Origin of the sequence: Brevundimonas sp. (assembly GCF_036402095.1) — a bacterium.
Taxonomy (GTDB): domain Bacteria; phylum Pseudomonadota; class Alphaproteobacteria; order Caulobacterales; family Caulobacteraceae; genus Brevundimonas.
This window is the reverse complement of the sequence record NZ_DASWTO010000138.1, coordinates 1-41,361: the sequence shown is the minus strand read 5'-3', so window position 1 is coordinate 41,361 and position 41,361 is coordinate 1. Positions and strand designations below refer to the sequence as shown.

Here is a 41,361-nt window from a genome sequence, read left to right as displayed (position 1 = left end):
TTCCTTGGTGACCGGCATGGACTCGCCGGTGACGAGCGACTCGTCGATCGCCACCCGGCCTTCGAGGATTTCCCCGTCGACGGGGATCTTCTCCCCCGGTCTGACGCGAAGGCGGGCCCCGACGATGATGCGGTCGAGCGTGACATCCTCGTCGACGCCGTCCTCGCCCACCCGCCGCGCGGTCTTCGGCGTGAGATCAAGAAGGGCGCGGATCGCGCCGGAAGTCTGTTCGCGGGCCTGCATCTCCAGAATCTGGCCAAGGAGCACCAGGACAGTGATCACAGCCGCCGCCTCGAAATAGACGGGGGCGCTGCCGTCCATCCGCCGTACGCCGGCCGGGAACAGGTCCGGCGCGAGCACCGCCACGACGCTGTAGAGCCAGGCGGCGCCCACGCCCATGGCGATCAGGGTGAACATGTTGAGGCTGCGATGGCCGATCGAGGCCCAACCTCTCTCGAAGAAGGGCCAGCCGGCCCACAGCACCACCGGCGTGGCGAGGACGAACTGGATCCAGTTCGAGCTCTGGCCTGAAAGCCGCATGGCCAAGCCCGTCAGGTGCCCGCCCATCTCCAGGCCCAGAACGGGCAGCGTCAGCAGTAGGCCAACCCAGAACCGGCGTTTGAAATCGATCAGCTCGCGATTGGCGGGGACCTCTGAAGTGACGCGTTCTGGCTCGAGAGCCATGCCGCAGATGGGGCAGGCGCCGGGGCCAACCTGCCGGATCTGCGGGTGCATGGGACAGGTGTAGATCGTGTCCGGGGGGACATTGGCGATCGACCCTTGCGGCGCCGGGCGGTGGGCCGCGATGTGACCTCCCGCACCGTGGTCCATCGTCATTCCCCGATCGTCGGACGGCCGCACCCTACAGAGTCGATCTGCGGGCGACGGCCTCGCGCCGGTGGAGTGATGCCTGGCGGCCGAGAAGCGATACGCCCCGAACCGGCATCAGGAAGGTCAGGAAGAAGGCGACGATCATCAACAGAACCGGGAGGGTGTCGTTGGACATGACGGGCTCCTTTGCAGGTCGTTGAGACCATCTCCGGTGAAGACCTGCCTTGATCGGCGTCAAACGCGGGAGATGCGGGCCGGGCCGGGGACGGACACTGATCGAAGCCCCGCCCGTTGGATCAACCGGGCTTGGCCGCTGGATCGACGTCGTCGGGTTCTGTGCGCAGCCGCTGGCGGAACTCGTCGAGGCGGGCCCGGTAACCCTCGGCGTCGCCGTACTCCAGAAACTGCTGGTAGCGCAGGTGCGGGTCGGTGATCGCCAGGGCGTGCTTGATCGGGCACCAGTATTGCTCGGTACGGCTGGATATCTCCCGGACATAGGCGACGACGCCGTTGGCGTACTCGCAGTACAGACAGTTCAGCGCCTCGACAGCGTTCAGGTAGGCCAGCTTGTCCCGGTCCACGATGATGTAGCGTGACCGGCGCACTCGCGGGATTCGGTAGGCTCGAAAGCAGACGGCCTGGTAGAGCGAGGCCCAGGCGTCGATCAGCAGAATCGGGATGATCAGGGAGTAGATCAGCGGCGCGGTCATCACGGTGGCGAACGGCGAGCGGGCCATGAACGTCCCCACGCCGAGGCGCAGCCGGCGGTGGCGCTGGGTCAACCCGTGCTCGAACTCAAGCAGGCCCTCGTTCAGGCGCCAGCCGAGGTCGGCGCGGCGCTTCTCGATCTCGCGGTCGAGTTCGCCCTGCAGCCGGACGATCTCTCCGGCCAGTTGCTCGATCCGGCGTGGCATGGCGCTGTCCTGTCCGAAACGTCCTAGTCCGCCGCCGTTGGCCGGAGTCGCAGGGCGTGGAGAGCCGCATGGATCTCCTCAGGGCGGCAGGCGACCCGATCGTGGGCTTCGGACGCGCTGAGCCGACGGATCGTGCCGGCGGCCAGAGACTGTCTCAACTGGCCGAGCGCGCGAGGGGCCGCCATGATCACCAGATCGTCGAAGCCGCCGCCGGAGGCTATGGCGTCGATCCGCTCCGCGAGGCGTCTGATGAAGCCCAGCTCGCGCTTCTCGGTCGGCGAAGGACCACCGGTGGTGTGCGAGCCGGCTCCACGCCGGTCATGGACGCGCCCCGCATGGGTCGAAGCCTCGGGCCCATGAGACGAAAGGTCGCCGAGTTGAGCTGTTATCTCGAACAGGGGTCCGGCCCTACGCCGCTCCTCGAACAGGCGCGCCTTCTGCCCGTCAGCCACGAGGACCAGGCACTTTCCGTACAACCTCATCGTCCATCTCCATCGGCCGCCGACAAGGTGCCGCGGTCAGGCTCGATACTGGAGACGGGAGCCATGGGTTCGCCTTGATCCAACGCAAGGCGGAGATCGCGCAAGAACGCCGTCGGGCCTCCGGTGGAGCCCTTAGGTAATCACGCCTAGGGGTAGGTCCCGAATGTCGCGGCCCGCCATCCGGGGCTTAACTCTTCCTCGACAGGGGAGACCGACATGACTTCGATTGAGCCACTTCGCCCCGCGATCTTTTCCGCCCCCGGAGGCGTGAGCGACATCTGGGATGGCGCGCTGCGTCTGGACTTCGCCGCTGGCGAGGAAGTCTACGGCCAGGAAGAGTCTGCGGACCTGATCTACAGCCTGGTGAAGGGTTCGATCAGAACCAGTCATCTGCTCGCCGACGGACGCCGCCAGATCGGTGACTTCTACTACGCCGGCGACGTTTTCGGCGTGGAGACAGGTCCCGCCCACAGGTTCTCGGCCGAAGCCCTGACGGACTGCGAAGTCATTGTGGTGAAACGGTCCGGATCGGTCGCCTTCGAGTCGGGGCGGGTCGAAAAATTGGTCTGGGCCGCGACCGCCACAGAGCTCGCCCGCGCCCAGACCCACATGCTCCTGCTGGGGCGCGCTACCGCGTGCGAAAGGGTCGCCCGCTTTCTCCTGGACATGGCCGACCGGTTCCGGGGCGATCTGGTGACGCTGCCGATGAGCCGGCAGGACATGGCCGATTACCTTGGGCTGACCATAGAGACCGTTTCCCGGATGCTTGGACGTCTCCAGGCGGACGGCGTCGTCGAGTTCGCGGGCAGCCGGCGGTTCCGCGTACGGCATCACGGCGGCCTGACCAGGCTGGCGGCCGCCTGAGGGCGACGCGCCCGGCGCCACGACCGACCGGCCTCCGGCCGGCGGTCCCTGAGGAGCAGAAGCCATGAATCGCCTGTCCGACAAGGTGGCCGTCATCACCGGCGCGGCCCTGGGCCTTGGCCGCGCCACCGCCATCCGCATGGCGGAAGAAGGCGCGTCCGTCGCCCTGCTGGATGTCCTCGAGGCCGAGGGACTCGATCTGATCCAGATGCTGAGGCAGCGCGGGCTGCCGGCCGCCTACTGGCATTGCGACGTCTCCAGCGAACGCGAGGTGCAGGCCGTGATGCAGGCGGTCGTCGAGCATTTCGGTCGCATCGACATCCTGGTGAACAACGCCGGCGTCGCAGGCGCCAACAAGCCCACCCACGAGATCACCGAGGCCGAGTGGGACTGGGTCCAGGCGATCAACGTCAAGGGCGTCTTTTTCTGCACCAAACACGCCATTCCCCACCTGAAGCGAGCGGAGGGCGGGTCGATCATCAATCTGTCGTCGATCTACGGGCTGGTCGGGGGGCCCGACGTACCGCCCTACCACGCGTCAAAGGGCGCGGTGCGTCTGATGACCAAGACCGACGCGCTGCTCTACGCCGCCGACAAGATCCGCGTGAACTCGATCCATCCAGGCTTCATCTGGACGCCGATGGTCGAGGCCCACCTGTCCGCGCAGGGCGACCTCGCGGAAGGACGCAAGGCGGCGGACTCGCTGCACCCGCTTGGCCACATCGGCGAGCCGGACGACATCGCCTGGGGGGCCGTCTATCTGGCGTCAGACGAGGCGAAATTCGTCACCGGCGCCGAACTGGTCATCGACGGCGGCTACACCGCCCACTGAAGCGGCTCAGGGTTCCAGAAGCGTGCTCAGCCGGTCGATCAGGCGCGCCCGCGCCTCGTCGCTCGGCAGCGCCTGCAGCCGTTCGTTCAGGGCGACCAGGAGAGCGGCGCGGTCGTTGTGCCAGTCCGGCCGCGTCGCCTGCCCGGGCGCCAGCCGCGCGACGTTTCCGGGCAGGGGTTCAGCGGATGCGCGGGTCAGGAGGTAGGTCTGGTCCAGCCGGGCGGTGACCGGCCTGTGCCCGGCCGCCGCCAGCCGCCCCGACAGGGCCGCGATCGCGTCCGGCTCGCCGTGGTCGAGCAGCACGGTTCCTCCCACAGGCTCCCGCGCCTTGAGCCATTCCACGAGATCCGTCGCATCGCCGTGGCCGGAGTAGCAGTCCAGATTGCGGATGCGGGCGCCCACCCGGATGTCCTCGCCCTGGACGCGGACGGCCGAATGCCCCTCGACCAGCAGGCGGCCCAAGGTGCCGGCGGCCATGAAGCCGGTCGTCAGCACAGTCACCTCCCTGCGCCACAGGAGGCGTTTGAGGTGACGGCGGATTCGCCCGGCGTCGCACATGCCGCTGCCGGCGAGAATGACGTGCCAGCCTGTCAGGCGCTCCAGCCGATCACTCTCCTGCGGCCGGATCAGATGGTGCAGACGGGTGGCGTGCCGCAACGGTTCGAACGGATTCTCGCCAGTGTCTGGATTCCAGCCGCGCCTCAGGAACACCTCCGTCGCTTCGATGGCGAGCGGTGAATCGAGGAAGATGTCGGCGGTCAGATCGGGCTGCGCCTCCATCACCGCCAGCAGGTCGAGGATCAGTTCCTGGGCGCGCCCGACGGCAAAGGTCGGCAGCAGCAGCGGTCCGCCGGCCGCCCGTGCCTGCCGCAGTTCGTCCGCCAGCGCGCGGCGACGGGCGGTCAGCTCGAGGTCGATGCGCTCCCGGTCGCCATATGTGCATTCGAGGATCACATGATCCACGCCGGCCGGACCGGCAGGCTGGGGCAGGAAGGGCTGTCGCCCCGAACCGAGGTCGCCCGAGAACAGCAGGTTCAGGGCGTCTTCCCCCTCCCCGGCCTGCACCTGGATCGAGGCGGCGCCGAGCAGATGCCCGGCCGGCCACCACGTCGCCTGCACGCCGGCGCCGATCGCCGCCGGCTCCCCGAATTTGACGCGCTGGAACAGTCGCAGGGTCTGATCGACGTCCTGAGCACCGTAAATGGGTTCGACCGGATCCAGACCTCTCTGGGCGTTACGCCGGTTGAGGTGGCGCACCTCGCTTTCCTGGATGCCGGCGGAGTCCGCCAGCATGACCTCGCAGAGGTCGCGCGTGCCCCGGGTCGCGAAGATTGGACCGCGATAACCGGCCTTGACCAGTTTGGGCAGCAGCCCCGAATGGTCGATATGGGCGTGGGTCAGCAGCACCGCGTCAAGCGAGGCGGGCGCGAATGGGAAGGGTTCGTAGTTGAGCGCCTTGAGCGTCTTTGGGCCCTGAAACATGCCGCAGTCGATCAGGATCCGGCGGCCGGCGATCTCCAGGAGCATACAGGAGCCGGTCACGCACTCGGCGGCTCCGTGAAAGGTCAGGCGGGCCGTCATGCGATGAGGCCGGTGACCGTGGTGTTCGCCGCCAGGGCGCGAGCCGCCATATCAGTGCGCCAACAACAGGCTGGGACCGTTCTTCCCGCGCAGGAAGGTTCGCGTAGCGCCCCCGAAGACCGTCTCCCGAAGCCGCGAGTGGCCCCAGGCGCCGGCGACCAGCAGCCCGGCCTGGACGGCTTCCGCCGTCGCGACCAGAGCGGCTCCCTCGTCAGCGCCCTCCACCAGCGTGGGCACGCCGGCGCCGACGCCATGAAGCTTGAGATAGGCGTTGAGCGGATCGATGTCGGGATCGGCCGCCCGCCGGTCGAGACTGCTGATGCACTGCAGCACATGGATGGAACTGGCCATGGCCAGCAGGGGCAGGGCCGCACGGACGGCGCGTCCCGCCTGCGGACTTCCATCCCAGGCGATGGCCGCCGGGCCGGACAACCGGTCGGGTTCGCCGCGGGCGATCAGCACCGGCGCCCGGTCCGCGAGCAGAATCTGTCCCAGCAGCTCGTGCCCGGGTTCACCCTGGAGCCCTTCGTGGGCCATTACGACCAGATCGGCCAAGGCCGCATGCCGCGACAGCGCCAAGGCCGGCCTGAGCCCCCTCACGACCACCGACAGGCGAGGCGCGCCCTCGCCGGCGCCGTAGGTCACGTCCGCCGCCCCCGCGGCCTTCCGCGCGGCGGATTCGATGCGATCCTGGATATCGCGCTCGGCGGCGGCCAGTTCCTCAATGGCGTCCCGTGACAGGGTGGCGCCAAGGGTCATGCCGAGGGCGATCATGTCGATGGCCGAGTCGGGATAGGCGGGAACGACCGCCACCACGGCGTCGTGCTGACCCGCCAGCCAGGCGGCGAAGGCCAGGGCGGACGAGTCGGCCGCGCCGCCCGAAGCCACGGTGAGGATGCGTTTCAGGCTCATGATGATCTCCGTTCCCGCCCACCCTTGGACTGGCGGCCCGGCTGCGCCTTGATCGGTGTCAAAAGCCGTCAGAACAGCTGCGAAACGCCGCCGGGTTCCACGTCTCCGATGGTGAAGGTCTCCGCATCGCTGCGTCCGCGCGTCACGCCGACGGGGGACACGATGGAGGGTCTGAAGTGCAGCACCGCGACGGAGTCACCGGAGGGACAGTAGGCATGCAGGTCGGGGTACCGCTCGATGATTCGGCGATTGAGCCTTTCGACCGCGGCGGGATCGACAACCTCGACCACGCGGCCCGCCATTGACACCCCGACGGCGTCGCCCCGGCTTCCGCCGGGCGAGCGGATCGCCACCGACGCCCGCGGGTCAGCCTGGAGATTGGCGAATTTCTGGCTCGTGCGGGCGACGACGAAATAGAGGTTCAGGCCCTCGTTCAGGTAGCCGACGGTCGTCGCCTGCGGCCAGCCGTCGGGGCGGTTGCAGGCCACGGTCATCAGACGCTCGCGATCGAGCAGTTCGACGACGGCCGCGACCGCCCCGCCGTGAATGGGAGGCGCCGCCGGGCTCATGGCTCCGCCTTCAGAGTTTCGAGATAGGCGATCAGATCGTCGATCTCGCTGGCGCGGAAAACAAACGCGGGCATGGCCGGGTGGCTTGTCGCCAGGCCCTCGGCGAAGCGCGCCTCGAGTTGATCGAGGGGATAGCGGTGGGCGATGTCGCGGAACGGCGGCGCTGCTGCGAGCGGGCTGGCGCCGGCCTGACCGGTCGCATGGCAGCTGGCGCAGGTTGCCGAGGCGAGGCGCTGACCACGCTCCGCGGCCTGCGCGGTCATGGAGGCGCCGGACGATGCGGGCGCGTCGAGGCCCTGCTGGCCCGCACACCCGGCGCAGATCAGGGCAAGAGCGGCGGCGGCGAGGCGGGGTGCGAGCATTGAACATCTCCAGAGTTGCGTATGCTGGCCTCCAGGCAGGCCTGCCGCGTTGATCACGATCAAAGCGCTTGAGGCTGCGGTGTGGTTCTCCATCTCCAGAGACGGAGACCACCATGACCTACGCCAGCCTGCTTGTCGCCGTGGAGGACGGCCTCGAGAGCGACAGCCGCCTCGAACTGGCCTGCGACCTCGCCAACGCCTTCGGTGCGCACCTGACCGGGCTGTGCGCCGGATCCATCGCGCCGCCGCTGTATGATCCCCTTGCCGGCGGCGCCATGGTCGGCGAACTGCTGGCCCTCTACCGCGACATGGCGGAGGCGGAGGTGGAGCGCGCCCGCTCGCGCTTCTCCGAAATCGTCCGCGCCCGCGACGTCGAGGCGGACTGGCGGGGCCAGATCGGCTTCCCCGGCGAAGCCTGCACCCGCGCCGCGCGGGGGGCCGACCTGGTCATTCTGGGCAGCCGCAACACGCGAGCGCCCTATCACGCTCCCGACGTAGCGGATGTCCTGATGGCGTGCGGCAGGCCGGTCCTGGCGACCCCGCCCACCCGGATGCGCAATCCGGTCGGCGAACCCGCCCTGGTGGCCTGGAAAGACAGCCGCGAAGCCCGTCTCGCCCTCGCGGCGGCCATTCCATTGCTGCAGCGGGCCCGCGGCGTCACCGTCTACGCGATCCGCCCGGACGAAGAAGCCGGATCGGCGGACGAACTGGCGGATGTGGTGGAATACCTCGCCCGGCACGAGATCGCCGCCGAGCCGGTGCTCGCCGCTCGCAGCGAGCAGCCGGCGGGCCGCCAGATACTCGACGAAGCCCTCTCCCGCAGCGCGGGTCTGATCGTGGCCGGAGGCTACGGCCACGCCCGGCTGCGGGAATGGGCCCTCGGCGGCGTAACCCAAACCCTTCTGGCCGAAAGCACCCTCTGCCTGCTTCTGGCCCACTGACACCGGAGACGACCATGACCAGCGCCTTGCACCACATCCGCCTTGAACTCGCCCGTGAGCCCGGCAAGCCGGACGGCGATCCCCACAGCGGCTACGACCTCGTCGCGCCGCTGGACGCTGACGGCCGCCTCGATCCAAAGGCGGCCCGGTCGCAGGACAAGGCCTGCCGGGTGCGCCGGTTCGACCGCGACGAAACCGTGGCGACCGGCTGGCTGCTGAGCTCCGGCCGCGGCCAGTGGGTGCTGGATTTTCCCGGAGACGTCGACGACGAGACCGGCTTCCGGTTCGGCGAGGAGCGCTTCACGCCGGGCGAATACGTCTCCCTCCAGGCGCCGGACGGCGCCATGCACACCTTCCGGGTGGCTCAGCTGAGGGCTCTGTAGGCGCATGCGGATCGGGATCATCGACGGTCATCCGGACGGCGACCCGGCCCGCTACTGCCACGCTCTCGCCGACGCCTATTCGGACGGAGCGCGAAAGGCCGGCCACGAGGTCCGGTTGTTGCGCCTCTCCGAACTGGACTTTCCAATCCTGCTGGGGCGCGCCGACTGGGAGGCCCCCCACGCCTGTCCCGATCTGACCTCGGCCCAGGATCTGGTGGCGTGGTCCGAACACCTGATGATCGTGCATCCCCTGTGGCTGGGCGCCCAACCGGCGCGCCTGAAGGCGCTGCTGGAGCAGGTTCTGCGGCCAGGCTTCGCCTTCAGGGCCGGCCACGCCATGACGGGGCGGCTCACCGGCCGCTCCGCCCGCCTCATCGTCACCATGGGCATGCCGGCGCCCGTCTATCGACTCTGGTTTGGCGCGCACGGGCTCAAGGCGCTGAAACGCAACGTCCTCGGCTTCGTCGGCATCAGGCCGATCCGCGACACGCTGATCGGCAATATCGAGGGCCTGTCACCCGCGCGGCGGCAGGCCTGGCTAGCCGCGGTGGGGGCCCTCGGCGCCCGCGGGCGCTGAGGTCGCGGCCGCCTCCAGCCCGGGCGCAGGCCGGTCGGATTCGCCCTCTTCGTCGATCAGAATGCGCGCCGCCGAACCCTCGATGTCCTCGTACTGACCCGACCTCAGCGTCCAGACGAAGGCCCCCACAGCCATCAGGCCAAGCAGCACCGAGAACGGCGCCAGCAGGAAGATGATGTTCATCGTCCGCTCCTGACCCTGAGTGCGTTGAGCGTGACCACCAGCGAGGACCCGGACATCGCCAGGGCCGCCACGAACGGATTGACGAACCCCAGCATCGCAGCCGGGGCGGCGACCAGATTGTAGAGGGCCGCGAAACCGAAATTCTCCAGCGCGCGGCGGCGGGCCGATCGAGCCACGTCGATCGCCTCGACGACGGCCATCAGCGCATCCTGCGTCAGCACCAGGTCGGCGGCGTTCTGGCTCGCTTCCAGCGCCGACCCGGGCGCGATCGCGGCATGGGCGCGGGCCAGGGCGGCCGCGTCGTTCAGGCCATCCCCCACCATAAGCACCTTGCGGCCCGCCGCCTTCAGGCGATCGATCGCCTCGGACTTCTCGTGCGGGAGCATGCCCGATTTCCACGCGGTTACGCCGACGACGTCGGCCACCGCGCCGACGGCGCCCGCCTGATCACCGGAGAGAATCTCCGAAGTGACGCCGCGGGCGGCCAGCGACCTTATCGTGGCGGCGGCGTCCGGCCTGACCACGTCCGAGAACTGCAGCCGGACCTTGGTCTCGCCTTCGAAGCCGAACCACAGTTCCGTCTCGCCGGACCGCAGGGTCGGGGCGCCGACAAAGGCCGCGCGGCCGAGACGCGCGCGCCGGCCGCCGATGAGTCCCTCGACGCCGAGACCGGCGTGTTCGACGATCTCCAGCGCCACAGGGCCTTCCCCTGCGGCGCGCGCGATGGCGCGGGCCATCGGGTGACTCGAGGCGCGGGCCAGCGGAGCCGCCATTGCGATGATCGCCGCGCTGGCGCCGACCAGCACCGGACGGCCCTCGGTGAGCACGCCGGTCTTGTCGAAGACGACGTGATCCACTTCGGCCAAACGCTCCAGCGCGGCCCCCGACTTGACCAGCACGCCGCGACGAAAGAGCCGCGCCGAGGCGACGATCTGCACGGCTGGAACCGCCAGGCCCAGCGCGCAAGGACAAGTGACGATCAGGACGGCGACAGCCCGGATCACCGCCTCGCGGGGATCGAGACCCAGCGCCCAGCCGCCGGCAAAGGTCGCCAGCGCCGCCGCATGTACGACCGGCACGTAGAGGGCGGCGGCGCGATCCGCGAGCCGGACGTAGCGCGAGCGCGACTGGGCGCCCGCCTCGACAAGCCGGGCGATCGCCGAGAGCGCCGAATCCTCGGATCGCGCGGTGGCGCGCAGCGTCAGCAGGCCGGCGGTGTTGACCGCGCCGGCACGGCACAGCCCGCCCGCGAGCAGCCGCTCCGGCGCGCTCTCGCCGGTCAGGAGGCTGTTGTCGATCAGCGCCTCACCGTCCACCAGGATCGCGTCCACGGGAATGCGATCGCCGGGCCGCACGCGCAGGATGTCGCCTGGCCGGATGTCGCCGAGCGGAACGGACCGTTCCCGGCCGAGGGCGTCGACGACGCAGGCGGCGGGCGCCTGCAGGGCCAGCAGGTCGCCGGCGGCGCTACGCGCCCTGGCCCTCAGGACGTGGTCCAGCCAGCGCCCGATGAGCAGCAGGAACAGCAGCGAGACGGCGGCGTCGAAATAGGCGTCGCGGCCATTCAGGATGGTCTCGGAGAAGCTGATGGCCAGCGTCAGGATCACGCCCACCGAGATCGGCACGTCCATATTGGCCCGTCCGGCCCGCAGCGACCGCCAGGCCGACTGGAAGAAGGGCATGCCGGCGAAGATGGCGCAGGGCGCGCCGACCGCCGCCGACATCCACATCATCATGGTGCGGGTGGCGGGCCCCAGCTCCTGGTCGAACAGGCCGGCCCAGATCGGCACCGAGAACATCATGGCGTTCATCGCGCCGAAACCGGCCACGGCGAGCGCGAGGATGAGCCGGCGGCCTTCGCGGTCGCGCTGGACGGCGGCCGCGGCGGGATCGAAGGGCGTGGCGGGATAGCCCAGGCGGTCCAGAGCGGCGATGATCCGCGCGGGATCTCCGCCCCCGTCGGACAGTCCGATGGCCAGTCGTCCGGTCGAGAGGTTTAGCCGGGCGGTCTCGACGCCAGGCAGGCTGGTCACCGTCCGCTCGATCTTCGAGATGCAGCCGGCGCAGCGCGCGCCGGTGACCAGCAGGTCGAGGCCGGCCCGGCCGTCGTCCCGCTTGCGCAGGAAGGCGGACATGTCCGGAGCGAGGGCGGCGTCGAAGGTCACGGCCATGTCAGCCTCCGCTCGGCCACGAACCGCTCTCCGGCGCCGGCCGCCGCGATGCGGACGTCCCAGGTCCCGGACAGCGGGCGGGCGGCGGCGTACACGCCGGGCGCAGTTTCCTCCAGGATCAGGTCCCTACGCCCCTGCTCGGTCGCCGGACGCTGCAGGGTGGCCACGACGCGCAGGCCGGCGAGCGACCGCCCGTCCCGATCCTGCATCACGACCTCGAGTCCGCCCGCTCGCGCCGCCGCGCCCGCACGCCATCCGAGGGCTTCCTGGGCCCGCAGCCGCTCAAGCTCGGCATTGTAGATCAACCCGGCCTCGTACGGCCGCGCCGCCACCTGCCCCGGATGCGACCGGTAGGCCATGACCAGGAATCCGGCGTCCACGCCGATCACAACCACGAAGAAGGCGACCACAGCGGCTCCGACGTGCCAGCCCTTGATGGTGAATGACGGTTTGGCGGCGGGCGCGGGCGCGTTCATCGAGTCGGGTCCCCGTAGTCGAAGGCGGTCGGGACAGTCTGCGTCTCGCCGTCCGAGCGGATTTCAAAAGCTGCGTCCCGGCTTCCTTCCGCGACCTGGTCGGCCGGGGCCGTAACGAAGATGCGCAACGGCGTCACCCGGTTCGGCTCGACCTCGAAGCGCAACGGATCCGAGGTCGATTGGCCGGGACTCTTCAGCACCGCGCCGGGTACGCCGATGTAACGGATCTCCACAGTCGTTCGCTCGAACCCGTGGTTGGCGATCTTGAGCGTGTAGCCGTTGCGGACCGCGCCGTCGTGCAGGCGAACGTAAGCGGGATTGCGATCGCGAAGGGCGTGCACGCCCAGTTGTTCGCGCATGCTGAAACCCCAGATCATCAGACCGCCGACCAGCGCCAGCGCCAGACCGTAGTAGAGGGTGCGGGGCCGTATCAGCTTGTGCCGGGGCTTCTGGCCGATGTTGCGGGCCGCGACGGCGGCGTCGGTGTCATAGGCGATCAGGCCGCGGGGCCGGCCGACCTTGTCCATGATCTCGTCGCAGGCGTCGATGCACAGCCCGCAGTTGATGCACTCCAACTGGGCGCCGTCGCGGATGTCGATGCCCATCGGACAGACAACGACGCACTGGTTGCAGTCGATGCAGTCCCCCCTTCCCTCCCAGGACTCGGTCTTCTTGTGAGGCCCGCGCGGCTCGCCGCGGTCGTAGCGATAGGTGACCTGGAACGACTGGTCGTCCAGCATGGCCCCCTGGATGCGCGGCCACGGGCACATGTAGGTGCACACCTGCTCGCGCATGTGTCCGGCGAAGACATAGGTGGTGAAGGTCAGGAGGGCGCACGAGACATAGGCGGTCATCGGCGCCGTGCCGACCCAGAAGGTGCGGATCAGCGTCGGCGCGTCATGGAAGTAGAAGATCCACGCCCCGCCGGTGCCGAATGCGACGCCGATCCAGACAGCGTGCTTGCCCCCCTTGCGCCACAGCTTGTTGAAGGACAACGGGGCCGCGTCGAGCCGCATCCGGGCGTTGCGGTCGCCCTCGAACATCCGTTCGATGTAGATGTAGAGGTCGGTCCAGACCGTCTGCGGGCAGGCGTAGCCGCACCACAGCCGCCCGAACAGCGCGGTCACCAGGAACAGGGCCAGAGCCGAGATCACCAGCAGGCCGGTGATGAAATACACCTCCTGCGGCCATAGCTGGATCATGAAGAAGTAGAAGCGGCCGCCGTCGAAGTCGACGAGGACGGCCTGGTCCGGCAGGGCGCCGGGGCGGTCCCAGCGAATCCAGGGCGTGACGTAGTAGACCGCCAGCATGGCGACCAGCAGCGCCCACTTGATCCACCGCCACCGGCCGTGGACCAGTTTGGGATAGATCGGCACGCGCGCCTTGTAGAGGCCCTTGGGCCGCGCCTTCTCCCGCTGGCGTTCGGCGACCGAGACCGGACCCGCCGTCGCCGGCCGCTCGCGGGTCCGGTCGATGATGATGGTCATGGCGCGGCGGCTTCACTCGCGGCAGGTGCCGTCGTGGCGGAGGCTGTCGTGGCGGGGGCCTCGCCGCCGCCGGCGTTGACGTGGACGTAGACGGCCAGGGCCTTGATCACGCCGGGCGAGAAGCGGCCCTCCCAGGTCGGCATCACGCCGTTGCGGCCGTTGTGAATCTGACCCCGGATCGAGTCGCGGTCCGAGCCGAACAGCCACTCCCGGTCGGTCAGGTTCGGCGCCCCCAGCTCGCGGCTGCCGGCGCCGTTCGGTGCGTGGCACGCCGCGCAATTGTCGGCGTACAGCTGCTGGCCGCGAGCGACGGCCTCGGGGTCGGCCTCCCGGCCGGACAGGGCCACGACGTACTCGGTCAGGTCGGACATCTGGCCGTCATTGAGCATGCCGTCGCGGCCGAAGGCCGGCATCTGCGACGTTCGGGCGTCGGCATGGCCGGAACGCACGCCGACGCGGATCGTGTGTTCGATCTCGGCCAGCGAGCCGCCCCACAGCCAGACGTCGTCGCGCAGATTCGGATAGCCCTTGGCCCCGCCTCCACCCACGCCGTGACAGCTGGCGCAGTTGTCCCCGAACACCGACTGGCCGACGGCGAGCGCATGGGCCTGCAGATCCGGGTCGGCCTCGATCTGCTCGAGGGACGCCGACATCAGCAGGGCTTCGCCCCGACCGCGCTGCGCCTGCAGGGCGGAGAGCTGCTCGACCACATCGACGCGGTCGGACTGCTTCATCAGCCCGGGCGTATAGCCCTTGATCCCCGGCCAGGCGGGCATCAGCACCCAATAGACCACGGCCACGGCGATCGACCCGTAGAAGACCCACAGCCACCAGCGCGGCAGCGGATTGTCGAGCTCCTTGATGCCGTCCCATTCGTGCCCGGTCGTCTCGACGCCGGAGTGCTCGTCGCGCTCGCGTTCAGACATGGTCGTCCTCGTCCTTCTCGAGCGGCAGGTGGGAAAGGCGGCGGAAGGCCTCGCGGTGCTTCGGCCAAAGGGCGTAGATCAGGCCGGCGACAAAAACCGCGCCGAAGTAGAGCGTGCCGCCCTGCTGGGCGAAGCGTGCGACGGTGTCGTAGTCGAGCCCGCTCATCGCATGTTGTCCGGGTCTTCGGCCTGGTAGGTGCGGAAATCCACCATGGTGCCGAGTTGCTGAAGGTAGGCGATCAGGGCGTCCATCTTGGTCAGGCGCGCCGGGTCGCCGTCGAAGTCGCCCTGGGCCACCCTGGGGCCATAGCGACCACGCAGCGCTGAGGTCTCGCTGGCGTAGGGATCGACCTGGGCCCTGAGATCCGCCTCGGCGTTTTCGATCTGATCGGCGGTGTACGGAACGCCCACGGCGACCATCGCCCGCAACTTCTGCCGGATGGCGTGCTGGTCCAGATCCTGGTCGGCCAGGAAGGCGTAGGGCGGCATGTTGGACTCCGGCACCACGGCGCGGGGATCGTCCAGGTGCTCGCGGTGCCATTCGTTCGAATACTTGCCGCCCACACGGGCGAGGTCGGGACCGGTCCGCTTGGAGCCCCACTGGAAGGGATGGTCGTACATGCTCTCGGCCGCGAGGCTGTAGTGACCGTAGCGCTCGACCTCGTCTCGCAGCGGACGGACCATCTGCGAGTGGCAGCTGTAGCAGCCCTCGCCGATGTAGATGTCGCGGCCGGCCAGCTCGAGCGGCGTATAGGGACGGACGCCCTCGACCTCCTCGATCGTGCTCTCGACCCAGAACAGGGGCGCGATCTCGACGATGCCCCCGATCGAGACGACGACGGTGATGCCGATCACCAGCCAGAGCGAGTGGCGCTCGAATTTCGCGTGTTTCTTCCACATGGAACGATCCTCACTCGGCCGGCAGGAGTTGCGGCTCGATCGTCGTCGCCGGCACGTTCGCGGCGGTGCGCGAGGACGGCAGGCGGATCGTTCGCCACAGGTTGTAGGACATGATGAGCGTGCCGCTCAGGAACATCAGGCCGCCAACGGTGCGGATGACGTTCTGGATGTGCTTGGCCGACACGGTCTCGATGAAGCTGTTGGCGAGGAAGCCGTCGGGCGTGTACTCGCGCCACATCAGGCCTTCCATGATGCCGGAGACCCACATCGCGGTGATGTAGAGAACGATGCCGGTGGTCGCGATCCAGAAATGCCACTCGACCAGCGCGTTGGAATACAGCCGGTCCTTCTTCCACAGCCACGGAACCATGCAGTAGATGGCGCCGAAGGTGATGAAGCCGACCCAGCCCAGGGCGCCCGAATGGACGTGGCCGATGGTCCAGTCCGTGTAGTGCGACAGGGCGTTGACCGTCCGGATGGACATCAGCGGCCCCTCGAAGGTCGACATGCCGTAGAAGGCGATGGCCACGACCATCATCCGGACCACCGGGTCAGTGCGCAGCTTGTCCCAGGCGCCCGACAGGGTCATCAGGCCGTTGATCATCCCGCCCCAGGACGGCATCCACAGCATGATCGAGAAGGTCATGCCCAGCGTCTGCGCCCACTGCGGCAGGGCGGTGTAGTGCAGGTGGTGCGGACCGGCCCAGATGTAGATGAAGATCAGCGACCAGAAGTGGACGATCGACAGACGGTAGGAATAGACCGGCCGCTCGACCCGCTTGGGCACGAAGTAATACATCATCGCCAGGAAGCCGGCTGTGAGGAAGAAGCCCACGGCGTTGTGGCCGTACCACCACTGCACCAGAGCGTCCTGGACCCCGCCGAAGGCCGAATAGCTGCGCGCTTCCAGCAGACCGACGGGAACGGCCGCGTTATTGACGAGGTGCAGCAGGGCGATGGTGACGATGAAGGCCAGGTAGAACCAGTTGGCCACGTAGATGTGGGGTTCCCTGCGCTTCCAGATCGTGCCGAGGAAGACGAACAGATAGGCGACCCAGACGATGGTCAGCCACAGGTCGACGTACCATTCCGGCTCGGCGTACTCGCGCGACTGGGTGATTCCGGCGACGTAGCCGGTCGCCGCCAGAACGATGAACAGCTGGTAGCCCCAGAACACGAACCAGGGCCAGACGCCGCCGGCAAGCCGCGCCTTGCAGGTGCGTTGCACGACCCAGAAGCTCGTCGCGATCAGGGCGTTGCCGCCAAAGGCGAAGATCACGCCGGACGTATGAAGCGGCCGCAAGCGCCCGAAATTGAGCCAGCCGTGCTCAGGGAAGTAGAAGATCCCGGGCCACGAAAGCTGGGCGGCGATCAGGACGCCGACCGTCATGCCGATGACGCCCCAGAACATCGTGGCGATCACCCCGGCGCGGATCACGCCGTCCTCGTAACGGGCCGGGTCCGACCGGAAGCGCCCATGGGCGACGCCGATGGTCATGGCCGCCAGGGCGACGACCGACGCCGCCATCATGAAGTAGCCGTGGAAGCGGAACGCCGGGTCATCCGTGAAGGCGGTGGCCAGCAGGGCGATCACCGCCGCAACCCCGACAAACAGGTACAGGGCGATCACGTCGCCTGGCGTGTCGGTATCCTGTGAGATGGTAGTCGGCATTCGGCTGGGCCCCACGGTGACAGAGCCCTTTCCCTGCCGGGACTCGCCGCTCGCCGCTTTGCGCCAACGCAATGCCTCGGCTTGAAAATCGTGGCTCAAGAGCAGTTCACGAGGTTCAAGATGCAGCGCAGCGACTTCCAGGACTCAGAGACGAGCGCCGTCCTTCTGCTCGGGCTCGGATCGGGCCTCGCGGCCGTGTCAGCGGCGGCGACCTTCGCGGCGGCCAGCCACATGGCTGTCGCCGCGGACCTTTGCGCGCCGCTCGCCGACCACTGTCTTCTTTGCATGGCCGCGGTCGGCAGCCTGCTCGCCTCGGCCGGGGTTTTCCTCAGTGGGGTAATACTGGTGCAGGCGCGCCAGCCCGAACACCAGACGACGGGCCCGCGCGGCTGAGCCGGTCGCGCTGCCGGGAGGACGCTTGGCCGGACCGGCCTAGTCTACGTTGGCCAATGCGCTGCGCACCGCCGTCAGCAAGGCGTCCGTAAGCAGCGGCTTTTCGATGATCGGAACCCCGGCCGCCGCAGCGCGCGCCCTCAGATGCGTCCGCGGATTGGTCGTGATCAGGACCGCCGGCAGGTGCACGTCCTTCGCGCGGAGCTGCTCGAGCAGACCCAGCCCGTCCACGCCCGGGAGATGGTAGTCGAGGATCAGGCAACCCTTCTTCGGCAGGTCTCCCGACGCAAGCAGACTCTCGGCGTCCCTGAAGCTGCGGACGTCCAGTCCTTCGAGGTCGAAGGAGAACTGCACGGCGTGCGCGACCGCGGGGTCGTCGTCGACGAGGAAGACAGCCGGGCGCGGATCCGGAGAGGTTGAGGGGGTGGTCACGCGCAAATGCATTCCAGACGGTCCCTCTGAAGCAGGCGCACGTGCCGCGTTGACCGGGCCTCGATCAGCCCTTCCGTCTGCAGTTGGGACAGTGTCCTGGAGACGGTGTGGATCGTCAGGCCGACATGGTCCGCGATGTCCTGTCTCGTCATCGGCAGATCGATGAATTCGGGATGTCCCTGACGCTCGGCGAAATCCAGCAGGAAGGCGGCGACGCGTTCCGTCGCGCCCTGCCGGGCCAGAATGAGGGCGTGGTCCTCGCTGCGGTGAACGGCCCGGACGGTGATCTGCCAGAGGGCGCGGGCGAGGCCGATGTCGGTGGCGGCGCGATCCGCCAGCTCCGAGCGTTCGATCGCCGAGGCGTGGACAGTGCTCAGGGCTTCAGCCGTGGTGGCGTGCTCGACGCCGGCCTCCAGGCCGACGAAGTCCCCGGGCAGATGGAAGCCGGTGACCTGGCGTCGCCCGTCGCTGAGAAGACGATAGCTGACCGCCGCACCTTTCAGGACGCGGTAGACGAGCCGGACCGGGTCGCCCTGGCGGAACAGCTGCTCGCCGGGCGCGAACGGCGACCGCGGGGCGGCCGAGGCATTGGCGAAGACGGCGCACAGGTGGCAGTCCGGCGTCTCGGCCGGCGTCGTGGCGATCGGCTGTTCTGTGATGTCGCAGATGCGAAGAGCAGTCATGAGGCGGTCCAATGAACTTGTGGCCCCAGATTAGGGTCGCTCCCCTCCCCCACGATATTCGGGTGTGCTCCCTAGGGGGTTTACCGGAGTCGACGCCGCGCGCCGGACCCGCTCTGCTGCGATGGCCGCCAGCACCGTCGGCCTGAAGGTCCCCGCATGCCCGTTCCGTTCGATCCGGAAATCCTGAGGCGATCCGAGATGTTCGCCGGCCTGACGCCTGAGGCGCTTGAGGCCGTCGTCGCGGGAGGATCCGTCCGGCGGCTGGTGGCGGGGACCCGGATATTCGCCCAGGGCGACCCAGGCGTCAGCGGCCACAGCCTGCTGGAGGGACGCGTCAAGATCGTCCAGACGCGCGCGGACGGCGGCCAGTCGGTGCTGAGGTTCATAGGCCCCGGCGAGATGTACGGCACCGTCGCCGCCCTCATGAACCAGGCCTTTCCGGCCGACGCCGTGGCCGTGGTCGACAGTGTCGAAATCTGGTGGACCATCCCGGCGCTGCGGCAGCTGATCCGGCAGTATCCCGAGATCGGCCTGCGGTCGACCGCAGCGGCGGGATCCCGCCTGATGGATCTGCAGAGCCGCATGGGCGAACTGACCGGCGAGCGGGTCGAGCAGCGGATCGCGCGCACCTTGCTACGCCTGATGGAGAAGGCTGGACGGCCGACCAGCGCCGGCATCGAGATCGACTTTCCCATCACCCGCCAGGACTTGGCGGAAATGGCCGGCTCGACCCTGCATACCGTCAGCCGGACGCTGGCGGCCCTGGATCAGCGCGGCGTGACCGGGAGCGCGCGGCGCCGGATCATTGTGCGGGACCCGCGCGCCTTGTCTCACCTGGCGGAACACGGCGTCGGCTGATCCTGCCCGAGGCTTCCGGCCGCCGGCTGTGAAACGGGTTCGGGGCCGACCCGAAAGGCCGGCCCCTCAGCCCCGCCGGACCGGATCAGCGAACCCGGGCCAGCATCTCGGTGAACCGCCGCCGCGCCATCGGCGGGGTGCGGGCCACGGCCGTGCGGACGGCTGCAACATTGGAGTCTGCCGAACCCACCTGGATCAGCGCGACCATGCCCATGCTGTAGTGCGGCGCGCATTTGACGCCGTAGACGCCCGGCTGGCTCACCCGCAGGACGAACTCGCGTCCCATCGGACCGCGCTGGACGGTCACGCCGGCGGGCAGCATCCCGGCGATGGTCTCGGCATTGTGACCGGGGTCCGTGGGCACGAAGCGGATCGTGTCCCCAGGACGGGCCTGGACAAAGGCCGGCGCGAACACCATCGCCCCGCCGGTTCCCCGGTTCAGCATCTGGACGGTATGCTCAGCAGCGAAGGCTTGACCTGCCGCGAAAAGCGAGGCTCCAGCCAAGACGATGGGGAGGATTTTCGGAAGCATTGATCTGGACCTTCAAGATGATTGCGCGAGACATTCGCGCTACAGTCCTTTTCTAGACTTCCCCCTCACCTGAACGTTGCGTCTGAACAAATACCCGCCTCCGTACTATCCCGGATACTCGCGGCGAACAGCTCGCGTTCTTCCATGTCCGTCAGTTGGCGGATGTCGAAATCGAACTTGCGGCACAGCAGGTAGAGGACCCGCCATTTCATGCAGGCGGTCCGCGGAGCCTCGAAGGCGTGAGTGACCGCAGACAACGAGTCCAGCCGCTCCAGAATGGAAGCGTGTTCACGCGCCATGAAGGCCACGGCGGCTGTGACCTGCGGACTCTTGGTCAGCAGCAGCGGGAACACCACGGCGTCCTCGCGTTGCTGATGGAGCTCGAGCGCCTCGAGCAGGCCGATCAGCCGGTCCGACAGACCGTGCGGCCACCGGTCATTGGCGGCGTGAGCCGTCTCGCACGCCGTGGCGAGCGCCACCGCATCCTGGATCACCTCCAGCAGGACACGGTGATAGCGGCTCCTGATCCGCCCGATGAGCCCAGGTGCGTCGGTGGGCGGCGCACTTTCGTCGTCCTGCAGCCGCGCGAGGCTTTCCGCCAGGGCGCGCTGGTCCACCCTGTCGCAATCGGCAAGGCCCCAGCGCGTCAACGCCAGGCAGTCGGGGGAGGGAATCAGGTCGAGACGCCGGGGCTGCGGCCGCATGGGCATTATCTCCGTGATGCGTCCCGATGGCGCGGATGCCTGAGCCTGTCGTTGCGCCTGGACAATCTACCGCCGGAAGGAATCGGCGAGGCTGGGCGGGAAGGAGATTTTCCATGGCGTTCGACAACCCGCTCGCGGCTGACATCTGGTCCAGCAAATACCGCTTCAACCCGGCCGAAGGCCCGGGCGACGACTCGGTCGAGCAGACCTGGGCCCGGGTGGCGGCGGCCATCGCCGAGGCCGAGGCGCCGAAGCTCAGGCGGCACTGGCGCGAGCGATTCGCCGAGGCCCTGTCCGACTTCCAGTTCCTGCCCGCCGGCCGGATCATGGCGGGAGCTGGAACGGGCCGCGCCGTGACCCTGTTCAACTGCTTCGTCATGGGCACGGTCCCCGACGATCTGAACGGCATCTTCGGCGCCGTGCGCGAGGCGGCCGTGACCATGCAGCAGGGCGGCGGCGTCGGCATGGACTTCTCGACCATCCGCCCGTCCGGCGCGCCGGTGAAGGGTGTCGGCGCCGACGCCTCGGGACCGCTCAGCTTCATGGATGTGTGGGATTCTATGTGCCGCACCATCCTGTCGGCGGGACAGCGCCGGGGCGCCATGATGGGCTGCCTGCGCATCGACCACCCCGACATCGAGGCCTTCATCGACGCCAAGCGGGATCCGGCCCGGCTGAGAAATTTCAACGTCTCGGTGCTGGTCCCCGACGCCTTTATGGAGGCGCTGCAGGCCGGGGCCGACTGGCCGCTGACGTTCGGCGGCGAGACCTGGCGCACCGTCCCCGCGCGCGACCTGTGGGCCCGGCTGATGCAGGCCACCTACGACGTCGCGGAGCCGGGAGTGATCTTCATCGACCGGGTCAACGAGCGGAACAATCTCGCCGGCATCGAGACCATCTCGGCCAGCAATCCGTGCGGCGAACAGATGCTTCCGCCCTACGGCGCCTGCCTGCTGGGATCGATCAACCTGGCGCGGCTGGTCAACAATCCGTTCGAGCCCGGCGCGACCCTGGACGAGGAGCGGCTCGGCGAACTGACGCGCGTCGCCATACGATTCCTCGACAACGTCATCGACGTTTCGCGCTTCCCGCTGGAGGCCCAGGCCGAGGAGGCGCGGTCGAAGCGGCGGCTCGGTCTCGGCGTGACGGGACTGGCCGACGCCCTGGTGTTCTGCGGCGTTCCGTACGGCGGCGACGAGGCGGCGGAAACCACCCGGCGCTGGCTGGGCGTGATCAAGCGCGAGGCCTATCGCGCCTCCGCCGCACTGGCGGCCGAAAAGGGCCCCTACCCGCTCTACGAGCCGGCCGTGCTGGACCGGCCGAACCTGGTCGAACTCGACGAGGAGACGCGGAGCCTGATCGCCCGGCATGGGCTGCGCAACGGCTGCCTGACCTCGATTGCGCCGACGGGGACCACCTCGCTGATGGCGGGCAATGTCTCGTCCGGGGTCGAGCCGGTGTTCGCCTTCGCCTACACCCGCAAGGTGCTGCAGCCGGACGGCTCGAAGCGTGAGGAGGCGGTCGAGGACTACGCCCTCACCGTCTGGAAAAGGCTGCATGGCGACTCACCGCCGCCGGCCGATTCCTTCGTCACCGCCCAGACCCTGACCCCGGCCCAGCACTTGCGCATGCAGGCCGCGGCGCAGGCGATGATCGACAGCTCGATCTCCAAGACGGTCAATTGCCCCGAGGACATCGCCTTCGACGCCTTCGCCGACGTCTATGTCGAGGGCTGGCGGCTGGGCTGCAAGGGTCTGACCACCTACCGTCCCAACGCGGTCACCGGCTCGGTGCTTTCAGCCGCCCCGGCCGCGGAGCCCGCTCCGACGCCGCCGGCCGAGATCCGCCTCAGTCCGCGGCCCGAGGCCCTGGCCGGTTCTACCTACAAGATCAAATGGCCGGACAGTCCGCACGCCGTCTACGTCACCCTGAACGACGTCGAGGGACCGGACGGCCCGCGCCCGTTCGAAATCTTCGTCAATTCCAAGAACATGGAGCACTACGCCTGGACCCTGGGCCTGACGCGGATGATCTCGGCGGTGTTCCGGCGCGGCGGAGACGTTTCCTTCGTCGCCGAGGAGTTGAAGGCGGTGTTCGACCCGCGCGGCGGGGGCTGGCTGAACGGGCGCTATGTGCCGTCGCTGCTGGCGGCGATCGGCGGCGTGATCGAGCGCCACCTGGCCCGGGACGCCGAGGTTCGCGCGGAGCACACGCCCGCAGGGGCCGCGCCGTCGGCAGGGCCAGCAGTCTCGTCGAGCTCGAAGGCCTGCTGCCCGCGCTGCGGAACCCCCGGCCTGGTGCGCAAGGAGGGCTGCGACACCTGTTTCGAGTGCGGCTACTCCAAATGCGGCTAGCCTGAACCGGAGGGGGTGACCACACCCCCTCCCCTCTCAGTAGCGGTATTCGAGGCTCAGCCAGCCCTTGTCGGCGTCGCCGAAGGCGGGATGCTCGCCCTCGAAATGCGCCGCCTTGAGCTCGACCGACCAGTGGGCGTCGACCGGCAGGGCCGCCGACAGGTCCAGCTCGCGTCCCAGATCGAAGGCGCCGTCGGAGTCGTGGAAGGCGTGCGCCTCGGCTGTCAGGCGAAGGGTCCGGCCCCATGCAGGCACGCCGATGTGGCCACGCAGGAACAGGTCGCGGACCCCGAAGGCCGGTGTCGTGGTGATGACGTCGGACCAGCCGAGGAAGCCGTGGCCCGTCCCCAGCGGCGTCTGGAAGCCGGCGATCCCGTCGCCGTCGAACCGCTCGTAACCGAAACCGGCCGACCAGCGCGGCGTCTGCACGCCGACGGCCGCCGCCTGGAAATCCAGTGAATAGTCGGCGGGATTGGCTCCGTTGTCAGACTGGACCGCGTATTCCCCAGCCCAGGTCAACGACAGGTCGCCCGTCATCGGCCGTGAGCCGGCCAGACGCGCGCCGATCGTGGTCGACGACTGAATCGGCGCGTTGTCGAGATCGATGGCGAGGCCGAAGCCGCTGAGCCGGCCGACCGGCGTGTCCAACTCGGCCTGGAGCAGGTGGATGTCGCCGCGCCAAACCCCTTGGGCATGCTCGTGGCCGAGCGGCCGCTGGACCCTGTCAGAGTAGACCCAGGTCAGGGCCAGCGGTTTGAGCGCGCCGGTCGTCACCCGGACCGCGTCGAAGGTCTGTTCGTTCTGGCGCCAGCCGACGTTGCCGACGAAGCGGCTGTTGCCTACCACCAGCCGCTGACGGCCGACAGTGACCTCTGTATGGGGCAGGCCGGTCCATCGCACCTGCGCGCGATTCAGCTCCAGCGTCTCTCCGTCAGCGACGGCGGGGCGGCCAGGGACCGGATCGACCGGGGCGGAGTAGCGGTCGTCCAGCACGGCGACACCCTCGCCTTCGACCAGCAACTGCAGGCCGTGCGCGGTCGGCGACCGCCAGCCCAGGCGCGTCCGCAAGGTCAGGGCGTGGGCCTGTTCCACGAAGCCCTGCTGATCGACGGTCTCGCTGCGCAGACGGGTCTCGAACAGGATTCGGGCGCCCGTGTCGCCGGCCGCGGCCTGGGCCGAGGCCGCCGCAGGAACCGCCGCGAGCAGAAGGGCCAGCGCGGCCGCGCTTGTCTTCGCCATCGTCATCTCTCCGGTAAAAAAAGAGGCCGCCGGGAGCCATCTCCCGGCGGCCTGTGTCGCAAGCAGGCGCGACTAGTGTTCCATGTGGTTGTGGGCGTCCGGGGCGCCGCGGAAGACGTCCGGGTTGCGCGGGCCTGTGACCTCGATGATGCCGGCCGCGCCACGATCGACCCGGCTCAGGGCGTGGTCGACCATGATATAGCTGCCGGGCACCTCGAACTTCAGGTCCACCACCGTGGCCCCGCCCGGAGGCACCAGCACCGTCTGCACGTCGGTGATCGGAGCGCTGGTCAGGGAGGCGTCGCGGTACACGCGGTCGAAAATCTCGCCGATCACGTGGAAGCTGGAGATCTTGTTGGGACCGCCGACCCCGAAGTAGATGCGGGCCGTGTCGCCGACCTCGGCCTTGAGGGCGTTGTCGCCGGTCAGAGCCTTGAAGGCCCCGTTCATGACGTAATAGGTCGGCTGTTCATCGAGCAGTCTCTCGACGCTCTCGGTCAGCAGCCCGGGCGTGCCCTGCGCCTCTTCGGTATAGAGCTCGCCCTGCATCACGTAGAACTCGTGATCGACTGCCGGCAGGCCGCCTTCGGGCTCGACCAGGATCAGGCCATACATCCCGTTGGCGATATGCTGGGCCACCATCGGCGTGGCGCAGTGATAGACATAGAGCCCGGGCTGCAGGGCCTTGAAGGTGAAGGACTTGGTTTCGCCCGGGTTGGCGTTGGTCGCCGCCGCCCCGCCACCGGGGCCGGTCACGGCATGGAAGTCGACGTTGTGCATCATGACGCTGTCGGCGTCGTTGGTCATGTTGACCTCGACGGTGTCGCCGACCCGCACCCGAACGAAGGGCCCGGGCACCCGGTCATTGTAGGTCCAGTAGGTGTAGCTGGTCCCGTTCTCCAACTGGCCGATCACCTCAGTGGTCTCGAGGTTGACGACGTGGTGGCGCGGGCTGGAGGCGGTCAGCGGCGCCGGAAGGTCGGTGGCGCGCCGGATGATATCGGCGGCGGGGGCCGTCGGCCCGGCTGCGTCCTGGGCGAGGACAGCGGCGGGAGCCCCGGCGGTGAGAGCCAGAACGGCGGCGCTGGTGAGGAGGGCGAAGAGTTTCATGATCATTCCCCGGGGCTCTCTGCGGCCCCAATGAGGAGTGGTCTAGGGGCCGCTCCACAGGGGGACTTTGTGCCGGAACAACGTTCCCGGGGCCTGCGACCGGCAGCCGCGACCGCAATCCGAACGACGGCCTTCAGAACCCGTTTTATCATGGTTTTTCATGTTGTTACGGAGTTCGCATCCGGCAATAGCCAAGGCTCCGCACCATTCCCTAGGGGTTGTTACGGAGCCCGGCCAAGGGGGCGCAGATGCGAAAAACCCGCGGGCGCGCGGCCCGCGGGTCGAGAAGCGTCCTGTCCGACCGATGAGGGGCCGGCGCCGCCGGCGAGGCGGTCAGAAGCTTGAGCGAAGGCCGACAAAGGCGCTGCGCCCCTCTCCCGGCCAGAACACGGTGGTGGAGGCGACGCGGGCGTCGGTGACGGCGCTGGCATTGGCGATGTAGCGCTCGTCGGTCAGGTTGCGGGCGTCGAGGAACAGCCTGACCTGAGGCGTGACGCTCCAGGTCGCGCTCAGCGACCAGATGGCGTAGCCGGGCGCCTTCAGGGTATTGGCGTAGTCGACCCAGCTGTCCTTCGGGGTCCACTGCAGCGACGGCGCGACCGACCACCGGCCCGTGCGGAAGCCCAACTCGGCGTGGTAGTGATGCTCGGGCACGACCGGCAGCCGGCCATCGCCGTAATGCGGGTCGCCGTCGAAGCGGAGATCGGTCCAGGCGTACGTCTGGTGCAGCTTCAGTTGCCGATCGCCGTCTCGCCAGATCATCCAGTCCAGCCCGGCCTCGAGGCCCTGGTGCACGGTGTCGCCGGCGTTGAAGGTGGCTGCGGGGATGTCGGGCGCCGCGAGGAAGGTCAGAAGTTCGTTCTCGACCGCCATGCGGTAGAGGGCGACGTCCCACGACAGCGGCCCCCTGCGCCCGCGCGTGCCGACCTCGACCGTCCACGCCTCCTGGGCCTCGACCGGGACGAAGTCTGGATATGGCGTCTGCACGAGGGCCGAAAAATGCGGCGGTTCGACCGAGCGGGTCAGGTTGGCGAACAGCTGGCGACCGCCGTCATCTTCCCACAGCAGGCCGATGCGGGGGGCGAACCACTCGAAATCCTTCGATGCGTCGCGGGCCGGGTTCAGGTGGTCGGCATAGTCGCGGGTGGCGAGGCCCCAGCTGCCGCCCGCCACCAGCGCCAGGCGTTCGGTGACGAACAACCGGCTCTCGGCGAAGGCGTCGATGGCCGTGGCGCGCTGGGTGTTGTCGCCGGTCAGGGCGCCGCGGTCGCCGGCGATGTTCTGGTAGGTCAGACCGTCCAGTTCTCCGTCGCGAAGCCAGGCGCCGACGAACAGGTCAGCGTTGAGATCACCGAGCTTTCCGGTCCAGTCGAGGCGGCCGAAGGCGCCGACGTTGCGGCTCTGCTGGTCGATGACGACCGAGATGGGGTGGTCCAGATCCTTGAACGCGCCATAGACGCCGCCCTCGAAGGTCCAGGCCTCGCCGAGGCGCCAGTGGGTCTGGACGGAGCCGCGCATGGAGGTCATGTCGCGACGGTAGTCCCTGGCCACATTGGCGGTCGCGGCGGCGGTCGGGTCCTCCAGCGCCTGCGTCAGGGTCAGGGAGCCGGGAATCTCGTTCTCGATGTCGGCGGCGCTGAGCAGCACCCGAATCTCGCGATCCTCGCCGAGGCGGCGGCCGAGGTTCAGGCTGAGGCGCCGGGAGCCCTGGACGGAATGGTCGCGGTAGCCCTCGGCGCCGAGCACCGAGACTCCCGCCCACAGGTCCGTGTCGCCCCACTCACGGGCGAGCTCGCCATGGGCGCGCCAGGTTTCGAACGAACCCGCCTCGAGCCGGAGTTCGTTGCGGTCGGGCGCAGTGCGGCCCGTCGGGGTGTTGAGCTGGATCGCCCCGCCCATGGTCGCGCCGCCGAAGCGAATGGCGTTGCCGCCCTTGAACACCTCGATATGGCGGGCGCTCAGCAGGTCGATCTCCTGAAAGTCGCCGAAGCCGTCGGCCTGGTTGAACGGCACCCCGTCCTGGGCCAGCACCACGCCGCGATTGTGCGACGAATTGCCGACGCCCGAGCCGCGGATCGACAGCCTGACCTCCTCACCCCAGCGCTTCTCGGCATAGACACCGGGCACGGCGTGCAGGGCGTCGCCCAGGTGCATGGCCAGATGGTCGACGTACTGTTCGCGGCCGACCACGGCGACGGCGCCCGGGGTTTCCTGCAGCTCTGCGCGGGCTCGCGCGACCAGAGCCGGATCCATCGGATCGCGCCGGCCCGTGACCACGACGTCGGCCACCACGGCCGGTTCCTCCGCCGCCGCCAGTTGGGTGAGGTGCGGAGCGTCCTGGGACGCGCTGGCCGCGAACATCAGGGCGGCGGCGGAAGCGGTGGAGAGGAACATGGCGGATCCGGAGATGCAGTCCGGCCCTGACTGGACCGAGCCTCCAATTGGAGGCGTCGGAGACGGCCCTCCTTGCGCTGCCGCAAGACCGCGCCTCCGCAATTGTACGGTGAAAATCCGGAGCGGACCGCGGGTCAGCGGGCGGCGGAGCCGTCCTCACAGCCGCAACAGCTGTCGCGCGGCCCCTCGGCGCGGGCCTGGAGCCAGGCCGCCTCGTGGTCGGCGCACCGCTCGACCAGCAGACGCCAGACGGGCTCGGCGATGGCCGCCGACAGACCGGCGAGGCCGGCGGCCTGCAGCACATTGGCCAGAACGGCCTCGACCCGGTCCGGATCGCGCACCATGGCCGGATCGCCCTTGAGCCGGGCGACGGCCTCGACGATGCGCTGTCGCCGCGCCAGGGCTTCGACCACCCCCCGGTCGAGGGAGTCCAGTTCCTTCCGGAGGTCGGCAAGTTCCCGTTCGGTCATGACGGCGCTCCGACAGGCCGCAGTCCCGGATCGCCGCGGAGATAGCCGCCGACAAGCGCGCCCGGCGGGCCGGACTCCGCGATCCGGGCGGCGAGTTCGACGCTGTCGATCCGGCCGTCCGCCCGCTCACGGAAGGCCATGGCCACCTCGATCATATCGGCCGTGTGCGGCGACAGGCGAAGGGCGGTGACGCCCGCGGCCCGCAGAACTCCAGGTTCCGCCTCCACCAGCTGGACGCCGTGCGACAGGGTCTGGACGCCGTTGACGGCGAGGAAGTCGCGGCCGTCCAGCGTCTTCAGCGCCAGTCCGTCCGGGTCGCGGTCGCAGATGAACTGGCAGGCGTCCTTGTGCAGGCCGTGATGGCGGGCGTGGTAGCAGCGGCCCGAGAGCGCCAGCGGCAGGCGGCCAAAGGCGAACAGCTCGATCTCCAGCCCTGGACAGGCGGCGGCGATCGCGGACACGGCTTCCAGCGACAGCTCCACATTGGCGCACAGCCGGACGCAGCCGCGCGTCATCAACTCGCCCGCGGCGGCTTCGTTGTAGATGTTGAGCAGGGGTCCCGCGACGAACGGTCCGGTCCGGCCTCGCAGGGCCGAGATGTCATTGACCTCGATCAGCATCTCCTGTTCGGCGGCAAGGGCGGCGATTGCCTTGCGGTCGCGCCTGAGGGCCGGGAGGCCGAGGGTCGACCAGACCACCGCCTTGCCCGCCTCCGCCAGCCTGTCGGCGGCGTCGGCGAGGGCGGCGTCGATCAGGGGCGCGCGTTTTCCGCACACCGCCTCGCCAAGATAGACGCGCTCCACCGGGGCCTCGTCGGCGATGCGGGCGTAAAAGTCGCGGATGCGGTCGGGCGCCCAGTTGAACAACAGGGGGCCGAGGGTGACCTGGATCGGATCGGTCATCGCCACGTCTTCCGGTAAGCCCCGGCGGTCTCGCGCCCGCCCTCGGCAAGATCAGCCAGCAGGGTCTCGAACCGGGCCGGGTCTTCGCTCCGGTCGAGCGCGTCGATGGCGCCGCGGAAGGCGGAGGCGACGCGCGCGACATAGGCCTTGCCGCGCTGACGCCCCTCGATCTTCACCGCCGTCACGCCGGCCCTGCGCAGCGCCGCCAGCAGGCTCATGGCGTTGAGGCTGACGGGATCCTCGAACAGGTAGGAGAGGCCCCCGTCCACTTCGAACCGGCCCTTGCACAGGGTCGGATAGCCGGCCGGTTCGCCGGGCGCGTACCGGTCGAGAGCCAGGCCGCCCAGCCGCGAGACAAGAGCCCCCTCCTCCTCGGTGTAGGTGACCGACTCCGGCGGGGAGCATACGCCGCTGAGATTGGGCGAGCGCCCGGTGACGTAGGACGACAGGGCGCAGCGGCCCTCGGCCATGACGCACAGGCCGCCGAAGACGAAGGCCTCGGTCTCGACCGTGATCTCGCGCATGAGGGCGGCGATCTCCTCGACGCTGAGCACGCGCGGCAGCACCACCCGCTTCACCCCGTAGGCCTCGGCGTAGAAGGCGATGGCCTCCGGCGAGCCGGCGGCGGCCTGGACCGACAGGTGCAATCTCAGGTCCGGGTGGGCCGTTCGCGCGTGCGCCAGCACCCCGAGGTCGGCGACGATGACGGCGTCGACGCCGGTTCCGGCCGCCGCGTCGACGGAGGCCCGCCAGCGGTCGCCGGCCCCGGCCCGGGCGAAGGTGTTGACCGCCAGCAGCACCCTGGCCCCCCGGTCGTGGGCCCAGGCGACGCTGTCCCTGAGCTCGGCGGGGGAGAAGTTCAGCCCCGGGAAATTGCGCGCGTTCGTATCGTCCCGCAGGCCGCAATAGACGCTGTCCGCGCCCGCCTCGATCGCCGCCCGCAGCATGGCGGGCGACCCCGCCGGACAGACCAGTTCGATCGATCCCATCAGGCCTGCGCCCCGGCTGGACGCAGCCGATCCAACGCGGCCGCCAAGCTGGCGTTGAGGCGGTCCCGGAAGGGGGCGCCCACGCCCAGAAGGTCGGCGAGCGTCAGTTCGGCGGCCTCCAGCGTATTGTGCAGGGCGACCACCGCCCTGGTGTCGCCGTCGATGCGGATGCGTCGCGAGAAGAAGGCGGAGTCGGCGTCGCAGCGCCCGTCGAACAGCGCCAGCAGCGTCAGCAGCGGACCGGAGATGCGCGCGGCGCGGGGCGTCCCGTCGCCAGGGCGGATCACCTGCACGACGCCGGACCCGCCGCAGGGCCGCAGACGGAAGGCGACGGGAAAATCCGTCGGAGCGACGACGAAGGTCACGTCGCCGGCCTCGCCGAGACGTTCGAAGACGTCGGGCCGGCGGCGCGCGACGCGGCGCAGGGCCAGGGTCAGGAGGCGCTCCACCGGGGCGCGCAGGGCCAGCAGGACGCCAGCGGCCGCCCCGCCGCGCCCTGACACGGCTCGGCCGATCACGCCGCCGCCTCGAGCGGCTGATCCAGGCTTTCGCGGACCAGGGCGATGAAGGGCGGGAACAGGGCCTCGCGAAACTCCGGAGCGGCCCAGTAGGGGTTCATGAAGACGCAGCGGACCAGCACCATGCCGGGCGCGTCGACGACGCCGCCGAAGCCGTCGACGTGGCGCGCCACCGCCGCCGCATAGTCGGCGCCCAGCGTGGTCCTGGAGACCGAGAACTCCGGCGAATGATGGATCAGATCGAACAGGGCCGTGGTGCGGCGGTTGGCGCTGGAGAGAGTTTCGCCCTGCGCGGCCACAGAGAAGCAGACGATGTTGGCGTCGGCCGGTTCGAGGAAGCGGACCTCCGGCACGGCGGCGCCGAGCGCGGCCTCGAACGCCTGGCGGGCGCGCACGGTCTCGGCCAGAAGGGCGCCCAGCCCGGACGGGCCGAAGCCGATGGTTCGTCCGCTCAGCCAGGTCGCCGCCGCCCCGGCCGCCGAGCGCGAGCCCTCCAGGGTGGACGACCATTTGCCATCGCCGAGTTCGGGACGATCCAGATAGGGGGCGTCGAACGCCGAGACCGCGTAGCGCGCCGTGTCGCGGGTCAGGAAGGCCCCGCAGGCGTAGGGCACGTAGCCGAGCTTGTGGGGGTCGATGGTGACGGAGTCCGCCCGGCCGATCGCCCGCAGCGCCGAGACGCTGGCCGGCGAAAACACCGCCTCGTCCGGACCGCCGAGAATGGCGCACAGAAAGCCGCCATAGGCCGCGTCGACATGCCGCCAGATGTGCAGGCCCCGCTCCGCCTCCCACCGCTCAAGCCGGTCATGCAGGACGTCGATCGGGTCGATCTCACCCGTCTCGGTAGTGCCGGCCACGCCGACGGCCATCAGCACCGGTCGGCCCGCCGCCTCCGCGCGGCGGATCAGCCGCTCCAGATCGTCGACGTCGAGGCGCCCCTCGGCGTCGAGATCCACCGCCCAGAGGGACTCCTCGCCAAGACCGAAGAGGTTTGCGGCCTTGGACCACGAATAATGTTTGTTGCCGGGGACCAGCAGCACGGGCCCATGGTAGTCGCGGCCTGAGGCGCGGCTGATCCGGCGCCAGATGTCGGCCGGGACGCCCACGGCGGCGCTGTAGCGGCGCAGTACGGCGTCGGTCAGGCCGTGTTCCGACCACAACTGACGGAACCGATCCCACCCCATGTGGGCCGAGGCGAAGACGTCGAGTGGCTCGCCCGTCTTTTCCGCGACATACAGACCGAGGCTGAGCCAGTGATCGAGGCGGTACCGGGCCCGCCAAACAGCCTCGAAATTGGCCACGGTGCCGCCGGAGGTGAAATGTCCCTGGGCCGTCGCCGGATCGTACCCGACCATGGCCGCCAGCATGGCGATGGCCTCGGCCTCGATCACCGTGCCGACCTTGCTGGCCTCGCGGGAGGTGTTGTTGGGATTGTGCAGCATGGCCGCCAGCCAGCCCAGCAAGGCCGGCAGGGACACCTCGGCCTTCATATGGCCGATGTAGCGCGGGGTGTAGGTCGGGGTTTCAGCCGTCAGCGTCTCGCACAACTCGGCAAGCTCGCGCGACAGGATCTCGCGCCGCTCGAGCCGCTCGGGCGACAGCCGCCCGGCCGGACCGACGAGGCGCGGATCGTCGGCGAACAGACGCTTGCGCCAGTCGAACCACTGGTCGAGCACGGCCTGAAACTCGCCGCGCACCCAGGTTTCGTTTTCCGAGCGCGGGCCGGGGAAGCAGGCACCGGCGATGACGGCGGCAGGGGTTGGGCTCATGGAATCTCCTGCTGGGTCAATCGCGCCGCGGCGCACGGGCGTCGTTGTCGGCGCGCAAGCTCGGCTCAGGACGGTCGGGTCACGATCCAGACGCCGACGCAGGCCAGGACGGCGCCGACCGCGACAGTGGCGGCGAGGCCGGCCCCGGCCGCGTGAAGGGACAGGGCGCTGACCGGCAGGCTCGCAACCGCGGCGACCTTGGCGGGCGCCGGTATGGCGCGGCGTTGCTCCCAGGCTTTCAGCGCCGGACCAAGCTTGGGATGATCACGCAGCCAGCTCTCAAGTCGCGGCGAGGAGCGGGCGAAGGCCCAGGCGGCGACGAGCAGGAAGGGCGTAGTCGGCACGATCGGCAGGGCGACGCCCGCCAGCGCCAGCGCCGTCGCGGCGAGCCCGAGGGCCTGCAAGGCGCCGCGCCGGTCGCGCGGCCCCGGGGGCGAACACTGACACTCGCCGTAACAGCACAGGTCCGTCGGACAGGTCGCCGGATCGCAGCAGTCGGGGGCTGGGCGGGTCATGACAGACGGATCGCACAGTCCTGTCGTCCCCGCGTTGCGCCGACGCAATGTCACAGCGACCGCCGCCACAGCATCGGTCCGTAAACGGCGACGAAGACGGCGAAGGCCAGCGACCACAGCATCGCCGACACCGCCAGAAGGGCGATTGTCCACTCCACGAGGAAGGGCGCCGACACCCGCACCACGGCCGCGGACAGGATCAGCAGGTAGAGGGCGGTCGTCGCGCGGTCGGCGACCCGCGGCCGTCCGGTGTGGCCCCGCGAGGCCCGGGTCATGATGGCCAGGGTTTCGACGCCCATCGCTCCGGTGGTGAGCGCGTGGACGCCGGCGGTGAAGGGGACGGCGTCCGGCCACAGGACCGCAAGCCCGAGAAGGATCAGGCCGACGCCAAGCCAGGCGTAGCCAAGGTGCAGTATCCAGACGAGGGCCTCGCGCCGCACCAGCCAGCCGCGCCAGCGGGCGAGGCGCGCCAGGTTGGCGAGGCCGGCCGCGACCATGGCCCCTCCCGTGACCAGGGAATGCGGCGCCGCCACCCAGGCGACGAGCGCGACGGCGGTGAGCGCGAGCACGCCGGCGTCGAACCTGTTGAAGGCGGTCGGCCCCTTCAGGATGCCCTTCGCCTGGGTCCAGTTCTGGGTGAAGCTGGGGGTCACGCGCCCGCCGATCAGCGCGATCAGACCGGTGACGACGGCCACGGCGCCGCGCTCGGCGCCCGGTCCGACCAGCGGAATCGCGCCGCGCAGGTGGAAGGCGATGTTGGCGAGGGCGAGCATCGACACCAGCAGGCAGACCGGCAGGTTGCGCCGGTTCTTCGCCGCCAGCACCTCGCGCCAGATCAGGCCGGCGAAGACGACGAGGAAGGCGCTGTCGACCACAGTGGCGGCGACGGCCATGGATGCCGGCAGGAACCCGGCCGCCCGGCCCGCGGCCCACAGGGCGAACAGGCCCGCGAGCTTCAGGCCCGTCACGGGCAGGCGGCCCGTCCAATTGGGTACGGCCGTCAGCAGGAAGCCGGCGATGACCCCCGCCAGATAGCCGAACAGCATCTCGTGGATGTGCCAGAGCCGGCCGTCCATGCCGCCGACGGTCCCGTCCCCGAGCGACATCGACGCCACCCATACGGGCACGGCCACCGCCGCCCAGGCCGCCGAGAACAGGAAGAAGGGTCTGAAGCCGAAGCTGAAGACGGGCGGGCCCGAGTAGGCCCGGATGGACTCGGCTGACGACGCCACGATGCTGATATCCTTACAAAAGCGGATGGGCGGGGAGAGGCGAACCCCTCCCCGCCCGACGGTCGCCCCGGCCTATTCGGCCGGCAGGGCGGCCGGCTCGGCGACGGGCTCCGCCACGGGACGCGGCTTGAGCCCCCCGATCACGAGCCGCGCGGCGAAGATCGCCAGGGTGACGGCCCCCGCGCCGAAGACCACGTCGCCGGGGACGCGCATCCACACCAGGGTCTGGACCAGCGGCGAGTGCAGGACCGCCGGAGAGCGCGCGTACCACATGCCATGATCGATGCTGGCGAAGGCCTGCACCACGCCGATGGGCAGCAGCGACAGGAACAGCATCATCGCCAGACCGCCGTTCAGCAGCCAGAAGGTCCAGGCCAGCAGCGTGTCGCTCCACGCCTCGCGCCGCGCCAGGCTGCGGAAGCAGAACAGCACCAGGCCGATGCCCAGCATCCCGTAGACCCCGAACAGGGCCGCGTGGGCGTGGGTCGCCGTCGTGTTGAGCCCCTGGATGTAATACAGGCTCAGCGGCGGGTTGATCATGAAGCCGAAGACGCCGGCGCCGAGCAGGTTCCAGAAGCCGACGGCCACGAAGAACAGGATCGGCCATTTGTAGGCCTTCACCCAGGGGGCGGCTTTCGTGTGCCGCCAGTTCTCGAAGGCCTCGAAGCCGACCAGCGCCAGCGGCACGACCTCGAGGGCCGAGAACACCGAGCCGATGGCCATCACCGACGTCGGGGTGCCGGCGAAGTACCAGTGGTGCGCAGTGCCCAGAACGCCGCCGGTCATGAATACAATGGTGCCGAACACCACCGCGACATTGGCGACCATCGGCCGGACCAGGCCCAGGCGGACGAACAGCAGGCTGATCACCGCGGTGGCGAACACTTCGAAGAAGCCCTCGACCCACAGGTGGACGACCCACCAGCGCCAGTACTCGACCATGCTGATGTGGGTGTGTTTGCCCCACATGAATCCGGCCGCGTAGAACAGGGCGATGGCCACGGTCGACAGGAACAGGATGACCAGCACCGGCTTGGCCTGGGATTTGCTCCTCAGCGCCGGCCAGAGGGCGCGGGTGACCAGCACCAGCCACAGGATCAGGCCGACGAACAGCAGGCTCTGCCAGAAGCGGCCGAGGTCGATATATTCCCAGCCCTGGTGACCGAACCACCAGTTGGTGTCGAGGTCGAAGATCTGCTGCACGCCGAACCACTCGCCGGCCATCGAACCGAGCACGACGAAGACCAGGGCGACCCACAGGACGTTGACGCCGAGGGCCTGGAAGCGCGGTTCCTTGCCGGACACGATGGGGGCGATGTAGAGGCCCGTCCCCAGCCAGGCCGTGGCGATCCAGAACACCGCCAACTGTGTGTGCCAGGTGCGGGTCACGGCGTAGGGAATCCATTCCGAGATCGGAATCCCGTAGAAATCATGGCCCTCCACCGAATAGTGGGCGGTGACGGCGCCGAGCCCGACCTGAAGCAGGAAAAGGGCGATCACGGTCAGGAAATACTTGCCGGCGGCCTTCATCGACGGCGTCGGCTTCATGCCCATCAGCGGATCGGCCGTAGGCGGTTCGAGGTGTTCTTCCTTCGGCTGGCGGGCGTGCCAGAAGACCAGGGCGGCGACGCCGAAGATCAGCAGGATGACGCTGGCCACCGACCAGACGATGTTGGCCGACGTCGGCACATTGTCGATCAGCGGCTCGTGCGGCCAGTTCGAAGTGTAGGTGATGGTGTCATCCGGACGCTGGGTGCCCGCACCCCAACTGGCCCACCAGTAAAAGGCGGCGATCTGGTTGCGGCGGCTGACGTCCGGCACGGCGTTGTTGGCGACAGCGTACTGCTCGCGCAGGGATTCCAGCGCGGGATCATCGCTGAAAAGGGCGACGTAATGGGCCTTGACCTCGCGCATGGCGGCCGCCCGGTCGGCGGACACGGTGATCGTTTCCGTCCTGGGGTCATAGGTGTTGGTGCGCATCTCGCGCTTGACCCGGGCCTTCAGCGCCGCCTGGCGCTCAACGTCCAGGCTGGCCCAGGACTGGCCGAAGTCGCGCTGCGACCACATCTCCAGCAGGGCCATGGTTTCGCGGTGCAGCTGGTCCGCCGACCAGTCGGGCGCGACGTAGCCCCCGTGACCCCAGACCGAGCCGACCTGCTGGCCGCCCATGGACTGCCAGGCCAGCTGGCCCGTCTGAATGTCCTCGCGGGTGAGCAGCACTGCGCCCGTGGTGTCGACGACCTGCGCCGGTATTGGCGGCGCCTGCCGGTTTATCTCCCGTCCCATCATCCCCAGCACGGCGAACGAGGTCGCCATGATCAGGGCGAGGACGATCCAAAGTCTCTTGGTTGTCATCTCGCGGTATCCTTGCGGCCGCCGGGGCGATCCCCGATTCCGGCCAATTGAAGCTTCCATCCGTCGATCAGCGTGGCCGGACGTTGCGCGCCGACAAACTCCGGGATTCCCCCAGTCGGGACTGTCCCGGAGGTCACACCGCCCGGGCGTGCCGGCTCGCGGCGGCGGGCAGCCGGGCGTCGAAACAGGCCGCGACGACGCGCATGACGCGATGAGCCGCGGGTGGAATCCGGATGGTGCGGCCGGCGACCTCGCACAGACCGTCGGCCTGCAACCGGCCCGCGGCCACGATCGCGCCGTCCAGCGCCGCATCGGCGAAACCGTGCTCACGGCAGACCTCGGCCACGTCGACGGACAGGTCGCACATCAGCCGCTCGATCACGGCCGCGCGCAGTTCGTCCTCGGCGTCGACGGCCAGCCGGCGTGCGACCGGCAGGCGGCCCGCCTCGACCTCCCGACCCCAGGCGTCTGTGGCCGTGGCGTTCTGAACGAAGCCCCCGGAGAAGCGGCCGATCGAGGACGGGCCGACGGGCACGAGCACGGGCGCGGGGTCGTCGGTATAGCCCTGGAAGTTCCGGCGCAGCCTTCCGGACGCCGCCGCGAGAGTCAGGGGATCATCGGGCAGGGCGTAGTGGTCGAGGCCGATGCGGACGTACCCCGCGGCGCATAGTATCTCGTCGGCCGCCTCGGCCTGGGCCCAGCGGCCATCCCCGTCGGCGAGGTCCGCTTCCTTGATCATCACCTGATGCTTCTTCATCCACGGCACGTGGGCGTAGCCGAACACCGCCACCCGGTCGGGCCGGAGGGTCAGGGCCGCGGCGGTCGAGGCCGCCACATTCTCCGGCGTCTGGCCGGGCAGGCCGTACATGAGGTCGAAATTGATCGCCGACACCCCGACCTGGCGCAGCCGGTCGTTGGCCGCGGCCACCATGTCGAAGGGCTGAATCCGATTGACCCTGGCCTGAACGTCCGGATCGAAGGTCTGGACGCCCAGGCTGGCGCGGGTCACGCCCGCCTCTCCCGCCGCGTCGATGAAGGCTTCGGTCAGCATGCCGGGGTCCAGCTCGGCCGCGACTTCCGCGCCCGGGCGGAGGGCGAACCGGTCGGACATGTGCCGGACAAGGGACCGGAAATCGTCGGGCGAGAGGGCGTTGGGACTGCCGCCGCCGAAGTGAAGATGGGCGGCTCCGGCATGCGGGCCGATGGCGTCGGCCCACAGATCGACCTCCTGCGTCAGGGTCTGGAAGAAGGCCCGGACCCTGTCGTACTCGTGGAAGACACTGGTGGCGCAGCCACAGTACCAGCACAGCCGCTTGCAGAACGGCACATGGACATAGGCGGAGATGGCCTGGTCGGGGCGGGTCGCCGCCAGCCAGGCCCGCGCCTCCCCCTCCCCGGCGGCGGGCTCGAAAGCGACCGCCGTCGGGTAGCTGGTGTAGCGGGGCAGGTTGCGCGAGGCATGGGAGCGCCAGGCGGCGGGAAGGGCGCGGGACGACATGCGGGGACCCCGGTCTGTGCGTCGCTAGGCCGCCATCTTCCAGTTGGGCTGCAGTTCGACGTGTTTCGGGCAGGGAGCGATGGCGATCGGCTCCGCGCCGGCGAGTTCGTTGGCGAAGCCGTGATTGACGTCGCGGTGGTGAGCCTCGTCGGCGCGGACCACCAGCACCACGTCACGCAGGGTCGCGTCCGCCGGCAGGTTCCAGTAGCGGCGGGCGATTTCCGGCGCGGCCACATTCTCGCTGCGGCCCTCGTCGATCTCGGCCAGATAGTGGGTGTAGCTGATCACCGCCTCCTCCTCGAAATAGCCGACCACCCGGTGCGCCGTCTTGGCGGACACGAGGTAGAGGCCGAAGAAGAACAGGTAGAAGACCCACTGCACGGCGATGACCATGAAGCGCTCGAACAGGGTCGGCTTGCACACCTCGATGAAGGTCATCAGGTGCATCCGCTCGTTCTCGGCCTCGTCCATCAGGGTGCGGATCCAGCCGTTGTCGTCCTTCATGCGGCGCAGGGCCTTCAGGTGGTTCAGGGTCGCCCCGACCATGCCCGGAACGGCGGCGACCGTTTCGAGCACCACGGCGCGGTGGCCGTAGCGCTTGGCGAAGAAGGTGTCGGCGAAGAATCGCAGCGCCTTGACGAAGCCCCAGGCCGTGCGGTCGGACAGCCCCCTGGGCGTGTGGTGGACGGACAGGTCAACGAGGGGAGCAATCATAACGACTTCCGAAAACAATGACTTGGGGCCAGCGGCCTGATGGCGGTGAAGTAACCGCGGCGGGCATCTGGTGAAATTCGGGTCTTTCACCTACGGGATGTTGCGGAGGCGATGATGACGACCACCCCGACGGACGCCCTCGAGGCCCGCACGCCCTGGAACTGGATGCTGGCGAGCCGCCATACCGGTTACGGGCTCGCCGCGGCCGTACTGGGCGCCGCGGCGGGACTGGCGCTGCGGCTGGCCATGACGCCGTGGCTGGAGCACCGGCTGACGCTGCTGTTCTTTGTCCCGGCCATCGTCGTCGCGGCCGCCCTTGGGGGCGCCATGCCGGGCGCGCTCGCGACGGTGCTCGGCCTCGCGGGCGGCCTGTACGTCACCTGGTCCGCCGACGCCCTGGCCGCGGGCGACCTCGCCAGCATCGCCATCTTCCTGTTGCTGGGGGCGGTGATCACCGCCGGGGGCGAGGCTTTCCAGAACATGCGATCCCGCGCCGCGGCGGTGAACCGGGACCTGAGGGCGCGCGAGGCGCATCTTCAGTCCATCCTGGCGACGGTGCCGGACGCCATGATCGTCATCACCGAACGCGGCATCATGCAGTCGTTCAGCGATGCGGCAGAGCGGTTGTTCGGCTGGACGTCCGCGGAGGTGATCGGCCAGAACGTCAAGATCCTGATGCCTGAACCCTATCGCGAGCAGCACGACGGCTATCTGGACCGCTATCTGACTACGGGCGAGCGGCGCATCATCGGCGTAGGCCGGGTCGTCGTCGGTGAGCGCAAGGACGGATCGACCTTTCCGATGGAACTGGCGGTCGGAGAGATGATTTCCGGCGACCAACGCTTCTTCACCGGCTTCGTCCGCGACCTCAGCGAGCGTCAGCAGACCGAGCAGCGGCTGCAGGAGCTGCAGTCGGAACTCGTCCACATCTCGCGGCTGACCGCCATGGGAGAGATGGCTTCGGCTTTGGCGCACGAACTGAACCAGCCCCTTTCCGCCATGGCCAACTATCTCAAGGGGTCGCTGCGGCTGCTGGACGCCGAGACCGTCGCCCGCGAGCGGCTGAGGGACGCGATCCAGAAAGCCGGCGACCAGGCTTTGAGAGCCGGCGACATCATCCGTCGTCTGCGCGATTTCGTCGCGCGGGGCGAGGCCGAACGCCGCGTTGAAAGCCTGCCCAAATTGATCGAGGAAGCCAGCGCCCTGGCGCTCGTCGGGGCCAAGGAGCATGGCGTCCGGGTGCTGTTCCGCTTTTCGCCCGAGGTTGATCTGGTGCTGGCCGACAAGGTCCAGATCCAGCAGGTGGTTCTGAACCTGATCCGCAACGCGATCGAGGCCATGGAAGAGGCGCCGCGCAAGGTCCTCGACATCCGCCTCGATCCTGTCGACGACGACTATGCGCAGGTGACCGTGGCCGACACCGGCTCTGGCATCAGCCCCGACATCGCCGACCAGCTGTTCCAGCCGTTCGTCACCACCAAGCGGACCGGCATGGGCGTCGGCCTGTCGATCTCGCGCACCATCATCGAGGCCCACGGCGGCCGTATCTGGGTCGAGCCGAATCCGGGCGGCGGCACCCGATTCTGCTTTACGCTGCGTTCTGTAGGCGAGGAGGAACTCTACGATGGCGAATGAGCCGATCGTTCATGTGGTCGACGACGATCCCGCGATCCGGGACTCGCTGGCCTTCCTGCTGGATACCGCAGGTCTGGTCTCCAGAACCTATGAGTCCGCCGCCGCCCTGCTGGCGCATGCGGATAATCTGGCCCCGGGGTGCATCGTCACGGACGTTCGCATGCCGGACATGAATGGCCTGGAGATGGTCCGCCGGCTGGCCGAGATCGGTGTGCGTCACCCTGTCATCGTCATGACCGGCCACGCCGACGTGCCGCTGGCCATCGAGGCCGTCCGCGCCGGGGTCAAGGACTTCATCGAGAAACCGTTCGACGACGAGTCCCTGCTGGCCTCGATCCGGTCGGCCCTCGCCGAGCAGGCGGGGGCGACCGAACGCGAGGGGCAGGACGCCGAGGTGCGCGAGCGCCTCGCCTCCCTCTCGACGCGGGAACGTCAGGTGCTCGACGGCCTTGTCGCCGGCCGGGCCAACAAGGTGATCGCCTACGACCTCGAGATCAGCCCCCGCACGGTCGAGGTCTATCGCGCCAATGTCATGACCAAGATGCAGGCTCGCAGTCTGTCGGAACTGGTGCGGATGACGATCCTGGCCCAGTAGAGCCTCCTCGCCGGAGCGAAGGCCTGAGGTTCTCAGGGGTTTCCCGGAGGTGACGCGCGGGGTCGGGGGTGGGAGGAGAAGTCTCCACCGCCGCGGGACCCCACCGGATGTTCGACTACAAGGCCGCCTTCCAGACTGCCGTGGAGCAGGTCAAGAGCGAGGGGCGCTATCGCGTCTTCGCCGACCTGAAGCGTGTGCGCGGCCGGTTTCCGCTGGCTAGGCGCCGCCGCGCCGACGGCTCGGAGCAGGATGTGGTGGTCTGGTGTTCGAACGACTATCTCGGCATGGGCCAGCATCCGGCGGTGCTTGAGGCCATGCAGGCGGAGATCGACCAGGCCGGGGCCGGGGCCGGCGGCACCCGCAACATCTCGGGCACGACCCGTTCGGCGGTCGATCTGGAGGCCGAG

General features: G+C 69.1%; 44 protein-coding genes. 11 read left to right on the top strand and 33 right to left on the bottom strand.

Annotated elements, in window-relative coordinates; translation table 11 throughout:
* The 4 genes from VGD32_RS09970 to VGD32_RS09955 all read right to left on the bottom strand — a co-directional run.
* On the bottom strand, positions 1 to 837 hold an 837-nt coding region (locus VGD32_RS09970), incomplete at its 3' end, for a heavy metal-binding domain-containing protein (RefSeq protein ID WP_414644400.1).
* A 25-nt stretch (positions 838 to 862) separates the two neighbouring features.
* Entirely contained in the window at positions 863 to 1,006 is a 144-nt protein-coding gene (locus VGD32_RS09965) for a hypothetical protein (protein WP_331031735.1), read from the bottom strand.
* A 121-nt stretch (positions 1,007 to 1,127) separates the two neighbouring features.
* Positions 1,128 to 1,745, bottom strand: a complete 618-nt coding sequence (locus VGD32_RS09960) for a hypothetical protein (RefSeq protein WP_331031734.1) — start codon at positions 1,743 to 1,745, stop codon at positions 1,128 to 1,130.
* A gap of 23 nt (positions 1,746 to 1,768) precedes the next feature.
* The gene (locus VGD32_RS09955) at positions 1,769 to 2,227 is read right to left on the bottom strand and encodes a host attachment protein (RefSeq protein WP_331031733.1); all 459 of its coding nucleotides are present in this window, start codon (positions 2,225 to 2,227) and stop codon (positions 1,769 to 1,771) included.
* Positions 2,228 to 2,494: 267 nt separating this feature from the next.
* Between VGD32_RS09955 and VGD32_RS09950 the strand changes: the two genes are divergently transcribed.
* Positions 2,495 to 3,091 (top strand): helix-turn-helix domain-containing protein, encoded by a 597-nt coding sequence (locus tag VGD32_RS09950; protein WP_331031732.1) that lies wholly within the window; start codon positions 2,495 to 2,497, stop codon positions 3,089 to 3,091.
* A 64-nt stretch (positions 3,092 to 3,155) separates the two neighbouring features.
* Complete coding sequence (locus VGD32_RS09945) at positions 3,156 to 3,923, top strand: glucose 1-dehydrogenase (RefSeq protein ID WP_331031731.1); 768 nt, start codon at positions 3,156 to 3,158, stop codon at positions 3,921 to 3,923.
* A gap of 6 nt (positions 3,924 to 3,929) precedes the next feature.
* Here VGD32_RS09945 and VGD32_RS09940 read toward each other — a convergent pair whose 3' ends face one another.
* From VGD32_RS09940 to VGD32_RS09925, 4 genes are all read right to left on the bottom strand, one after another.
* Positions 3,930 to 5,465, bottom strand: a complete 1,536-nt coding sequence (locus VGD32_RS09940) for an MBL fold metallo-hydrolase (RefSeq protein WP_331031730.1) — start codon at positions 5,463 to 5,465, stop codon at positions 3,930 to 3,932.
* A 90-nt stretch (positions 5,466 to 5,555) separates the two neighbouring features.
* Complete coding sequence (locus tag VGD32_RS09935; RefSeq protein WP_331031729.1) at positions 5,556 to 6,416, bottom strand: universal stress protein; 861 nt, start codon at positions 6,414 to 6,416, stop codon at positions 5,556 to 5,558.
* Between the two features lie 68 nt (positions 6,417 to 6,484).
* Positions 6,485 to 6,985, bottom strand: coding sequence for a pyridoxamine 5'-phosphate oxidase family protein (locus tag VGD32_RS09930; protein ID WP_331031728.1), 501 nt, complete (start codon positions 6,983 to 6,985; stop codon positions 6,485 to 6,487).
* The gene (locus VGD32_RS09925; protein ID WP_331031727.1) at positions 6,982 to 7,347 is read right to left on the bottom strand and encodes a cytochrome c; all 366 of its coding nucleotides are present in this window, start codon (positions 7,345 to 7,347) and stop codon (positions 6,982 to 6,984) included. The genes VGD32_RS09930 and VGD32_RS09925 overlap by 4 nt, the downstream gene beginning before the upstream one ends.
* A 113-nt stretch (positions 7,348 to 7,460) precedes the next feature.
* Between VGD32_RS09925 and VGD32_RS09920 the strand changes: the two genes are divergently transcribed.
* Genes VGD32_RS09920 through VGD32_RS09910 form a run of 3 tightly spaced genes read left to right on the top strand, consistent with a single transcriptional unit; the run spans position 7,461 to position 9,248 of the window.
* On the top strand, positions 7,461 to 8,288 hold the full coding sequence (locus VGD32_RS09920) for a universal stress protein (protein ID WP_331031726.1): 828 nt from the start codon (positions 7,461 to 7,463) through the stop codon (positions 8,286 to 8,288).
* A 14-nt stretch (positions 8,289 to 8,302) separates the two neighbouring features.
* On the top strand, positions 8,303 to 8,671 hold the full coding sequence (locus VGD32_RS09915) for a hypothetical protein (RefSeq protein ID WP_331031725.1): 369 nt from the start codon (positions 8,303 to 8,305) through the stop codon (positions 8,669 to 8,671).
* A gap of 4 nt (positions 8,672 to 8,675) precedes the next feature.
* Positions 8,676 to 9,248, top strand: coding sequence for an NAD(P)H-dependent oxidoreductase (locus tag VGD32_RS09910; protein ID WP_331031724.1), 573 nt, complete (start codon positions 8,676 to 8,678; stop codon positions 9,246 to 9,248).
* On the opposite strand, the gene ccoS is transcribed toward VGD32_RS09910, so the two are convergent.
* From ccoS to ccoN, 8 genes are read right to left on the bottom strand one after another with little or no spacing between them, the layout of a single operon-like run.
* A complete protein-coding gene (gene ccoS, locus VGD32_RS09905) occupies positions 9,210 to 9,431 on the bottom strand; it encodes a cbb3-type cytochrome oxidase assembly protein CcoS (protein WP_331031723.1) in 222 nt (73 codons plus the stop codon). The two genes, VGD32_RS09910 and ccoS, sit on opposite strands and share 39 nt — an antisense overlap.
* Positions 9,428 to 11,602 carry a heavy metal translocating P-type ATPase gene (locus VGD32_RS09900; protein WP_414644396.1) on the bottom strand — a complete coding sequence of 725 codons (2,175 nt, stop codon included), beginning with the start codon at positions 11,600 to 11,602 and terminating at the stop codon, positions 9,428 to 9,430. Before VGD32_RS09900 ends, ccoS begins: the two co-directional genes overlap by 4 nt.
* Positions 11,593 to 12,078, bottom strand: a complete 486-nt coding sequence (locus VGD32_RS09895) for a FixH family protein (protein ID WP_331031722.1) — start codon at positions 12,076 to 12,078, stop codon at positions 11,593 to 11,595. Before VGD32_RS09895 ends, VGD32_RS09900 begins: the two co-directional genes overlap by 10 nt.
* Complete coding sequence (ccoG, locus tag VGD32_RS09890) at positions 12,075 to 13,565, bottom strand: cytochrome c oxidase accessory protein CcoG (RefSeq protein WP_331031721.1); 1,491 nt, start codon at positions 13,563 to 13,565, stop codon at positions 12,075 to 12,077. The genes VGD32_RS09895 and ccoG overlap by 4 nt, the downstream gene beginning before the upstream one ends.
* Positions 13,562 to 14,491, bottom strand: a complete 930-nt coding sequence (ccoP, locus tag VGD32_RS09885) for a cytochrome-c oxidase, cbb3-type subunit III (protein WP_331031720.1) — start codon at positions 14,489 to 14,491, stop codon at positions 13,562 to 13,564. The genes ccoG and ccoP overlap by 4 nt, the downstream gene beginning before the upstream one ends.
* On the bottom strand, positions 14,484 to 14,657 hold the full coding sequence (locus VGD32_RS09880) for a cbb3-type cytochrome c oxidase subunit 3 (protein ID WP_331031719.1): 174 nt from the start codon (positions 14,655 to 14,657) through the stop codon (positions 14,484 to 14,486). The genes ccoP and VGD32_RS09880 overlap by 8 nt, the downstream gene beginning before the upstream one ends.
* A complete protein-coding gene (gene ccoO / locus VGD32_RS09875) occupies positions 14,654 to 15,391 on the bottom strand; it encodes a cytochrome-c oxidase, cbb3-type subunit II (RefSeq protein WP_331031718.1) in 738 nt (245 codons plus the stop codon). Before ccoO ends, VGD32_RS09880 begins: the two co-directional genes overlap by 4 nt.
* Positions 15,392 to 15,401: 10 nt before the next feature.
* Entirely contained in the window at positions 15,402 to 16,889 is a 1,488-nt protein-coding gene (ccoN, locus tag VGD32_RS09870; RefSeq protein WP_414644401.1) for a cytochrome-c oxidase, cbb3-type subunit I, read from the bottom strand.
* A 294-nt stretch (positions 16,890 to 17,183) separates the two neighbouring features.
* Between ccoN and VGD32_RS09865 the strand changes: the two genes are divergently transcribed.
* The gene (locus tag VGD32_RS09865) at positions 17,184 to 17,456 is read left to right on the top strand and encodes a hypothetical protein (protein WP_331031717.1); all 273 of its coding nucleotides are present in this window, start codon (positions 17,184 to 17,186) and stop codon (positions 17,454 to 17,456) included.
* Positions 17,457 to 17,495: 39 nt separating this feature from the next.
* On the opposite strand, the gene VGD32_RS09860 is transcribed toward VGD32_RS09865, so the two are convergent.
* Together VGD32_RS09860 and VGD32_RS09855 are read right to left on the bottom strand one after the other, a co-directional pair.
* Complete coding sequence (locus VGD32_RS09860; RefSeq protein ID WP_331031716.1) at positions 17,496 to 17,888, bottom strand: response regulator transcription factor; 393 nt, start codon at positions 17,886 to 17,888, stop codon at positions 17,496 to 17,498.
* Complete coding sequence (locus tag VGD32_RS09855) at positions 17,885 to 18,571, bottom strand: helix-turn-helix domain-containing protein (RefSeq protein WP_331031715.1); 687 nt, start codon at positions 18,569 to 18,571, stop codon at positions 17,885 to 17,887. Before VGD32_RS09855 ends, VGD32_RS09860 begins: the two co-directional genes overlap by 4 nt.
* Before the next feature lie 156 nt (positions 18,572 to 18,727).
* Here VGD32_RS09855 and VGD32_RS09850 point away from each other — a divergent pair, with 156 nt between their 5' ends.
* Complete coding sequence (locus VGD32_RS09850) at positions 18,728 to 19,429, top strand: Crp/Fnr family transcriptional regulator (protein ID WP_331031714.1); 702 nt, start codon at positions 18,728 to 18,730, stop codon at positions 19,427 to 19,429.
* A gap of 85 nt (positions 19,430 to 19,514) precedes the next feature.
* On the opposite strand, the gene VGD32_RS09845 is transcribed toward VGD32_RS09850, so the two are convergent.
* Both VGD32_RS09845 and VGD32_RS09840 read right to left on the bottom strand, forming a co-directional pair.
* Positions 19,515 to 19,874 carry a pseudoazurin gene (locus VGD32_RS09845; RefSeq protein WP_331031713.1) on the bottom strand — a complete coding sequence of 120 codons (360 nt, stop codon included), beginning with the start codon at positions 19,872 to 19,874 and terminating at the stop codon, positions 19,515 to 19,517.
* 152 nt (positions 19,875 to 20,026) lie between these two features.
* Positions 20,027 to 20,665, bottom strand: a complete 639-nt coding sequence (locus VGD32_RS09840) for a hemerythrin domain-containing protein (RefSeq protein ID WP_331031712.1) — start codon at positions 20,663 to 20,665, stop codon at positions 20,027 to 20,029.
* 113 nt (positions 20,666 to 20,778) lie between these two features.
* On the opposite strand from VGD32_RS09840, the gene VGD32_RS09835 reads away from it, so the two are divergent.
* On the top strand, positions 20,779 to 23,019 hold the full coding sequence (locus VGD32_RS09835) for an adenosylcobalamin-dependent ribonucleoside-diphosphate reductase (RefSeq protein WP_331031711.1): 2,241 nt from the start codon (positions 20,779 to 20,781) through the stop codon (positions 23,017 to 23,019).
* Between the two features lie 36 nt (positions 23,020 to 23,055).
* Here VGD32_RS09835 and VGD32_RS09830 read toward each other — a convergent pair whose 3' ends face one another.
* The 13 genes from VGD32_RS09830 to VGD32_RS09770 all read right to left on the bottom strand — a co-directional run bounded on the left by VGD32_RS09830 (position 23,056) and on the right by VGD32_RS09770 (position 38,724).
* Complete coding sequence (locus VGD32_RS09830; RefSeq protein ID WP_331031710.1) at positions 23,056 to 24,258, bottom strand: alginate export family protein; 1,203 nt, start codon at positions 24,256 to 24,258, stop codon at positions 23,056 to 23,058.
* 72 nt (positions 24,259 to 24,330) lie between these two features.
* On the bottom strand, positions 24,331 to 25,374 hold the full coding sequence (gene nirK / locus VGD32_RS09825; protein ID WP_331031709.1) for a copper-containing nitrite reductase: 1,044 nt from the start codon (positions 25,372 to 25,374) through the stop codon (positions 24,331 to 24,333).
* 327 nt (positions 25,375 to 25,701) lie between these two features.
* On the bottom strand, positions 25,702 to 27,762 hold the full coding sequence (locus VGD32_RS09820) for a TonB-dependent receptor (RefSeq protein ID WP_331031708.1): 2,061 nt from the start codon (positions 27,760 to 27,762) through the stop codon (positions 25,702 to 25,704).
* 134 nt (positions 27,763 to 27,896) lie between these two features.
* On the bottom strand, positions 27,897 to 28,232 hold the full coding sequence (locus tag VGD32_RS09815) for a chorismate mutase (RefSeq protein WP_331031707.1): 336 nt from the start codon (positions 28,230 to 28,232) through the stop codon (positions 27,897 to 27,899).
* Positions 28,229 to 29,134 (bottom strand): ubiquinone anaerobic biosynthesis protein UbiV, encoded by a 906-nt coding sequence (ubiV, locus tag VGD32_RS09810; protein WP_331031706.1) that lies wholly within the window; start codon positions 29,132 to 29,134, stop codon positions 28,229 to 28,231. Before ubiV ends, VGD32_RS09815 begins: the two co-directional genes overlap by 4 nt.
* On the bottom strand, positions 29,131 to 30,123 hold the full coding sequence (gene ubiU, locus VGD32_RS09805) for a ubiquinone anaerobic biosynthesis protein UbiU (protein ID WP_331031705.1): 993 nt from the start codon (positions 30,121 to 30,123) through the stop codon (positions 29,131 to 29,133). The genes ubiV and ubiU overlap by 4 nt, the downstream gene beginning before the upstream one ends.
* Positions 30,123 to 30,641, bottom strand: coding sequence for a ubiquinone anaerobic biosynthesis accessory factor UbiT (gene ubiT, locus VGD32_RS09800; RefSeq protein WP_331031704.1), 519 nt, complete (start codon positions 30,639 to 30,641; stop codon positions 30,123 to 30,125). Before ubiT ends, ubiU begins: the two co-directional genes overlap by 1 nt.
* Positions 30,638 to 32,410, bottom strand: a complete 1,773-nt coding sequence (locus VGD32_RS09795) for a pyridoxal phosphate-dependent decarboxylase family protein (RefSeq protein WP_331031703.1) — start codon at positions 32,408 to 32,410, stop codon at positions 30,638 to 30,640. Before VGD32_RS09795 ends, ubiT begins: the two co-directional genes overlap by 4 nt.
* Positions 32,411 to 32,475: 65 nt before the next feature.
* A complete protein-coding gene (locus tag VGD32_RS09790) occupies positions 32,476 to 32,925 on the bottom strand; it encodes a YbaN family protein (protein ID WP_331031702.1) in 450 nt (149 codons plus the stop codon).
* Between the two features lie 50 nt (positions 32,926 to 32,975).
* Positions 32,976 to 34,157 carry an NnrS family protein gene (locus tag VGD32_RS09785; protein WP_331031701.1) on the bottom strand — a complete coding sequence of 394 codons (1,182 nt, stop codon included), beginning with the start codon at positions 34,155 to 34,157 and terminating at the stop codon, positions 32,976 to 32,978.
* Positions 34,158 to 34,229: 72 nt separating this feature from the next.
* Positions 34,230 to 36,512, bottom strand: a complete 2,283-nt coding sequence (locus tag VGD32_RS09780; RefSeq protein ID WP_331031700.1) for a nitric-oxide reductase large subunit — start codon at positions 36,510 to 36,512, stop codon at positions 34,230 to 34,232.
* Positions 36,513 to 36,645: 133 nt separating this feature from the next.
* Positions 36,646 to 38,010 carry an oxygen-independent coproporphyrinogen III oxidase gene (gene hemN / locus VGD32_RS09775; protein WP_331031699.1) on the bottom strand — a complete coding sequence of 455 codons (1,365 nt, stop codon included), beginning with the start codon at positions 38,008 to 38,010 and terminating at the stop codon, positions 36,646 to 36,648.
* Positions 38,011 to 38,034: 24 nt separating this feature from the next.
* Entirely contained in the window at positions 38,035 to 38,724 is a 690-nt protein-coding gene (locus VGD32_RS09770; RefSeq protein ID WP_331031698.1) for an alternative oxidase, read from the bottom strand.
* Positions 38,725 to 38,838: 114 nt separating this feature from the next.
* Here VGD32_RS09770 and VGD32_RS09765 point away from each other — a divergent pair, with 114 nt between their 5' ends.
* The 3 genes from VGD32_RS09765 to VGD32_RS09755 form a co-directional block, all read left to right on the top strand.
* On the top strand, positions 38,839 to 40,359 hold the full coding sequence (locus VGD32_RS09765) for a PAS domain-containing sensor histidine kinase (RefSeq protein ID WP_414644392.1): 1,521 nt from the start codon (positions 38,839 to 38,841) through the stop codon (positions 40,357 to 40,359).
* Positions 40,349 to 40,954, top strand: coding sequence for a response regulator FixJ (fixJ, locus tag VGD32_RS09760; protein ID WP_331031697.1), 606 nt, complete (start codon positions 40,349 to 40,351; stop codon positions 40,952 to 40,954). The genes VGD32_RS09765 and fixJ overlap by 11 nt, the downstream gene beginning before the upstream one ends.
* 107 nt (positions 40,955 to 41,061) lie before the next feature.
* Positions 41,062 to 41,361 (top strand): aminotransferase class I/II-fold pyridoxal phosphate-dependent enzyme (locus VGD32_RS09755; protein WP_331031148.1); only part of this gene is annotated, 300 nt, incomplete at its 3' end.

Coding starts and splice junctions, on each gene's coding strand:
- VGD32_RS09915 (WP_331031725.1), top strand. CDS start 8,303: ATGACCAGCGCCTTGCACCACATCCGCCTTGAACTCGCCCGTGAGCCC.
- VGD32_RS09790 (WP_331031702.1), bottom strand. CDS start 32,925: ATGACCCGCCCAGCCCCCGACTGCTGCGATCCGGCGACCTGTCCGACG.
- VGD32_RS09765 (WP_414644392.1), top strand. CDS start 38,839: ATGACGACCACCCCGACGGACGCCCTCGAGGCCCGCACGCCCTGGAAC.
- VGD32_RS09820 (WP_331031708.1), bottom strand. CDS start 27,762: ATGTTCCTCTCCACCGCTTCCGCCGCCGCCCTGATGTTCGCGGCCAGC.
- VGD32_RS09895 (WP_331031722.1), bottom strand. CDS start 12,078: ATGAACGCGCCCGCGCCCGCCGCCAAACCGTCATTCACCATCAAGGGC.
- VGD32_RS09770 (WP_331031698.1), bottom strand. CDS start 38,724: ATGATTGCTCCCCTCGTTGACCTGTCCGTCCACCACACGCCCAGGGGG.
- VGD32_RS09900 (WP_414644396.1), bottom strand. CDS start 11,602: ATGGCCGTGACCTTCGACGCCGCCCTCGCTCCGGACATGTCCGCCTTC.
- VGD32_RS09780 (WP_331031700.1), bottom strand. CDS start 36,512: ATGACAACCAAGAGACTTTGGATCGTCCTCGCCCTGATCATGGCGACC.
- VGD32_RS09865 (WP_331031717.1), top strand. CDS start 17,184: ATGCAGCGCAGCGACTTCCAGGACTCAGAGACGAGCGCCGTCCTTCTG.
- VGD32_RS09880 (WP_331031719.1), bottom strand. CDS start 14,657: ATGAGCGGGCTCGACTACGACACCGTCGCACGCTTCGCCCAGCAGGGC.
- nirK (WP_331031709.1), bottom strand. CDS start 25,374: ATGATCATGAAACTCTTCGCCCTCCTCACCAGCGCCGCCGTTCTGGCT.
- ccoN (WP_414644401.1), bottom strand. CDS start 16,889: ATGACCATCGGCGTCGCCCATGGGCGCTTCCGGTCGGACCCGGCCCGT.
- VGD32_RS09855 (WP_331031715.1), bottom strand. CDS start 18,571: ATGACTGCTCTTCGCATCTGCGACATCACAGAACAGCCGATCGCCACG.
- ubiU (WP_331031705.1), bottom strand. CDS start 30,123: ATGGGATCGATCGAACTGGTCTGTCCGGCGGGGTCGCCCGCCATGCTG.
- VGD32_RS09850 (WP_331031714.1), top strand. CDS start 18,728: ATGCCCGTTCCGTTCGATCCGGAAATCCTGAGGCGATCCGAGATGTTC.
- VGD32_RS09955 (WP_331031733.1), bottom strand. CDS start 2,227: ATGAGGTTGTACGGAAAGTGCCTGGTCCTCGTGGCTGACGGGCAGAAG.
- ubiV (WP_331031706.1), bottom strand. CDS start 29,134: ATGACCGATCCGATCCAGGTCACCCTCGGCCCCCTGTTGTTCAACTGG.
- VGD32_RS09910 (WP_331031724.1), top strand. CDS start 8,676: ATGCGGATCGGGATCATCGACGGTCATCCGGACGGCGACCCGGCCCGC.
- VGD32_RS09925 (WP_331031727.1), bottom strand. CDS start 7,347: ATGCTCGCACCCCGCCTCGCCGCCGCCGCTCTTGCCCTGATCTGCGCC.
- fixJ (WP_331031697.1), top strand. CDS start 40,349: ATGGCGAATGAGCCGATCGTTCATGTGGTCGACGACGATCCCGCGATC.
- VGD32_RS09815 (WP_331031707.1), bottom strand. CDS start 28,232: ATGACCGAACGGGAACTTGCCGACCTCCGGAAGGAACTGGACTCCCTC.
- hemN (WP_331031699.1), bottom strand. CDS start 38,010: ATGTCGTCCCGCGCCCTTCCCGCCGCCTGGCGCTCCCATGCCTCGCGC.
- VGD32_RS09835 (WP_331031711.1), top strand. CDS start 20,779: ATGGCGTTCGACAACCCGCTCGCGGCTGACATCTGGTCCAGCAAATAC.
- VGD32_RS09930 (WP_331031728.1), bottom strand. CDS start 6,985: ATGAGCCCGGCGGCGCCTCCCATTCACGGCGGGGCGGTCGCGGCCGTC.
- VGD32_RS09840 (WP_331031712.1), bottom strand. CDS start 20,665: ATGCGGCCGCAGCCCCGGCGTCTCGACCTGATTCCCTCCCCCGACTGC.
- ccoG (WP_331031721.1), bottom strand. CDS start 13,565: ATGACCATCATCATCGACCGGACCCGCGAGCGGCCGGCGACGGCGGGT.
- ccoS (WP_331031723.1), bottom strand. CDS start 9,431: ATGAACATCATCTTCCTGCTGGCGCCGTTCTCGGTGCTGCTTGGCCTG.
- VGD32_RS09945 (WP_331031731.1), top strand. CDS start 3,156: ATGAATCGCCTGTCCGACAAGGTGGCCGTCATCACCGGCGCGGCCCTG.
- ccoO (WP_331031718.1), bottom strand. CDS start 15,391: ATGTGGAAGAAACACGCGAAATTCGAGCGCCACTCGCTCTGGCTGGTG.
- VGD32_RS09965 (WP_331031735.1), bottom strand. CDS start 1,006: ATGTCCAACGACACCCTCCCGGTTCTGTTGATGATCGTCGCCTTCTTC.
- VGD32_RS09830 (WP_331031710.1), bottom strand. CDS start 24,258: ATGGCGAAGACAAGCGCGGCCGCGCTGGCCCTTCTGCTCGCGGCGGTT.
- ccoP (WP_331031720.1), bottom strand. CDS start 14,491: ATGTCTGAACGCGAGCGCGACGAGCACTCCGGCGTCGAGACGACCGGG.
- VGD32_RS09795 (WP_331031703.1), bottom strand. CDS start 32,410: ATGAGCCCAACCCCTGCCGCCGTCATCGCCGGTGCCTGCTTCCCCGGC.
- VGD32_RS09960 (WP_331031734.1), bottom strand. CDS start 1,745: ATGCCACGCCGGATCGAGCAACTGGCCGGAGAGATCGTCCGGCTGCAG.
- VGD32_RS09920 (WP_331031726.1), top strand. CDS start 7,461: ATGACCTACGCCAGCCTGCTTGTCGCCGTGGAGGACGGCCTCGAGAGC.
- VGD32_RS09845 (WP_331031713.1), bottom strand. CDS start 19,874: ATGCTGAACCGGGGAACCGGCGGGGCGATGGTGTTCGCGCCGGCCTTT.
- VGD32_RS09935 (WP_331031729.1), bottom strand. CDS start 6,416: ATGAGCCTGAAACGCATCCTCACCGTGGCTTCGGGCGGCGCGGCCGAC.